The sequence below is a fragment of the Streptomyces endocoffeicus genome, from assembly GCF_016741935.1.
GTDB lineage: Bacteria > Actinomycetota > Actinomycetes > Streptomycetales > Streptomycetaceae > Streptomyces > Streptomyces endocoffeicus.
This window is the reverse complement of the sequence record NZ_JAERRG010000042.1, coordinates 1-57,671: the sequence shown is the minus strand read 5'-3', so window position 1 is coordinate 57,671 and position 57,671 is coordinate 1. Positions and strand designations below refer to the sequence as shown.

At 71.1% G+C, this 57,671-nt stretch carries 38 protein-coding genes and 1 pseudogene (1 of these 39 running past the window's edge); 20 read left to right on the top strand and 19 right to left on the bottom strand.

The window, feature by feature from the left end; genetic code table 11:
- The 3 genes from JK364_RS48525 to JK364_RS48515 all read left to right on the top strand — a co-directional run.
- Positions 1–12,587, top strand: part of the annotated coding region (locus JK364_RS48525) for a type I polyketide synthase (protein ID WP_201857857.1) (this coding region is incomplete at its 5' end). 5,045 nt of the annotated region lie to the left of the window's left edge; 12,587 of its 17,632 annotated nt are in view.
- 41 nt (positions 12,588–12,628) lie between these two features.
- Entirely contained in the window at positions 12,629–14,494 is a 1,866-nt protein-coding gene (locus JK364_RS48520; protein WP_201857856.1) for a non-ribosomal peptide synthetase, read from the top strand.
- The gene (locus JK364_RS48515; protein ID WP_201857855.1) at positions 14,491–15,801 is read left to right on the top strand and encodes a condensation domain-containing protein; all 1,311 of its coding nucleotides are present in this window, start codon (positions 14,491–14,493) and stop codon (positions 15,799–15,801) included. Before JK364_RS48520 ends, JK364_RS48515 begins: the two co-directional genes overlap by 4 nt.
- A 37-nt stretch (positions 15,802–15,838) precedes the next feature.
- On the opposite strand, the gene JK364_RS48510 is transcribed toward JK364_RS48515, so the two are convergent.
- The gene (locus tag JK364_RS48510) at positions 15,839–16,615 is read right to left on the bottom strand and encodes an SDR family NAD(P)-dependent oxidoreductase (RefSeq protein WP_201857854.1); all 777 of its coding nucleotides are present in this window, start codon (positions 16,613–16,615) and stop codon (positions 15,839–15,841) included.
- 193 nt (positions 16,616–16,808) lie between these two features.
- Here JK364_RS48510 and JK364_RS48505 point away from each other — a divergent pair, with 193 nt between their 5' ends.
- Together JK364_RS48505 and JK364_RS48500 are read left to right on the top strand one after the other, a co-directional pair.
- On the top strand, positions 16,809–17,747 hold the full coding sequence (locus JK364_RS48505) for an alpha/beta fold hydrolase (protein ID WP_201857853.1): 939 nt from the start codon (positions 16,809–16,811) through the stop codon (positions 17,745–17,747).
- Positions 17,748–17,778: 31 nt separating this feature from the next.
- Positions 17,779–18,570 carry a class I SAM-dependent methyltransferase gene (locus JK364_RS48500; RefSeq protein WP_230993680.1) on the top strand — a complete coding sequence of 264 codons (792 nt, stop codon included), beginning with the start codon at positions 17,779–17,781 and terminating at the stop codon, positions 18,568–18,570.
- 29 nt (positions 18,571–18,599) lie between these two features.
- On the opposite strand, the gene JK364_RS48495 is transcribed toward JK364_RS48500, so the two are convergent.
- Positions 18,600–19,805: an RsbRD N-terminal domain-containing protein gene (locus JK364_RS48495; RefSeq protein WP_201857852.1), complete on the bottom strand. Its 1,206-nt coding sequence runs from the start codon at positions 19,803–19,805 to the stop codon at positions 18,600–18,602.
- Positions 19,806–19,929: 124 nt separating this feature from the next.
- Between JK364_RS48495 and ureA the strand changes: the two genes are divergently transcribed.
- The 6 genes from ureA to JK364_RS48465 all read left to right on the top strand — a co-directional run bounded on the left by ureA (position 19,930) and on the right by JK364_RS48465 (position 27,311).
- Entirely contained in the window at positions 19,930–20,592 is a 663-nt protein-coding gene (ureA, locus tag JK364_RS48490; RefSeq protein ID WP_201857851.1) for an urease subunit gamma, read from the top strand.
- Positions 20,589–22,274: an urease subunit alpha gene (locus JK364_RS48485; RefSeq protein ID WP_201857850.1), complete on the top strand. Its 1,686-nt coding sequence runs from the start codon at positions 20,589–20,591 to the stop codon at positions 22,272–22,274. Before ureA ends, JK364_RS48485 begins: the two co-directional genes overlap by 4 nt.
- Positions 22,275–22,399: 125 nt before the next feature.
- Positions 22,400–23,758 (top strand): MFS transporter, encoded by a 1,359-nt coding sequence (locus JK364_RS48480; RefSeq protein WP_201857849.1) that lies wholly within the window; start codon positions 22,400–22,402, stop codon positions 23,756–23,758.
- Complete coding sequence (locus tag JK364_RS48475; RefSeq protein WP_201857848.1) at positions 23,755–25,449, top strand: thiamine pyrophosphate-dependent enzyme; 1,695 nt, start codon at positions 23,755–23,757, stop codon at positions 25,447–25,449. Before JK364_RS48480 ends, JK364_RS48475 begins: the two co-directional genes overlap by 4 nt.
- Positions 25,437–26,864 carry an aminobutyraldehyde dehydrogenase gene (locus tag JK364_RS48470; protein WP_201857847.1) on the top strand — a complete coding sequence of 476 codons (1,428 nt, stop codon included), beginning with the start codon at positions 25,437–25,439 and terminating at the stop codon, positions 26,862–26,864. The genes JK364_RS48475 and JK364_RS48470 overlap by 13 nt, the downstream gene beginning before the upstream one ends.
- Positions 26,865–26,915: 51 nt before the next feature.
- Entirely contained in the window at positions 26,916–27,311 is a 396-nt protein-coding gene (locus JK364_RS48465; RefSeq protein ID WP_201857846.1) for a nuclear transport factor 2 family protein, read from the top strand.
- A gap of 82 nt (positions 27,312–27,393) precedes the next feature.
- Here JK364_RS48465 and JK364_RS48460 read toward each other — a convergent pair whose 3' ends face one another.
- Together JK364_RS48460 and JK364_RS48455 are read right to left on the bottom strand one after the other, a co-directional pair.
- On the bottom strand, positions 27,394–27,696 hold the full coding sequence (locus JK364_RS48460; RefSeq protein WP_230993679.1) for a hypothetical protein: 303 nt from the start codon (positions 27,694–27,696) through the stop codon (positions 27,394–27,396).
- 394 nt (positions 27,697–28,090) lie between these two features.
- Positions 28,091–28,963, bottom strand: coding sequence for a DUF5134 domain-containing protein (locus JK364_RS48455; RefSeq protein ID WP_230993678.1), 873 nt, complete (start codon positions 28,961–28,963; stop codon positions 28,091–28,093).
- Positions 28,964–29,116: 153 nt separating this feature from the next.
- Between JK364_RS48455 and JK364_RS48450 the strand changes: the two genes are divergently transcribed.
- The 4 genes from JK364_RS48450 (at position 29,117) to JK364_RS48435 (ending at position 35,161) form a co-directional block, all read left to right on the top strand.
- Entirely contained in the window at positions 29,117–29,626 is a 510-nt protein-coding gene (locus JK364_RS48450) for a hypothetical protein (RefSeq protein ID WP_201857845.1), read from the top strand.
- A gap of 94 nt (positions 29,627–29,720) precedes the next feature.
- Positions 29,721–31,319, top strand: coding sequence for a multicopper oxidase family protein (locus JK364_RS48445; protein WP_201857859.1), 1,599 nt, complete (start codon positions 29,721–29,723; stop codon positions 31,317–31,319).
- 1,416 nt (positions 31,320–32,735) lie between these two features.
- Positions 32,736–33,851 (top strand): PLP-dependent cysteine synthase family protein, encoded by a 1,116-nt coding sequence (locus JK364_RS48440; protein ID WP_201857844.1) that lies wholly within the window; start codon positions 32,736–32,738, stop codon positions 33,849–33,851.
- Positions 33,851–35,161 carry an MFS transporter gene (locus JK364_RS48435; RefSeq protein ID WP_201857843.1) on the top strand — a complete coding sequence of 437 codons (1,311 nt, stop codon included), beginning with the start codon at positions 33,851–33,853 and terminating at the stop codon, positions 35,159–35,161. The genes JK364_RS48440 and JK364_RS48435 overlap by 1 nt, the downstream gene beginning before the upstream one ends.
- 178 nt (positions 35,162–35,339) lie before the next feature.
- Here the strand turns inward: JK364_RS48435 and JK364_RS48430 are convergent, their stop codons facing one another.
- The 11 genes from JK364_RS48430 to JK364_RS48385 form a co-directional block, all read right to left on the bottom strand.
- On the bottom strand, positions 35,340–36,740 hold the full coding sequence (locus tag JK364_RS48430) for a WD40 repeat domain-containing protein (protein WP_201857842.1): 1,401 nt from the start codon (positions 36,738–36,740) through the stop codon (positions 35,340–35,342).
- Between the two features lie 147 nt (positions 36,741–36,887).
- On the bottom strand, positions 36,888–38,063 hold the full coding sequence (locus JK364_RS48425) for a serine hydrolase domain-containing protein (protein ID WP_230993677.1): 1,176 nt from the start codon (positions 38,061–38,063) through the stop codon (positions 36,888–36,890).
- Positions 38,064–38,222: 159 nt separating this feature from the next.
- Positions 38,223–40,235 (bottom strand): glycoside hydrolase, encoded by a 2,013-nt coding sequence (locus JK364_RS48420; RefSeq protein ID WP_201857841.1) that lies wholly within the window; start codon positions 40,233–40,235, stop codon positions 38,223–38,225.
- Between the two features lie 256 nt (positions 40,236–40,491).
- Positions 40,492–40,962 (bottom strand): hypothetical protein, encoded by a 471-nt coding sequence (locus JK364_RS48415; protein ID WP_201857840.1) that lies wholly within the window; start codon positions 40,960–40,962, stop codon positions 40,492–40,494.
- A gap of 42 nt (positions 40,963–41,004) precedes the next feature.
- Positions 41,005–41,265: a hypothetical protein gene (locus tag JK364_RS56390; protein WP_230993676.1), complete on the bottom strand. Its 261-nt coding sequence runs from the start codon at positions 41,263–41,265 to the stop codon at positions 41,005–41,007.
- A 10-nt stretch (positions 41,266–41,275) separates the two neighbouring features.
- The gene (locus JK364_RS56385; protein WP_230993675.1) at positions 41,276–41,503 is read right to left on the bottom strand and encodes a hypothetical protein; all 228 of its coding nucleotides are present in this window, start codon (positions 41,501–41,503) and stop codon (positions 41,276–41,278) included.
- Between the two features lie 46 nt (positions 41,504–41,549).
- A complete protein-coding gene (locus JK364_RS48405) occupies positions 41,550–43,049 on the bottom strand; it encodes a purine-cytosine permease family protein (protein WP_201857839.1) in 1,500 nt (499 codons plus the stop codon).
- 80 nt (positions 43,050–43,129) lie between these two features.
- The gene (locus JK364_RS48400) at positions 43,130–43,888 is read right to left on the bottom strand and encodes an enoyl-CoA hydratase/isomerase family protein (RefSeq protein ID WP_201857838.1); all 759 of its coding nucleotides are present in this window, start codon (positions 43,886–43,888) and stop codon (positions 43,130–43,132) included.
- Positions 43,889–44,077: 189 nt separating this feature from the next.
- A complete protein-coding gene (locus JK364_RS48395; protein ID WP_201857837.1) occupies positions 44,078–45,250 on the bottom strand; it encodes an acyl-CoA dehydrogenase family protein in 1,173 nt (390 codons plus the stop codon).
- 59 nt (positions 45,251–45,309) lie between these two features.
- Entirely contained in the window at positions 45,310–47,385 is a 2,076-nt protein-coding gene (locus tag JK364_RS48390; protein ID WP_201857836.1) for an acetate--CoA ligase family protein, read from the bottom strand.
- Entirely contained in the window at positions 47,382–48,245 is an 864-nt protein-coding gene (locus JK364_RS48385; protein WP_201857835.1) for an SDR family NAD(P)-dependent oxidoreductase, read from the bottom strand. The genes JK364_RS48390 and JK364_RS48385 overlap by 4 nt, the downstream gene beginning before the upstream one ends.
- A gap of 266 nt (positions 48,246–48,511) precedes the next feature.
- On the opposite strand from JK364_RS48385, the gene JK364_RS48380 reads away from it, so the two are divergent.
- A complete protein-coding gene (locus JK364_RS48380) occupies positions 48,512–49,132 on the top strand; it encodes a TetR/AcrR family transcriptional regulator (protein WP_201857834.1) in 621 nt (206 codons plus the stop codon).
- A gap of 58 nt (positions 49,133–49,190) precedes the next feature.
- Here the strand turns inward: JK364_RS48380 and JK364_RS48375 are convergent, their stop codons facing one another.
- Positions 49,191–49,424: a hypothetical protein gene (locus JK364_RS48375; protein ID WP_201857833.1), complete on the bottom strand. Its 234-nt coding sequence runs from the start codon at positions 49,422–49,424 to the stop codon at positions 49,191–49,193.
- A gap of 227 nt (positions 49,425–49,651) precedes the next feature.
- Between JK364_RS48375 and JK364_RS48370 the strand changes: the two genes are divergently transcribed.
- Together JK364_RS48370 and JK364_RS48365 are read left to right on the top strand one after the other, a co-directional pair.
- Positions 49,652–51,499, top strand: coding sequence for a WD40 repeat domain-containing protein (locus JK364_RS48370; protein WP_201857832.1), 1,848 nt, complete (start codon positions 49,652–49,654; stop codon positions 51,497–51,499).
- A gap of 378 nt (positions 51,500–51,877) precedes the next feature.
- Positions 51,878–52,390, top strand: a complete 513-nt coding sequence (locus JK364_RS48365) for an allene oxide cyclase barrel-like domain-containing protein (RefSeq protein WP_201857831.1) — start codon at positions 51,878–51,880, stop codon at positions 52,388–52,390.
- A gap of 93 nt (positions 52,391–52,483) precedes the next feature.
- On the opposite strand, the gene fumC is transcribed toward JK364_RS48365, so the two are convergent.
- The gene (gene fumC / locus JK364_RS48360) at positions 52,484–53,971 is read right to left on the bottom strand and encodes a class II fumarate hydratase (RefSeq protein WP_201857830.1); all 1,488 of its coding nucleotides are present in this window, start codon (positions 53,969–53,971) and stop codon (positions 52,484–52,486) included.
- Positions 53,968–55,641: an NAD-dependent malic enzyme gene (locus tag JK364_RS48355; protein WP_201857829.1), complete on the bottom strand. Its 1,674-nt coding sequence runs from the start codon at positions 55,639–55,641 to the stop codon at positions 53,968–53,970. Before JK364_RS48355 ends, fumC begins: the two co-directional genes overlap by 4 nt.
- A gap of 256 nt (positions 55,642–55,897) precedes the next feature.
- Here JK364_RS48355 and JK364_RS48350 point away from each other — a divergent pair, with 256 nt between their 5' ends.
- Positions 55,898–56,626: an SDR family oxidoreductase gene (locus tag JK364_RS48350; protein WP_201857828.1), complete on the top strand. Its 729-nt coding sequence runs from the start codon at positions 55,898–55,900 to the stop codon at positions 56,624–56,626.
- 65 nt (positions 56,627–56,691) lie between these two features.
- Here JK364_RS48350 and JK364_RS48345 read toward each other — a convergent pair.
- Positions 56,692–57,132, bottom strand: a pseudogene (locus tag JK364_RS48345) (MarR family winged helix-turn-helix transcriptional regulator); the annotation flags it as partial.
- A 101-nt stretch (positions 57,133–57,233) separates the two neighbouring features.
- On the opposite strand from JK364_RS48345, the gene JK364_RS48340 reads away from it, so the two are divergent.
- Entirely contained in the window at positions 57,234–57,644 is a 411-nt protein-coding gene (locus JK364_RS48340; protein WP_201857827.1) for a nuclear transport factor 2 family protein, read from the top strand.
- Positions 57,645–57,671 lie beyond the last annotated feature (27 nt).

The window sequence follows — 57,671 nt, the reverse complement described above, 5'->3', positions numbered from 1 at the left end:
GGCGCGCCGGGGTGTCGTCGTTCGGCGTCAGCGGCACCAACGCCCACCTGATCCTGGAGCAGGCCCCGGACCCGGTCACCGCGCCGGTGCCGGCCCCCGTACCGGCGCGGCCGCTGGTCGCGGATGTGGTGGTGCCGTGGGTGTTGTCGGCGCGGTCGGAGGCCGGGCTGCACGCCCTGGCGTCGGAGGTCGCCGGTTGGGCCGGGCGGAACCCGGACGCCGGGGCGGCCGATGTGGCGGTGTCGCTGGCCGGGTCGAGGGCGGGCCTGGACTATCGGGCGGTGGTCCTGGGGGCTGACCGGGCGGAGCTGGATGAGGCTCTGACGCGGGTGGAGCCGGGTCGGGCGGCGGACAGTGGCGGTGTGGCGTTCGTGTTCCCGGGTCAGGGTTCGCAGTGGCTGGGGATGGGCCGTGAACTGCTGGCCTGCTCGCCGGTGTTCGCGGAGTTCGTGGCCGAGTGCGAGCGGTTCGTGGACTGGCCGTTGCGGGACGCGCTGGTCTCCGGGGCGGGGTTGGACCGCGGTGAGGTGATCCAGCCCGCCTTGTTCGTGATGATGGTCGGTCTGGCCCGGGTGTGGGAAGCCGCCGGGGTGATCCCATCGGCGGTGGTGGGGCATTCACAGGGAGAACTGGCCGCTGCCTGTTTCGCGGGTGCCCTGTCTCTGGAAGACGCTCTCCGTCTGGTGACCGCGCGGGGTACGGCGCTGCAGTCGTTGGTGGGTACGGCCGGGCTGGTGTCGGTCGCCGCGGGCCCGGAGGTGGTCGAGCCCCTGCTGCGAGACGGTTTGGAAATCGCGGCGATCAACTCTGCCCGTTCGGTGGTGGTGGTGGGTGCGCCGGGGCCGTTGGAGGCGTTCACGGAGCGGTGTGAGGCGGCGGGGATCCGGGCCCGGCGCGTCGAGACGAATTACGCGAGTCACCACCCGGTGGTGGAGCCGATCCGCGAAGCCATGCTGGCGGTGGAGCTGACACCCCGGACGGCCCGGATGCCGTTCTATTCGGCGGTGACGGGCGCGGCGATCGATGGGGCGAGCCTGGATTCCGGTTATTGGTGGCGGAATCTGCGGGAGCAGGTGAGGTTCGCCGAGACCGTCGCGGCGGTGTCCGTCGCGGGGTTCATCGAGGTGAGCCCACACCCGGTGCTGGCGCACCTGATCGAGGGGCGCTGGGCGGTCGGTTCGCTGCGCCGGGACGACGGCGGGCAGCGGCGTCTGCTGGCTTCATTGGCCGACGCGTGGATTCATGGCGCGAGTGTGGACTGGACCCGGGTGGTTCCCGAAGGCAGCCGGGTGACGCTGCCGACGTATCCGTTCCAGCACCGCCGCTACTGGGCCTCCGGCGGCGGAACCAGCCGCGGTAACGCGGATCATCCGCTGCTGGACAACGCGGTGCGGCTGGCCGAGGACGCCGGCTGGGTGCTGTCGGGGCGGGTGTCGACCGCGACGAGCGCGTGGCTGGCCGATCACGCGGTGTCGGGGACGGTGCTGGTACCCGGGGCGGCGCTGACGGAACTGGTGTTGTACGCCGGGGACCGGGCCGGGCTGCCCGCTATTGGGGAGATCACGTTCGAGCAGCCGCTGGTGCTGGGCGGCCGCCCGATCGATGTGCAGGTGCGGGTCGATGGGCAGCAGGCGGGCGTGTACTCCCGTGCCGGGGAGCAGTGGATCCGGCACGCGACAGCGGCCCTGGCCGATCCGGCCGGGACGGTCACGGGCCTGGCCGGGCAGTGGCCGCCGGCCGGCGCGCAGCCGTTGCCCGTCGGCGATGTCTACGACGTCATGGCGGCTCGTGGGTACGAGTACGGGCCGGCGTTCCGTGGTCTGCAAGCCGCCTGGCGGCTCGGCGAGGACCTGTACGCCGAAGTGGAATTGCCGGTCGGGGACGTCCAGGAGAAGTTCGGGATCCATCCGGCGCTGCTGGACGCCACGCTGCACGTCCTGATCGCCGGGGCCGACGACAGCGGCGACAACGGCGGCGGTGTGGTGCGGATGCCGTTCGCGTGGCGGGATGTGCGGCTCCACGCCACCGGGGCGTCGGCGCTCCGGGTGCGGCTGAGCCCGGCCGGGCCGGACGCGTTCTCCCTGCTGGCCGCCGACGGCGAGGGTCAGCCGGTGGTGTCGGCCGGTGCGATGATCTCCCGGCCGGCGGACCCGGGCCGGCTGGCCGCCCCGGGCGCGGGCGAAGGCCTGCTGGCGCTGGAATGGGCGCCGGTCAGCCCGCCGGAGCCGGGCCCGGAGGAGGCCTGGGTGCCGGTCGGCCCGGAGCTGGAATGGCCCGAGGCCGGGGACGAGCCGTTGTATGCCTGGGCCGAGCCCGCTGATGTGACCGGCGCGCTGGCCCTGGTGCAGGCGTGGCTGGGGGCCGGGTATCCGGCGGGGTCGCGGCTGGCGGTGCGTACCCGCGACGCGGTGGCGGCGGCGACGGGCGACACCGTGGCCGGTCGGGCACAGGCCGGTGTCTGGGGTCTGGTGCGGTCGGCGATGGCCGAGCATCCCGACGCGGGCCTGGTGCTGCTCGACGACGATGGCCGCCCGGAATCCGACGCGTTCGTTGCCGCGGCTTTGGCGACGGGCGAAAAGGAACTGGCGCTTCGCGACGGGGTCGTGCTGGTGCCGCGGCTGCGCCGGGTCGACTCCGGTGACGACGCGGCGACGGTGCTCGACCCCGAGGGCACGGTGTTGATCACTGGCGGGACGTCGACGGTGGGCGGGCTGGTCGCCCGGCATCTGGCCACCCGGCATGGCGTCCGGAGCCTGGTGCTGGTCAGCCGGTCGGGTCCGGACGCGTCCGGCGCCGACGAGTTGACCACCGCGCTGGAGACGCTCGGGGCGCGGGTGCGGATCGTGGCGGCGGATCTGTCCGACCGTGCCGCGGTGGACGCGCTGGTGGCGGACATCCCGGAGCTGTCCGGGGTGGTGCACGCCGCCGGGGTGCTCGAGGACGCCCCGATCACCTCGCTGGACGAGGCGTCGCTGGGCCGGGTGCTGGCGGCCAAGGCGGACGCGGCCCGGCATGTGCACGAGGCGACGCGGGACCGGGATCTGCGGATGTTCGTGTTGTTCTCCTCGTTGTCGGGGCTGCTCGGAAACGCCGGGCAGGGCAACCATGCGGCGGCCGCCACGTATCTGGACGCCCTCGCCGCGCACCGGATGGCCGAAGGTCTGCCCGCCGTCTCCATCGCCTGGAGCCGTTGGGAGGAACAGGGCGATACGACTGGTGCGGGCGGCACGCCACTGCCGTCCGAGCATGCGCTGAGCCTGCTCGACCGGGCGCTGGACGCGGACGGGCCGGTGCTGGCGGCCGGTCTTGACCTGAGTTCGGTCCGTAGCGCGATCGCCGCCGGGTCCCCGCTGCCCGCGGTGCTGGGCGGTCTGGTCCGGGTGCCGCGCCGGGCCGCCGCCGGCGGTCCGGGCGCGAGTCAATTCGCCCGTCAGATGGCGGCCCTGGGCGAGGCCGAGCGGGCACGCGTCCTGCTGGACCTGGTCCGTGAGAACGCCGCCGCGGTGCTCGGCCACGACCAGGCCGCGGACGTACGCGCCGACCGGGCGTTCCGGGACATCGGTTTCGACTCCATCACCGCGGTGGAGCTGCGCAACCGGCTGGCCACGGCGACCGGGCTGACCCTCCCGGCCACGCTGGTCTTCGACCACCCGACCGCGCAGGCCCTGGCCGAATACGTGATGAGGCGGGTGTCGGGCGTCGAAGAGAGCGCCGCCGAGGTGGTGCTGACGCGGTCGGCGGGGGAGCCGGTGGCGATCGTGGGGATGGCGTGCCGCTATCCGGGCGGGGTGGCGTCGCCGGAGGATCTGTGGCGGGTGGTCGCGGACGGCGTGGACGCGATGGGTGCCTTCCCGGCGGACCGCGGCTGGGAGACGGATTCCGCGGGGTACGTGCAGGTCGGCGGCTTCCTGAGCGGTGCGGGCGACTTCGACGCGGAGTTCTTCGGGATCTCGCCGCGTGAGGCCCTCGCCATGGACCCGCAGCAGCGGCTGCTGCTCGAAGTGTCCTGGGAGGCGCTGGAACGGGCCGGTCTGGACCCGTCCGCGATGAAGGGCACGGACACCGGGGTCTTCGCCGGGATGGCCATGCAGGACTACAGCCTGCGGCTGTCCGACGGCGGCGCCGGCTTCGGGATGACGGGCAACGCGTCCAGCGTCGCGTCCGGCCGGCTGGCGTACACATTCGGTCTGGAAGGCCCGGCGGTCACGGTCGATACGGCGTGTTCGTCCTCGCTGGTGGCGACGCACCTGGCCGTGCAGGCGCTCCGCAACGGGGAGTGCTCACTGGCCCTCGCCGGGGGCGCGACGGTGCTGGCCACGCCGGCGGCGTTCGCGGAGTTCGAACAGCAGGGCGCGCTCGCGTCGGACGGCCGGAGCAAGGCCTTCTCGGCCGCGGCCGACGGCATGGGGATGTCCGAGGGCGTCGGGATGCTGGTGCTGGAGCGGCTGTCGGAGGCCCGACGGCTGGGGCACCCGGTGCTCGCGGTGTTGCGGGGCAGCGCGGTGAACCAGGACGGGGCGAGCAACGGCCTGACCGCGCCGAACGGCCCGTCGCAGGAACGGGTGATCCGCCGGGCCCTGGCCGACGCCCGGTTGACCCCGGTCGACGTGGACGCGGTCGAGGCGCACGGGACCGGGACGGCGCTGGGCGATCCGATCGAGGCGCAGGCGCTGCTGGCCGCCTACGGCCAGGACCGGCCGGAGGACCGGCCGTTGTGGCTGGGTTCGCTGAAATCGAACATCGGCCACACCGTGGCGGGTGCCGGTGTGGGCGGTGTGATCAAGATGGTCGAGGCGCTCCGGCACGGGACGCTTCCGGCGACGCTGCACGCCGATGAGCCGTCGCCGCACGTGGACTGGACGGCCGGCGATGTGCGGCTGCTGACCGAGGCACGCCCGTGGGAAGCCACGGGCCGGCCTCGGCGGGCGGGTGTGTCCTCGTTCGGGATCAGCGGTACGAACGCGCACGTGATCGTGGAGGAGGCGCCCGCGGCGCCGGTGCCGTCCCGCCCGGGTGACCCGGTGGTGACGGGTGGTCTGGTGCCGTGGGTGTTGTCGGCGCGGTCGGAGGGGGCTCTGCGGGCGCTGGCCGCGCGGCTGCCATCCGATGTCCCGGTCGAGACGCCGGTCGCGGATGTGGCGGTGTCGCTGGCCGGTTCGAGGGCGGGCCTGGAGTACCGGGCGGTGGTCCTGGGCGCTGACCGGGCGGAACTGGACGAGGCTCTGACGCGGGTGGAACCGGGCCGGCCGGCCGACGGCCGCGAGGTGGCATTCGTCTTCCCGGGTCAGGGCTCGCAGTGGACCGGGATGGGCCGGGAACTGCTGGCCTGCTCGCCGGTGTTCGCGGAGTTCGTCGCCGAGTGCGAGCGGCTGGTGGACTGGCCGTTGCGGGACGCCCTGGTCTCCGGGGTGGGAATGGACCGGGTCGAAGTGGTCCAGCCCGCACTGTTCGTGATGATGGTCGGTCTGGCCCGGGTGTGGGAAGCCGCGGGCGTGGTCCCGACGGCAGTGGTGGGGCATTCACAGGGAGAGCTGGCCGCGGCCTGTTTCGCGGGCGCACTGTCCCTGGAGGACGCCCTCGGCCTGGTCACCGCTCGCGGCCGGGCGTTGCGGGCGTTGGCGGGTACGGGCGGGATGGTGTCGGTCTCCGCGGCCCCGGACGTGGTCGAAGGCCTGCTGCGGGACGGCTTGCGGATCGCGGCGGTCAACGCCGCGTCGCAGGTGGTGGTTTCCGGTGCCCCGGCGCCGCTGGAGTCGCTCGTCGCGCGGTGTGAGGCGGCGGGCATCCGGGCCCGGCGGGTCGATGTCGACTATGCCAGTCACCACCCGCTGGTGGAGTCGGTCCGCGAAGACCTGCTGGCGGTGGAGGTGACACCGCGGCCGGCCCGGGTGCCGTTCTATTCGGCGGTGACGGGCACGGCGATCGATGCGGCGACCCTGGACACCGGCTATTGGTGGCGGAACCTGCGGGAGCAGGTGAAGTTCGCCCAGACGGTCGCGGGGATGCCCGTCGCGGGGTTTGTCGAGGTGAGCCCGCATCCGGTCCTGATGCAGGGGATCGAGGGACGGTGGGCGGCCGGTTCGCTGCGTCGTGACGACGGCGGGCAGCGACGCCTGCTCGCCTCTCTGGCCGACGCGTGGACCCACGGCGCGACGGTGGACTGGGCGCGTCTGATACCCGGGGGCCGGCCGGTCACGTTGCCGACGTATCCGTTCCAGCACCGCCGCTACTGGGCCTCCGGGGGCGGAATCGCCCGCGGAGGCGCCGGGCACCAGTTGCTCAACAGCGCGGTACGGCTGGCCCAGGACGCCGGTTGGGTGCTGTCGGGGCGGTTGTCGACCGCGACGAGCCCGTGGCTGGCCGACCACGCGGTGTCGGGGACGGTGCTGGTACCCGGGGCGGCGCTGGCGGAGCTGGTCCTGCACGCCGGGGACCGGGCCGGGCTGCCGGCGATCGCCGAGATAACGTTCGAGCAGCCGCTGGTCCTGGGCGGCGGTCCGGTCGATGTGCAGGTGTCGGTGGAGGGCGGTCAGGCGGGCGTGTTCTCCCGTACGGGGGAGCAGTGGATCCGGCACGCGACCGCGACCCTGGCCGACCCCGCCGGGACGGTGGAAGGTCTGGACGGGCAGTGGCCGCCGGCCGGCGCCCAGCCGTTGCCCGTCAGCGACGCCTACGCGGACATAGCGGCTCGCGGGTATGAATACGGCCCCGCGTTCCGTGGGCTGCAGGCGGCCTGGCGGCTCGGCGAGGACGTGTATGCCGAGGTGGAGCTCCCGGCCGCCGCGGCGGAAGGGCTGGACGGGTTCGGGATACATCCGGCGCTGCTGGACGCCGCGCTGCATGCCCTTCTCGTCGCCGCGATCCGCGACGCGGGCGGGGACAGCGACCAGGTTCTGCTGCCGTTCGGGTGGCGGGACGTGCGGTTGCACGCGACCGGTGCGTCGGCGTTGCGGTTGCGGCTGAGCCCGGCCGGGCCGGACGCGTTCTCGCTGCTGGCCGCCGACGGCGAGGGCCAGCCGGTGATATCGGCCGGCGCGATCATCTCCCGCCCCGCCGACACCAGCCGTCTGGGCGCCGCCCCCGCCGCGGGCGCCGGGCTGCTGTCACTGGAATGGGCGCCGATCAGTCTCGGGTCGGCACCGGAGCAGCCCTGGGTCCGGGTGGGACCGGAGCTGCCCGACGCGGTGGGCGAGCCGGTGCTCGCGTGGGCCGACCCGGCCGACGTGCCCGCGGCGCTGGCCTTGGTACAGGCGTGGCTGAGGGCCGGGTATCCGGCGGGGTCGCGGTTGGCGGTCCGTACCCGCGACGCGGTGGCGGCAGCGGCGGGCGACACCGTGGCCGGTATGGCCGAGGCCGGCATCTGGGGCCTGGTCAGGTCGGCGCAGTCCGAGCACCCCGACGCGGGTCTGGTGCTGCTCGACGCCGATGGCCGCCCCGGGTCCGACGCGGTCGTCGCCGCGGCCCTGGCCACCGGCGAACGAGAAATGGCCCTGCGCGATGGGGCAGTGCTGGTACCCCGGCTGCGTCCGGTCCCGAACGGGCCTGAGCTGCCGATGGGCGAGGGCGCGTGGCGGCTCCAGTGGGGTCCGGACGGCGACCTCGACGAGGTGCGGGCGGTGCCGGCCCCGGACGCCGAACGGCCGCTGGAACCGCAGGAGATCCGCATCGCGGTCCACGTGGCCGGAGTGAACTTCCGCGACGTGGTCTCATCGCTGGGCATGCTTCCCGGCGACCCCCGTCCTCCGGGTGGCGAGGGCACCGGTGTGGTGGTCGAGACGGGGTCCCACGTGCGGGGCCTGCCGGTCGGCACGCGGGTGATGGGGATGTTCGCGGCGTTCGGCCCGCTGGCGGTGATCGACGCGCGGCTGGTCGCGCCGGTCCCGGACGGGTGGAGCGATGTCGAGGCGGCGGGGGTGGCGACCGCGTATCTGACTGCCTATCACGCGCTATTCGACCTGGGCCGGGTGCGGCCGGGGGATCGGGTGCTGATCCATGCGGCCTCCGGCGGCGTGGGCACGGCGGCGGTCCGGCTGGCGTTGGCGGCCGGGGCGGAGGTGTTCGCGACGGCGAGCCCGCCCAAGCAGGCGGCGGTGGCCGAGTTGGGCGTGACACGCATCGCTTCTTCGCGTACGGCGGACTTCGCGGCCGAGTTCGGCCAGGTCGACGTGGTGTTGAACTCGCTGACCGGGGAGTTGCTCGACGCGTCGCTGGGGATGCTGGCCGAGGGCGGCCGGTTCGTGGAACTGGGCAAAATCGATATCCGTGATCCGCGGCAGGTGCCGTTCGACCTGGCGGATCTGGACCCGGACCGGCTCGCGGCGATCTGGCGGCGGGTCCTGGAACAGGCCGTTCCACTGCCGGTCACGGTGTTCCCGGCCGCTCAGGCCGGTGCCGCGCTGCGGTACATGAGCCAGGCCCGGCATGTGGGCAAGATCGTGCTGCGGATGCCCGGGGTGGGCGACGGCACGGTGCTGATCACGGGCGGGACCGGGACACTGGGTGGCATGGTCGCCCGTCATCTGGTGGTCCGGCACGGGGTTCGGGACCTGGTGCTGGCGAGCCGCTCCGGACCGGACGCGCCCGGCGCCGCCGAGTTGACGACCGGGTTGGAGGCGCTCGGGGCGCGGGTGCGGATCGTCGCGGCGGACCTGTCCGACCGCCTCGCGGTGGACGCGCTGGTGGCGGGTGTCCCGGAGCTGGCCGGGGTGGTGCACGCGACCGGCGTGCTGGAGGACACCCCGGTGACCTCATTGACCGGTGAGTCGCTGGGCCGGGTGCTCGCCGCCAAGGCGGACGCCGCTCGGTACCTGCACGAGGCGACACGGGACCGGGATCTGCGGATGTTCGTGTTGTTCTCGTCGCTGTCGGGGCTGCTGGGCAACCCCGGGCAGGGCAACTACGCGGCGGCCAACACCTACCTGGACGCCCTCGCCGCGCACCGGATGGCCGAAGGGCTGCCCGCCGTCTCGATCGCCTGGGGCATGTGGGAGCGGACGAGCGGCATGACCGCCGCGCTGACCGAGGCGGATCGGGCCCGCCAGGCCCGCAGCGGTGGCGTGGTGCTGAGTACGGAACAGGCGCTGGCCCTGCTGGACCGGGCGCTGGGCCTGGGCCGGCCGGTGCTGGCGTCGGGTCTCGACGTCGGTGCGATCCGTCAGGCGATCGCGGCGGGGACGCCGGTGCCGACCGCGCTGCAGGGCCTGGGCCGTGCGCCGCGGCGGGCGGCTGTGGCCGGTGCCGGCGGCGGGGCGCTGGCCCGCCGGCTGGCTCAGTTGCCGTCCGGCGAGCATCCGCGGGTGGTGCTGGACCTGGTGCGCGAGCACGCCGCGGTGGTCCTCGGCCACAGCGACGACAGCGGCATCGAAGCCGATCAGGCGTTCCGCAACCTCGGCTTCGACTCGCTGACGGCGGTGGAGTTGCGTAACCGGCTGGCCGTGGTGTCCGGGCTGACGCTGCCGGCCACGCTGGTCTTCGACTACCCGACGCCGCAGGACCTGGCCGAGTATCTGGTGGCCCAGGTGACCGGCGCGGCCGCGGCGGCCGAGAAGACCGCCCCGGCTCCGGCGGCGGTGGGCGAGCCGATCGCGATCGTGTCGATGGCCTGCCGCTACCCCGGCGGGGTGGCCTCGCCCGAGGACCTGTGGCGGCTCGTCAAGGACGGCGAGGACGCGGTCGGAGCCTTCCCCGAAGACCGCGGCTGGGACCTGTCGGCCATCTACGATCCGACGCCGGGCACGCCCGGCCGCGTATACACGCGGGAGGGCGGCTTCCTGGACGGGGTGGCGGACTTCGACCCGGTGCTGTTCGGGGTGTCCCCGCGCGAGGCGCTGGCCATGGATCCGCAGCAGCGGCTGCTGCTCGAGGTCGTCTGGGAGGCGCTGGAACGGGCCGGCCTGGACCCGACCGCGATGAAGGGCACGGACACCGCCGTCTACGCCGGACTGGCCGGCCAGGACTACGCGGCCGCGCTCGCCGCGCAGCAGGGGGCCGAGGGCTATCTGATGACGGGGAACGCGTCGAGCGTCGCGTCCGGCCGGGTGGCGTACACGTTCGGCTTCGAAGGCCCCGCGGTGACGATCGATACCGCCTGTTCGTCGTCGTTGGTGGCGATGCACCTGGCGGCCCAGGCGCTGCGCAGCGGGGAGTGCTCGCTGGCCGTGGCCGGGGGAGTGACGGTGATGTCCACGCCGGGGCCGCTCGCGGAACTCGCGATGCAACGCGCGATCTCGGCGGTAGGACGGTCCAAGTCGTTCTCCGAGGCCGCTGACGGCATGGGAATGTCCGAGGGCGTGGGCGTCGTGCTGCTGGAGCGGCTGTCGGAGGCGCGGCGGCTCGGGCATCCGGTGCTGGCGGTGCTGCGCGGCAGCGCGGTCAACCAGGACGGGGCGAGCAATGGGCTGTCGGCGCCGAACGGCCCCGCGCAGGAGCGGGTGATCCGCCGGGCCCTGGCCGACGCCCGCCTGTCGGGCTCCGATGTCGACGCGGCGGAGGGGCACGGGACGGGGACCCATCTGGGCGACACGATCGAGGCCCAGGCGATGCTCGCCACCTACGGCCAGGACCGCCCCGAGGACCGGCCGCTGTGGCTGGGGTCGGTGAAGTCGAACATCGGCCACACCCAGGCGGCGTCGGGCGTGGCCGGGGTGATCAAGATGGTCGAGGCGATGCGGCACGGGGTGCTGCCGGCGACGCTGCACGTGGACGAGCCGTCACGGCAGGTCGACTGGTCGGCCGGCGACGTACGGCTGCTGACCGAGGCGCGGCCGTGGGAGTCCGACGGGCGGCCGCGGCGCGCGGGCGTATCGACGTTCGGGATCAGCGGCACCAACGCGCATGTGATCCTGGAACAGGCCCCCGCCGCGCCGGTGCCGCCCCGCGGCGACACCCCGGCCCACTCGGGCCTGGGCGACCTGGTGCCCTGGGCGGTGTCCGCGCGTACCGACGGTGCGCTGCGGGCCCTGGCGGCGGACGTCGCCGACTGGGCCGGGCGGAACCAGGACGTGCCGGCGGAGGACGTGGCCACATCGCTGGCCGCGAACCGGGTCGGCTTCCGCTGCCGCGCGGTGGTGTGGGCGGCCGACCGGGAAGACCTCGTCGCCGGGCTGCGCGGCGTCGCCGAGGGGCAGCCGGTCGCGTACGCCCGTACGGCGGTGACCCGGCCCGGGCGCGTCGCGTTCCTCTTCCCCGGCGCCGAGTCCTCCTGGCCCGGTATGGCTCTCCGGCTCGCCGAGCAGTCGGCGGTCTTCGCGGACGCGCTGAAGGAGGCACAGGCCTCCCTGGAGCCGCTGATCGGTTCCGGTTCCGGTGCCGGTTCCGAGGCGGACGCGCGGCGACGGGAGGAGCACGCCGGGGTCTTCGCGGTCGAAGTGGCACTGGCGGCGCTGCTGCGGTCCTACGGACTGCGTCCCGACTTCCTGCTGGGCGACTCGGTGGGCGAGGTGGCGGCGGCGTACCTGGCCGGTGTGTTCTCCCTGGCCGACGCCGGCCGGCTGGTGGTCGCGCGGGCCGGCGGGACCGGGCTGCGGGAGACGGTGGAGCAGATCACCTTCTCCGCACCGGCCATCCCGATGGTCTCCGCGGTGACCGGCAAGCTTCTCGATCCCTCGGAGATCGCGAGCCCCGGCTACTGGAGCCGCCCGGCCGAGGCACCGGACGGACTGGAGGACGGCGTACGGCTGCTGCGCGACCGGGGCGCCACCGGCTTCCTCGAGATCGGCCCGGACGGCGTGCTCAGCCCGGCGGCCGGCGGCGTCCTGGCCGATGTCGACGACCGGGGCTGGGTGACCAGCGTGCTGCTGCGCGACCAGGGCGACGCCTCGCGTGTGCTGAGCTTCCTGGCCGAGGCCTACGTCAACGGCGCACCGGTGGACTGGAGCGCGGTGCCGGCCGGCTCCGGCCGGCACCGGGCCGGACTGCCCACCTACCCGTTCCAGCGCCGTCGCTTCTGGCCGTCCGCGCCGACCACGGCCGGCGCGCACCCGTTGCTCGGGACGGCGGTCGAACTGGCCGACCCGGCCCAGCGATGGTTCGGCCGGCCGGACGTCACACCGGTGCTGTCCGCCGGTGCGCGCGCCGACTGGGCGGTGGCCGCCGCTCGCGCTGTCGGCGCGCCCGCCGCACTGCGCGACCTGGTCTTCCCGGAACCGGCCACCGAGTCGGTCGGGCCGACCGCGGTGCAGACCGCGGTGCGTACCGGTGCGGTGCCGATGCGGATCGACGGGTACGTCCGTACGTCCGGCGCGTCCGTCGCGTCCGTCGCGTCCGGCGTCGGCTGGACGGCGTACCTGGGTGCGGAGATCGCCGAGCCCGAACCGGCCGGCGACCTCCCGGACCGCGCCGACGGCGGTCTGATCCAGGTCACGGGCGACTCCGCCGCCGAGGTGCTCGACGGCTGCCTCCGGCTGGCCGCCGACGGGGGGAGCGTGGCCGCGGCCGAGCGGCTCGAGCTCTTCGACGACGTGCCCGCGGAGGTCTGGTGCCGGGTGCGCGGTCGCGGGGACCTGAGCGACCTGGACCTGGTGTCGGCCGACGGCGCCCCGGTCGCGCGGATCACCGGCCTGCGGTTCCACCGGACGGCGACGGCATGACACAGGCCACCCACGATCCAAGTCCACGGAAAGGTTGTTCCATGTCGAACCCCGATGCCGGCAGCCCGGTACTCGCGGTCATTGAGCGTCATGCGCGGACCCGGGGTGACGCGCCCGCGATCCTCGTGCCGGGCGACCCGGCCGGGCTGAGCTACCGGCGCCTGGCCGGCCGCGTGCACGCCGTCCGCGCGGCGCTGACCGGGCTGGGGGTGCGCCCCGGGCACCGGGTCGCGGTGGTCCCCGGAGAGGACGCCGACAGCGCCGCGCTGCTGCTCGGCGTGCTCGCCGCCGCGGCGTGCTGCCCGGTCAACCCACTCTGGTCGGCCGCCGAGACCCAGGACTACCTGGACACCCTCGATGTCGCGCTGATCGTGCTGGCCGACGGAGCCGGAACCGCCGCCGCGCAGCAGGTGGCGGCGGCCAAGGCACCGGCGGTGACACTCCGGTTCACCGGCGAGGACGTGGTGGTGGAGGAGCGGGGCGGCGGCCGCCCGGCCGAGACGGCGGCGACCGGGCCGTATCCGGACGAGGCGCTGCTGCTGCGGACCTCGGGTACGACCTCCATCGGCAAGGTCGTGTCCCTCAGCGCCGCCGGCGTGGTCGCGGCCGCCCAGGCCACGGTGGACGCCTACCATCTGACCGACTCCGACCGCCGGTTCAACATCATGCCGTTCTTCCACGTTCAGGGCCTGGTCGGTTCGCTGATCGCCTCGCTGCTCCCGGGCGGCAGCATCGTCTGCGCGCCGGCCCCGGACCCGGCCACCGCACTGCGGCACGCGCTGGACAGCGAGGCGACCTGGCTCTCGGCCACCCCGACCATGCACCGGCTGATGGTGCGGCACGTCCCCCGGGACCGCGAGTGGCCCGGCCCGCTGCGCTTCGTCCGCTGCGGCTCCGGGGCCCTGACCGCGGGCCTGCGGGCCGAGCTCGAGACCGGCTACGGCCTGCCGGTGGTCGAGTCGTACGGGATGTCCGAGGCGCACCAGATCGCCTCGACTCCGCTGCCGGGCGATCCGGGCGCCGCCGGGCTCGTCCCCACCGGCTCCGAGGTCGCGGTCCTCGAGCGGCACGGTCAGGTCAGCACCGCGGCGGACGCGTCCGGCGAGATCGTCATCCGCGGTGCGAACGTCATGCACGGGTACGTGTGGCCGCCCGGCCTGGAGTCCCCGTTCGTTCGCGGCGGCTCCGCCAGCGACACCGGCGACACCGGCGACGCGCAAGGGGCCGGCTGGCTGCGCACCGGTGACCTGGGCCGGTTGCTGCCGGACGGCTCGTTCCTGATCACCGGGCGGGTCAAGGAGATGGTCAACGTGGGCGGCGAGAAGGTGTCGCCGTTCGAGGTGGAGGCCGCGATGCTGAGCCATCCCGCGGTGGCCGAGGCGGTCGCGTTCGGCATCCCCGACCCGGTCCGCGACGAACAGCTCGGTGCCGTGCTCGTGCTCGGGCCGGGCGCGACGCTGGGCGACGAGGAGTTCCGGGCGTACCTCGGGCAGCGGCTCGCTCCGGTCAAGGTGCCCCGGCTCTTCCTGCGCCGCGCGGACATCCCGGTCGCCGAATCCGGCAAGATCCAGCGCGGCTCGCTGGCCAAGGTGCTGGCCGAGGAGCTGACCGCGGCCGAGCCGACGGCGGAACCGGACGGGCGGACCGCCCCCCGGACGCCGGTCGAGGCCATGGTCAAGGGGCTGTGGTCGCTCGTGCTCAAGCGGGAGGATATCGGCGTGGACAACGATTTCATGGCCCTGGGCGGGGACTCGATGGCCGGGATGGTGCTGCTGAGCCTGGTCGAGGACAGCCTCGGCGTGGCCATCACCCCGGCTGAGCTCTTCACCGACATCACGACGATCGAGGCGATGGCCGCGGCGATCGGCGAGCGGACATCCGACACCACGAGGGGAGCCGGCCGATGACCGAGTCGGACAAGCACCGGTTGCTGGTGCCGGACGACAAAGTCCTCGCCGGCGGCCTGATGAGCGTGCCCATTATCTACCGGTTCCGTGGACCACTGGACCGGGCCGCGCTCAGCCGTGCGCTCGACCGGGTGGTGGACCGGCACGAGGCGCTGCGGATCACATACGAGCGGGCCGGGCTGCGCAGGCTGCGCGAGCACGTCCTGCCTCCTGGCGTTCACCTGCCGCTGAGCGAGAGCGTCGTGTCCGAGCCGGATGAGGCCGAGCGGCTGATGGCCGCGCGCATGGCCGAGATGTTCGACCCGGACGGCCTGCCGCTCACGGCCGACCTGTACCGGCTGGCCGACACCGAGCAGCTTCTGCTGATCAACGTGAACCACCGGGTCACCGACGCGTGGTCGAACGCCCTGATCCGCCGCGACCTGGCCCGGTTCTACAACGCCGAAACCGGTGTGGCGACCGAGCCGCTCCCTGCCGTCGAGTGGCTGCCCGGCGACTACTACACCTGGCGGGATGCCCGGCTGGCCGGTGAGCCGGGCCGCCGCCACGCCGAGTACTGGGACCGGCAGGCGCCGCTGCTGAAGTGGGCCGGGCTGCGTCAGCGGGCGGAGAAGTTCGGCGAGCGGCGGCCGCCGTCCAGAACGGTCGATATCGCGTTCGCACCCGGCGATGTGGCCGCGCTACGGGAACTCGCCACCGCCGAGCGCACCACGTTGTACGCGGCGCTGCTGGCCCTGTTGTACGGCGTGCTGCACGCGGCGACCGAGGAACTCGGGCTGGTGGTCTGCTCGATCCACGCCAACCGGATCCGCCCCGAGGCCTGGAACACCGTCGGGCAGTTCGCCAATCTGACCTATCTGCGGGTGGACCTGCCCTCCGAGCCCACGTTCCGGGACGTGTTGCGGCTGACCCGGACCACGTCCCTGGACGCGATGGCCCACCAGGAGTACCCGATCTTCAATGTGGTGACCCACCCCGGCACGACGCCGCGGACCGTGTCCCGGGCCGGCGAGGTGGCGTTCAACATGCTGGCCACGCCGCCGAACGCGGACGGCGCCGCCGGGACGGACTTCAACGGCCTGGAGGCGGTGGCGCTGCCCTTCCCCGCCGGCGTGAGCAGCCACTTCGACCTGGAACTGTTCATCACCCCCCGGCCGGACGGGCTGAACGGAGTGCTGCGCTGGGCCGAGGGGGTCTATCCACCGGAGCTCGTGTCCGCGATGGCGGACACCTACGCGTCAATGGTTTCGGCAGTGGCACAGGACCCGGACGTGGCGCTGTCCGGGTTTCTCAAACGCTTCCGATGAGCCCTTCGCGGGTCCCTTCACGGGTCCTCGCGGGCACTCAGCCGATCATGAACTGGCCGCCGTCGACGTGAATGGCGGCGCCAGTGATGGCCGCGGACCGCTCGGCCGCGAGGAACGCGCACGCCCAGGCGATCTCCGCGGGCTTGGGCTGCCGCTTGATCGCGATGGTCTCCCGGGCGAACCGCTCCGACCGCCCGGGAGTCATCCCCGGATGGGTCTCCAAGTCGCGGACGGTGTCGGCGAATCCCGGGTTGATGTCGTTCACCGTGATCCCGAACGGCCCGAGGCTGCGGGACAGGGAGCGGGTAAGGGTCCGCAATCCGCCCTTGGCGGTGGAGTGGGGGATCCGGGTCGGGCCGCCGATCCAGCCGTCCGGCCCGTTCATGTGCACGATCCGGCCCCAGCCGCGCTCGCGCATCCCCGGCGCGAACGCTTTGGCGAGGTGCCACGACGCGGTCAGTTGCTGGTTGAGGTGGTGGTGCCAGTCCTCGTCCGTCGTCTCCCAGAAGTCCTTGTGCAGCCGCCGGGCGGCGTTGCTCACGTAGATGTCGACGTGCCCGAACGCCTGTTCCGCCTGGGCCTTTAATTCCAGCACCGTCGACTTCTCGGCCGCGTCGCCGAGCACGACGATGGCCTTCGCGCCGAGGGCTTCCGCCTCCTCCTTGACCTGGTTGGCCTCGTCCGCGTTCGACCTCGAGTTGATGACGACGTTCGCGCCGCGGGCAGCGAACTCGAGGACGATCGCCTTGCCGAGATTACGGCCGGAGCCGGTGACGAGCAGCGTCTTCCCTGCGATCCCGAACTCATCGGTCATGGTGTTCCGCCTCTCTCCTGGCGTCCCTGGCCTTGGTGTTGGTGCCTGCTGACTCAGTGGCTCGATGGTGCCCGCCGGCTCAGTGGCTCGATGGTGGAGGATGGGGCAGGGATCTTGGAAAGAATAGGCGACGATATGAGTTGAGGCGAGGATCCTGCTCGAGTGGTCGCCAACCTCTGGTTGACTCTCCCGTATGACCACATCGGCTGATCTGGATTCCGCCGCGCCACCCGCGTGGTACACCGCCGCGCTGGCCACGCCGGTCACCGAACGCGAGATCACGGTGGAGGGCACCCCGATCGCCTACCGGGCCTGGGGTGAGCCGACCGGGCGGGGCATCGTACTCGTGCACGGGGCCGCCGCACATTCTCGCTGGTGGGATCATGTCGGCCCGCTGCTGGTCAGCGGCCGGCGGGTGGTCGCGCTGGACCTGTCCGGGCACGGCGACAGCGGTAGGCGCGACGCGTACGGCCTCGAGATCTGGATGCGTGAAGTGCTCGCCGTCATCGCGGACGCGGGGCTCGACGTGCCGCCGGTGGTGATCGGGCACAGCCTGGGAGGCGCGGTGACGCTCCGGCTGGCCGCGCTGTCCGGGTACCCCATCGAGGGGGCCGTCCTGATCGATTCTCCCATGATCGGCCCAGTGGCGGATAAACGCGCGACCCGGGAACGGCGCGCCTTCGGGGCGGCGACACGCCTCTATCCCTCGCGTGAGGCGATCATCAGCCAGTTCAGTCCCATGCCCAGCCAACCGGTGCTCGGCTACGTCGCCGATCATGTCGCCGCCACGTCCATCCGCGAGGTGCCCGGTGGTTGGACATGGAAATGGGACCCCGCGATATTCGCGCGGGAGCGGGTCGAAAACCCGTTGGTCCGACTGGACTGCCGGGTGGCGCTGGTGCACGCCGAGCATGGCATGGTCTCGGCGGAACGCCGCGACGCCATGTATGACCAGCTCGGCCGGGTCGCCTCAGTCGTCGAGGTCCCCGGCGCGAGACATCACATCATGCTCGACCAGCCCCTCGCGCTTATCGCCACCATCCGCACCCTGCTCTCCGATTGGGCGCATTCCCTACCGTCCTCCGGCGTCGGCCGACCGTACCGACGGGCAGAGCGAGATCGTCGCCGTTGACCGGTGCGCATGCGGCCCTTAGCGTGTGCGCATGTCCACTTCGAGCGGCATGTTCCACCAGCGCCGAGAGATGGCCGAGTCCTACGGCGCCGACGCCGAGCGCTATGACCGCGCCCGCACGAGCTTTCCCCCGGCCCTGATCGAGGCCATCACCAGCTCCGCTCCGGCCACCGCGGTCGACGTCGGCTGCGGTACCGGCGTCGTCGCCCGCCTTTTGCAGGAGACGGGCTGTCAGGTCCTCGGCGTCGAACCCGACGAGCGCTCGGCCGCATACGCCCGCTCGCGCGGGCTCGACGTCGAGGTGTCCACCTTCGAGGCCTGGGACCCCGCCGGCCGCTTGTTCGACGCCGTCGTGGCGGGCCGGACCTGGCACTGGATTGACCCGCTGGCCGGCGCGGCCAAGGCAGCGACCGCTCTGCGCCCCGGTGGCCGACTCACCATCTTCTGGAACGCCAGCGAAACCCCAAGGGAACTCGCCCAGGCGTTCCTCGAGATCAACCGGCGCATGTTCCCCGAAAACGCGACGCTCCTCAAGAATTCCACCTCGACCTTCGAGTCCTGTACCAGGAGCGTGACCAAAGCCGGCGACACCATCCGGGAAGCGGGTGGCTTCGCCGAACCGGACTTCCTGCGCTTCGACTGGGAGCGCACCTACACCCGCGACGAATGGCTCGACGTCCTTCCCACGCTGAGCGCCTACACCCGGCTCTCCTCCGACAGACGCGACGAACTCCTGGCCGCCATGGGGGACGCGATCGACACCCACGGCGGCAGTTTCTCCATGCGGTACGCGACCCTGGCCGTCACCGCCACCCGCACCTGAGGATGATTCATATCGGTGTTGCGAGGAGCTCAAGCTGATACGGCTCCCCTGACCGGCCCGCGTGCCCTGGCTCGCAGGGCCAGGGCGATGAGGGCCGCGTCCTCGGGACGGCGTACGTCGTGGCCGGTGAGTTCGCAGAAGCGGTTGAAGCGGTGTTGCACGGTGTTGCGGTGGCAGTACACAGCCGCGGCCGTATCGGCTATCGCACCGTTCCCGGTGAGATGGACATGCACCGTGCGCAGCAGCCGGTCCTTCTCCGCGCCGGTGACGTCAGGCCGGTCGAGTCCGCCGAGCACATCGTCGACGAGGTCGTCCGCGAGATCCGAGGTGTGGTGCACGAGGACGTCCAGCCAGCTGTCCCGCAGCCACCGCGGCCCGCGGGCGTCCACGGGCAGGCTGCGTGCCGTGGTGATGGCCAGCCGGACGGCACGCGGTACGTCGGCCAGGCGGTCGGCGGCCGATGACACCCCGCAGGGCGTCTCCCCGAGATGTTCCAGGACGGTGCGGGCGGTGGTGCGCGGCCCGAGCCGGGCGGTGAGGACCACCGCCGAGTCGAGGGCCTGCTGCTGGACCGGGACCCCCGCGGTGCGCAGCTCCGTGGCGGCCCGGCGGAGGGCGGCGCCGTGCTGGGCCGCGGCAGCCGCGCACAGGTATTCCCCGTTGACCTGGAAGCCGAGGGCCAGCGCGGCGTCACCCACCACGGTCGGGTTGCGGCCGTCGCAGTCCATCAGGCGGGCGAACCACATCTGGCGCTCGTCGTCGGCCCGCCGCCCCATCTCCAGCACAGTGCGCTGGTACGCGGTCATGATGCCGGTGACATGACGCTCGACCGCCTCCCAGACGTAGTACGCGGAGGCCACCAGATGTGTCATGTTGCGCTCCTCGGCGCGCCGGACCAGCGCGGTCCACACCACCCGGAAGTCCAGCCGCGCCGCGTCCAGCAGGGCGTCCAGCGGCACACCCTGCCGCGCGCGTCGTGTGCCCACCCGTTCCGACACCTCGGCGATGTGCCCGGTCACGGGCAGCTCGGCCACGGTGCGCAGCAGCATCTCCAGGGCGTCGCGCGCGGAGTCCCGGAAGTCCGCGTCCGGTACGCGGTCGGCGTATGCCCTGCGCACCGGGCTCACCACGTCGATCCACAGCTCGATCAGTCCGTCGAGGTCCTCCAGACATGCCCGGGCGAGCTCGGCGATGCGTGGATCGGGCGGAGGGAAGGCTTCGGCCGCGTTGTGCATGTGCACGATATTGGTCGGTGGATCGGATGCATTTCAACCTTGGCCGGAATCTCTTTCCCCGTGATTCTGGTGTCACCCCGCGAAGAACACGTTCCGGACATCACCATCCAGGAGGTTTGTGGCAGTGCATCTGACCCCTCGCGAGCTGGAGCGAGTGCAGCTCTTCACCGTCGCCGAACTGGCCCGCCGCCGCCGTGCGCGCGGGCGGCGGCTGAACGCTCCCGAAGCCATCGCGCTCATCTGTGACGAGGTGCTGGAGGCGGCCTGGGACGGTGCCACCCTGGACGAGGCGATCGCGGCCGGCCGCTCGGTCCTGACCGCGGACGACGTGGCGGACGGGGTCCCCGCCCTGATCAGCACGGTCCAGGTGGAGGCGATGTTCCCGAGCGGGACGTCACTGGTCGCGATCGAGACCCCGATCGAGACCCCGATCAGCGGCGGTGGTGGCGAAGATCCGGGCCCGGGCGCGGTACGTCCGGCCCACGAGCCGGTGGCGATCAACGCCGGACGGCGCCGGGCCCGGCTCACGATCCGCAACACCGGCGACCGGACCGTCTTCCTCTCCTCGCACTATCCGCTGAGCGAGGCCAACCCCGCCCTGGAGCTGGACCGCGAGGCCGCCGCCGGGATGCGGCTGGACATCGCCGCGGGGACCGCGCTCGCCTTCGAGCCGGGTACGGCACGCGAAGTCGCCGTAGTGGTCGCCCGCCATCACCGGGCGGACGGCGACGGCGACGGCGACGGCGACCGAGAAGAAGACCGGGCAGAGCGGCAGGAGACGGCATGACGCGGATCGACCGCCGTACGTACAACACCCTCTACGGCCCCACTACCGGTGACCGCGTCCGCCTCGGCGACACCTGTCTGTGGATCGAGGTGGAGACCGACGACGGCACCCCCGGCGATGAACTGCTCGGTGGCTGCGGCAAGACCGTCCGTGACGGGCTGCTGGCCTCCCCGCGCTCCGACCGGGCCTCGGCCCTGGACCTGGTGGTCTCCAGTGTGCTGCTGATGGATCCCGTGCTGGGCATCCGCAAGACCGACATCGGCGTCAAGGACGGCCGGATCGTCGCGGTCGGGGGAGTGGGCAACCCGGATCTGATGCCGGTGGACTTCGCCATCGACTCGCACACCGCGGTGGTCACGGGAGAGGGGCTGATCGCCACCCCGGGCATCGTCGACAGCCATGTGCATCTGTCCTCGCCCCAGGTGGCCCCCGCCGCGCTCGCCTCCGGTGTCACCACGGTCGTGGGCATGGGGCTCGGCGGGGTGTGGGACATCGGCTGCAACCCGGCCCACAATCTGCACACCCTGATGAGCGCATGGCGCGGCACCCCGCTCAATGTGGCCTTCCTCGGCCGTGGTTCCTCCAGCTCCCGCGCCCTGCTGGACGAGTCGGTGCTCGCCGGGGCCGGTGGCTTCAAGATCCATGAGGACTTCGGGGCCACTCCGCGCATCATCGACACCTGTCTGGCCACGGCGGAACACGCCGATCTGCCCGTGGCGCTGCACACCGACTCGATGAACGAATCGGGCTATCTGCGCGACACCATCGGCGCCACCCGCGGCCGCACCGTGCACGCGTACCACGTGGAGGGCGGCGGCGGACACCCCGATCTGCTGGAGATCCTCTCCGAGCCGCACATCCTGCCGTCCTCGACCACCCCCACCATCCCGTACACGGCGAACACCGTCGGTGAGCTGTTCCCGATGACGATGACCGTGCACCGGCAGAACCACCATGTGCACAGCGACGTCGAGATCTCCCGGGGCCGCATCCGCGGCCATGCCATCGCGGCCGAGAACGCGCTGCACGACCTCGGCGCCATCAGCATCGTCAACTCCGACTCGATGGGCATGGGCCGGATCGCCGAAACCGTACGCCGCACCTGGCAACTCGCCCATGTCCAGGCGCTGCGGGCGGGCGAGGGCGGAGCGGAGGTACCCGCGAACGAGCGGGTGCTGCGCTATCTCGCCAAGATCACCCTCAACCCCGCGATCGCCCACGGCCTCGCCCACGAGGTGGGCACCCTGCAACCCGGACGCCTCGCCGATCTGGTGCTGTGGCATCCGGCGTGGTTCGGCACCAAGCCCGAACTCGTCCTCAAGGGCGGCTTCGTGGCCTGGGGCAACAGCGGCTCCGGCTCCGGTTCCACCCGGCTCACCCAGCCCCGTACCTACGGTCCGTACTTCGGCGGCCTCGGCGACGCGCCGTCCCGGCTCTCCCGGGTCTTCGTGGCCCAGGCCGCGCTCGACGACACCCGGGCCCGCGCCGCCCTCCCCGGCGGACTGCGCTACGCGGCGGTGCGCGGCGCCCGCGGGCTCAGCCGCGCCGACATGCTGCACAACACCGCCACCCCGCGTGTCGAGGTGCCCCGCGAACCCGCCCCCGTCCTCGTCGACGGCCTGCCGACCACCACCGAACCCGCCACCGCTCTGCCGCTCGCCCAGCTCCACCATCTGGCCTGACCCGAGGCCATCCGTACCGCACCGCTCGCACCGAGGTCACCGGCAACCCCGTCGACCCGAGCGCACGGCCGTTTCCCTCCCTCCTCGCTGCCGCCACCGGCCGGCACCGTCCCCCTGGAGACCCTGTGAGCACCGCCACGACCGTGCCCCCGCGCCCCGGCGCGGGAGACATCAAACGCCTGCTGACCGCCGCGTTCATCGGCACCGCCCTGGAGTGGTACGACTACTTCCTCTACGGCACCGCCGCCGCGCTCGTCTTCAACAAGCTCTTCTTCCCCTCCCTCGACCCGGCCACCGCGACCATCGCCTCCTTCGTCACCTTCGCCGTGGGCTTCGTGGCCCGGCCCATCGGCGCCGCGATCTTCGGACACATCGGCGACCGCTACGGACGCAAGGCGGCGCTCATCATCACCGTCGTCCTGATGGGCGCCTCCACCGGCTGCATCGGACTGCTCCCGGACTACGGCGCGATCGGCATCTGGGCACCCGCGCTGCTCGCCGCGCTCCGCTTTCTGCAGGGCATCTCGGTCGGCGGCGAATGGAGCGGCGCCATGCTGCTCACCCTGGAGCACACCCCGAAGGAGAAGCACGGCAGCTACTCCTCCATTCCCCAACTCGGCTCGCCCGTCGGGACGTTGCTCTCCAGTGGCGCCTTCGCCCTCGTCGGGACGCTGCCCGACGACGCCTTCTACGCCTGGGGGTGGCGGATCCCCTTCCTCGCCGCCTTCGCGCTGCTCGCCTTCGCCCTCTATCTGCGGCTGCGCATCGAGGAGTCCCCGGTCTTCCGCGCCATGCGGGCCGACGCCGAGCGCGAAGGGCCCACGTCCGCCCCGCTGGTCGAGGCGTTCCGCCGGGCCTGGGGGCGGATGCTCATCGGGGTGGCCGCGGCCTTCCTGGGCATCGGCGGCTTCTTCCTGCTGACCACGTATGTGATCTCCTACGGCACCGAGCGGCTCTCCATCGGCAAGTCCACGATGATCAACGCCACTCTGCTGGCGGCCGTCGCCGAGATCGCCGTCATCGTGGTCGCCGGGCGGCTCGCCGACCGGATGGGCGCCTGGAAGGTGTGCACCATCGGCGGTATCGCCTCCGTGCTGGTGGCCTTCCCCACCTTCTGGCTCATCGACACCCGGCACACCGGGCTGGTGATACTCGGTGTCTCCCTGGGCGTCGCCGTCATCTCGATCCCGTACGCGGCGATCGGCGCCGTGGTCACCGGGATGTTTCCCGACACCGTGCGCTACAGCGCGGTGGCCATGGCCTACAACCTCGCCGGTGTGCTCGGCGGTCTGGTGCCCCTGGTCGCCGCCTGGCTGACCGGTCTCGCCGACGGCGCCTCCTGGGGCGTGGCACTGCTCCTGATCCTCATCGCGGCCTGCACGGCGACCGGTTCCTATCTCGCGGGACCGCCGCTGCGCCGCCGTCTCGGCCCGGACCACCCCGAACACCATGAACACCCCGCGACCGCGAAGGCCACCGCATGACACCGCCGCACCCCGCCCGCACCGGCGGGCAGATCCTGATCGACCAGCTCGTCCGGCACGGTGTCGACACCGTGTACGGCGTCCCCGGCGAAAGCTATCTCGACGCGCTCGACGCCCTCCACGACGCCCCCGTGCGGATGGTCGTGTGCCGCCACGAGGGCGGCGCGGGCTATATGGCCGAGGCGTACGGGAAGCTCACCGGCCGCCCCGGCGTGTGCTTCACCACCCGCGGCCCCGGCGCCACCAACGCCCTGGTCGCCCTGCACACCGCCGACCAGGACGCCACCCCGCTCGTACTCTTCATCGGGCTGGTGCCACGTGGCCACACCGACCGCCGCTCCTTCCAGGAGCTCGATCTGCGCGCCACCTTCGGCGCCTGCGCCAAGCTCGTCGAGACCATCGACGACGCCGCCCGGATCCCCGAACACCTCGCCCGCGCCTTCGCCACCGCCACCGGCGGCCGCCCCGGCCCGGTCGTCCTCGGACTGCCCGAGGACATGCTGACCGATACGGTACGGGTGGCCGACGCGGCCCCGGCACCGGCGCCCGAAGGCGCCGTGTCCCCGCCCCAACTCGACGCCCTCACCGACCTGTTGGCGGCAGCCGAACGTCCCCTCGCGCTGCTCGGCGGCAGCCGCTGGACCCCCGGGGCACGGGCGGACGTCCGGACCTGGGCCGAGGAGTGGGCCCTGCCGGTCGCGGTCGACTTCCGCTGCCAGGACCTCTTCGACAACGACAGCGAGGGCTACGCCGGGGCCCTCGGCTACGGCCGGTCCGACGCGCTCGCCGCCCGGCTGCGCGACGCCGATCTGCTGATCTGCGTGGGCGCCGCGCCCGGCGACGTCACCACGGACGGCTTCACCCTGCTGCCCGCCGACGGACCGGGCCCGCGCATCGTCCTGGCCCTTCCCGAACCAGGGGCCCCGGGCCTGCTCCGCGCCCCCGACCTCACCCTGCTCGCCACCCCGGCGGCCTTCGGCCGGGCCGTACGGGACCGGGGGCCCGCCGGACCCGTGCCATGGGCCGCGCGGACCAAGGAGGACCGCGCCGCCCACCTCGCACACCGCGCCCCCGTCCACGACGACGACCGGCTGGACCTCGGCGCCGTCTTCGCCGAACTGGACTCCCGGCTGCCACCGGACACCATCGTCACCTTCGGCGCCGGAAACCACGCCCTGTGGGCTCAGCGCTTCCTCACCTACCGCGACGGCGCCCGCCAACTCGCCCCGCGCAACGGCTCCATGGGATACGGCATCCCCGCCGCGGTGGCCGCGGCCACCGCCCACCCCGGCCGTCAGGTGGTCTCCGTCGCCGGTGACGGCTGCTTCCTGATGAACGGCCAGGAGCTCGCCACCGCGGTGGCCTACGGCGCCACCCCGCTCGTCCTGGTCGTGGCCAACGGAACGTACGGCACCATCCGGCAGCACCAGGAGCGGCACTACCCCGGCCGGGTCAGCGGCACCGGCCTGGTCAACCCCGACTTCGCCGCCTACGCGCGCGCCTTCGGCGCCCACGGCGAAACCGTCACCACCACCGAGGAGTTCGCCCCCGCCCTGGACCGCGCGCTCCAGTGCGGTACCGCCGCCCTCATCGAGCTCAGGACCGAGGGCCGACTGGCCCCCGGAGAGACCGTCGCCACCACCGGAATCGTCGCCCACCCCGCCCAAGGAGCCCCCGGATGTCCGAACTGACCCTGCACAACGTCATCGACGGCGAACCCGTGGCGGTGGACGGGCGCATGGACCTGACCGACCCCGCCACCGGCGAGATCTACGGCACCGCACCCCGGTCCACCACCGCCGACGTCGCCACCGCGGTGGCCGCCGCCCGCCGGGCCTTCACCGCCTGGCGCCGGACCACACCGGCCCAGCGCCAGGCCGCCCTGCTGCGCCTGGCCGACCTGGTCGCCGAGAACGCCGACCGGCTGCTGGACGCGGAGGTGCGCTCCACGGGTAAGCCGCGGCAGACCACCCGGACCGTGGAGCTCGACCGGTGCGTGGACCAGTTGCGGTTCTTCGCCGGGGCCGCCCGGGTCCTGGAAGGACTGGGCGCGGGGGAATACGCCGAGGGCCACACCTCCTACGTCCGGCGGGAGCCGGTCGGTGTCATCGGCCAGGTGACCCCGTGGAACTACCCGCTGATGATGGCCGTGTGGAAGCTCGGCCCGGCCCTGGCCGCCGGCAACACGGTCGTCCTGAAGCCGTCCGACACCACGCCCTGGTCCACCGCGCTCCTCGGCGAACTCGCGGCCCCCGCCTTCCCGCCCGGTGTCGTCAACGTCGTCTGCGGCGACCGTGACACCGGGCGGGCCCTGGTCTGCCACCCGGACGTCGACATGGTCGCCATCACCGGCAGCACCCGGGCGGGATCCGAGGTCATGAGCGCCGCCGCGGTCGACCTGAAGAACATCCACCTGGAACTCGGCGGAAAGGCTCCCGCGATCGTCTTCGCCGACGTCGATCCGGTGCGCACCGCCCGCGCCCTGGCCGATGCCGCGTTCTTCAACGCGGGGCAGGACTGCACGGCCGTCACCCGGGTGCTCGTCCAGCGCGAGGCCCATGACGCTCTCCTCACGGCCCTTGTCGCGGCGGCGCGTGACACCCGCACCGGCGGGCCGGAGGAGGACGCGTTCTACGGCCCGCTCAACAACGCCGGCCAGGCCGAACGGGTGGCATCGGTCATCGCCGGACTGCCCGCCCACGCCACGGTGGAGACCGGTGGCACCCGGCTGGACCGCCCCGGCTACTTCTTCGCCCCGACCGTGGTCTCGGGTGTACGGCAGGACGACGCCGTGGTCCTGCGGGAGACCTTCGGACCGGTCGTCACCGTCCAGCCCTTCGACACGGAGGAGGAGGCCTTGGAGCTCGCGAACGGTGTCGACTACGGCCTGGCGTCCAGCGTCTGGACGACCGACCTGGGCCGCGCCACCCGTATCGGGGCAGAGCTGGACTTCGGCTGCGTCTGGTCGAACTGCCATCAGGTGATCCCGGCCGAGCTGCCCCACGGCGGCTACAAGCAGTCCGGCACCGGGCGGGACCTCAGCCGCTACGGCTTCGACGACTACACCCGGGTCAAGCACGTGATGATCTCCCACACCGCCCCCTGAACCACCCTCGTTGTCCCGTACCGCATTCCGATCGTGAAAGGAACCGCCACCGTGACGGACACCGGCCGCCCCCTGGCCGAAGCCGCTGTCGACCGTTACTTCGGCGCCATCGCCGCCCGCGACGCGGCCGCCTGGGCCGCCAATTTCGCCCCGGACGGTCAGAGCGAGGACCCGGTCGGCGGGGAACCGGTCATCGGCAGGAAAGCTCTCCAAGACTTCCAGCAGTCCATCTTCGACGCCTTCCCAGTCATGATCCTCACACCACGCTCGCGCTACTTCGGCGCCAACCAGGCAGCCGTCATGTGGACCTGCCATGTCGAGGTGGATGCTCGCATCGCCGACTTCGACGGCGTCAACACCTACGAGGTGGACGAGGAAGGCCGCATCACACGGCAGAAGGCGTTCTGGGACATGGCAAGTGTCCAGCGCCGCCTCGCGCGGGGTTGAGGGACGGACAAGGGTTTCGGCGGCCCCGGGGAGCGGGGTGAACTGGCCCCTGGGAGACGGTTGTTGTCGCGACCGGGCCGAGTCACGCGTCCCGTTGCGCGACGCGAATGAGTGTGTCGAGTCGCTGCCATGCCGGGGACGAGGCGTTGACCGTGCCCTGGATGAGGGCGGGGATCTCGGAGTCCGCATGCAGCTCGGGCGGTTCGTCGGGTCCGTAGCGTTCCCGGGTCGCCTCGGCGATCCGGCGGGCGAGGTCGTCGATGCGGGGATCGTCGGCGTCGAGGTCGTGCGCGTGGTCATAGTTCGCTGATCTCAGGTCCCGGATACGGGCCAGGGGGACGCCGGCTTCGGCAAGCGTCCGGATCTTGCTGGCCGATGAGGGCAACGAAACCGCTTTGGACCGGCTGGCCGACCTCGCCGACGCGGCCGGCGACCTTGGGGAGCTGAGCGAGCTGTTGGACGAGGGATCCATGCACGCTGGGTTCCTGCTCACTCGACGGGCGGCCGCGGCCGGCGACCTGCGCGAGCTGCAGCGAATCTCCGACGCCGGGTACAACGAGGCCGGAAACACTAGGTTATGCCTGGACTCTCCTGGGGGGCGGGGCATGCCGGCGTCGGCGACATCACGTCAGCCGGATGGTCCGGTCGCAGCTCATGGTGGCCTGTCCCGCTCGTACCAGGAGGATGGGGCTCGCGGCGTGGCCGATGGGCACCCGGGTGGACGAGCCGCGGCTTTGAGGAAGACTGCCGGCGGTGCTGTACGGGCTCGGCGAGGCCCGTCACGCCACCATCATGAGCAGCATCGCGGACATGGTTCCGCCCATACCCAGGTGAGCGGCCAGTGCCGCGTCCGGCGCCGCGCCGAGCCTGCGTCGGCGCCCGTGACTTCCGCGTTCCACCGTCCGGGCCTTGTCCCACACCGAGACGGTCAGTGATACCAGGAGGACCACCACCGTGTCCGGCATGGCGAGCAGCCAACGTCCCCATGCGCGGCCTCGGCCGCCGTCGCGGCCGGTGGGGAGGTGTTTCCCGTTGGTCCCCCGGAGCCGGGCCCAGACAGACGCGCCGATGGACAACAGGAAGTACACCGCGAGCGCCGTGGCCACGTAACGCCAGAAGGAGCCCGAAGCCGAAGCGGCGGTGGCATCGGCCGCGGGGGTCATGCCTGGCGTGTTCATCCCGTGCATGCCTTCCATGCCCTGCATCCCATCCATACCTTCCATGCCCTGTGCCGAGTCCATCCCGGGCATGTTCTCCATGCCCGGCATCCCGGCCATGGCTGAGCCGCCCAGCGCGAGCACCGGCCCGGAGGACGTGCTCGTCATGGCGAGCGTCATGATCACCATGCCTGCGCTGCCGACGATGAGGTGCACCCAGCGGCGGCCGTGGCTCCAGCCGCTCGCGCGGGTGTGCTTGGCGGCCATCGCCACGCCGCCGAGTGCCAGGAGGGTGAATGCCGTGGCCCACCACATGCCGTGACCGGCGTACCAGGCCGCTGTCGCGGGGAGGGCCATGACGGCCATGCACGCGCCCATCAGCGCATCGCCTCCCGCGGCGAAGCGGGTGTCCCCCTGGGTGGTCACCATGCGGATCAGGCTGACGGCGGCCACCAGTGCGGCGACCGCTGCTACGGACCAGCTCAGAGTCTCCATCGTTGCCTTCCCTCGTCGTCTGAGTGCGGCTTCGGTGCGTCGTGCGGCATCGACTACTGAGCCCCTAAGTACGTAGGAGGTTAGGAGTGCGTTCAGTGTTACCCCCGCCGGGTATATTGGCGGAGTCGCTCACCGAGAGCAGGGATGGAAGCCATGACGACAGCCGGGGCCGGACGGGACCGTGCCCGTGGTGGCGCCGGACGCTGGGCGTGGTTCGCCGTCGTCGCGTTGTGCGCCGCGTTCGCCGTGCTCCTCCACCATGAGACGAATGCGGCCGTCTCGCCCTCGATGCGTGCCACCGCCATGAGCGGGATGGCGCGCATGGTGCATGTGCCCTCGGCGACGATGCCGGCGCACGGGGGGATGCCGGCGCACGGGGGGATGTCGGCGCACGAGGGGTTGTCGGCTCACGAGGGTGGGCGCGACGACACCGCACGGGCTTCCGCCCCGGCCGCCGCGCACGGTGACGATGGACCCTGTTCCGGCATGGGCGTCCAGCACTGCTCGGCCGCCGGCATCGACGTCGTAAAACACATGCCGCCGAGCGAACCCTGGGCCGGCCGTGCGGGCGACGTGCACGCCATCCCGGCAGGTCGCCCTGTTCCCGGCAGCGTGAGCCGGGCGCCGCCCGACCTTTCCGTGCTCTCTCGATTGCTTCTGTAGGCCGCCCCACGGCGTCTTCGCGTCCGCGTATGCGATCCGCCGTGCCCGCGTGCGACCGAACACAAGGCATATCGAGAAGAAGGACACCGTCATCGTGAACAGCATCAACCGCCGCTCCGTCCTGCTGGCCGGGCTCGGCGCCGCGGGCGCGGGCGCGCTCGCCGCCTGCAGCGGCTCCAGCGGCGATGCCGACCGCGGCACCGCCCTGGTCAAGCCGTCCGACCCGGCCGTGGCCGCCACAGAGAAGAAGCGCACCAGTACCGGCAAGGTGCACAAGCCGACCCTGACCGCCGCGCCGGCCATGCTGGACCTCGGCGGCGGTGTCATGGCCAAGAGCTGGGCCTTCGGCGGGCAGGCTCCTGGCAAGGAGCTGCGGGTGTCGGCCGGTGACACCGTGGCCGCCGAACTCTCCAATCAGCTCCCGGACAAGACGGCCACGTCCATCCATTGGCACGGTCTCGCCCTGCGCAATGACATGGACGGCGTTCCCCCGGCCACGCAGACCGCCGTGCGGGCCGGATCCACCTTCACCTACCGCTTCATCGCCGACACCCCCGGCACCTACTTCTTCCACCCGCACGTCGGGGTGCAGCTCGACCGCGGGCTGTACGCGCCGCTGATCGTCGAGGATCCGAAGGAGCCACTGTCCTACGACGACGAGTGGGTGGTCGTCCTGGACGACTGGGTCGACGGTGTCACCGGCACACCCGACGAGGTCTTCGCCGAACTGCGGCAGGGCATGGGCGGGATGGACATGGGCGGCCACGACATGAGTGGTATGGGCGGCATGGACATGAGTGGAGACAAGGGCGGGGCGAGCGCCTCGCCGTCTCCCTCCGGCGACGGCATGTCGATGAAGTTCATGCTGATGGGCGCCGACAGCGAACTGCTCGGCGGTGACGCGGGCGACGTGAAGTATCCGTATCACCTGATCAACGGCCGTGTCCCGGCCGACCCGGATGTCTACACCGGCAAGCCCGGCAGGCGGGTCCGACTGCGGATCATCAACGCCGGCGGCGACACCGCCTACCGCGTCGCGCTCGGTGGCCACAGGATGACCATCACCCACACCGACGGCTTCCCCGTCGAGCACCAGCAGACCGATGCCCTGCTGATCGGCATGGGTGAGCGCTACGACGTGCTGGTCACCCTCGAGGACGGCGTCTTCCCGCTCGTCGCACTCGCCGAGGGGAAGGACACCACCGGCCTGGCCCTGGTCCGTACCGGCTCCGGCCGGGCGCCGAAAGCCACCGTCCGGCCGAAGGAGCTGAACGGAACTGTCGTGACCGCCTCGAAGCTCCGCGCCGCGGACGACGTCAGGCTGTCGCCGAAGAAGGTGGACCGAGTGCACCGTGTCGACCTGACCGGCGGCATGACGAAGTACAACTGGGCCATCAACGGCAAGGCGTTCGACATGAGTGATCCGACGGCCGCCCCCCTCATGGTCGAGGAAGGACAGCGGATCCGGCTGGACTTCGTCAACCGCACGGACATGTGGCACCCGATGCATCTGCACGGCCACACCTACCAACTCCGCAGCTCAGGGCCGCGCAAGGACACCGCGATCGTGCTGCCGAAGAAGACGCTGTCCGTGGTCTTCGACGCCGACAACCCCGGCCGGTGGATGCTGCACTGCCACAACGCCTACCACGGCGAGGCCGGGATGATGGCGCTGGTGGCCTATCGAGCCTGATCGCCCCAGGGCTCCCGTCACCTGATGGACCCCACCGGGTGACGGGAGCCTCATTTCCGCGTGCTGCGCGGGAACTTGGCGCGAAGTCTCAGGTCCTTCCCGGGTGCTTCCGCGACGGTGCTAGGGTCACGGCATGGTTACGGCCTGGTCTCCCTCCGTTATGACGTGGTGCCGCCCGTCGCGGCGGCCGCTGCGTGTGCTGTGGGTGGCGGCGCTGCTGCTCGGGCTCGTGTACGCGCATGGCGTGAGCGCGGAAGGCGTAGCCGGGCATCTCGCATTCGGCGCGGTGGATCAGGGCGCGCCCGTGAGCCAGGCCGACGCCGGGACGGCGTCCGTCGCCGCTGAGGAAATGTCGGACGGCGGGGTCGAGTCACGGGACGATCACCACAACGGCAACCATGACTCCTCTCACCCGGTGCATGAGTGTCTTGTGGGTCAGCCGCAGTACGGTTCCGGATGGGTGGCCCCTTGTCCGGCCGTGCTCAGCCGGGCCTCGGCTCCCCTGGCCGCGCCATCGGGGGTGACCGGCCTGGTCCAGTTGGTTTCGGACGGATGTCCGTTGACAGACTCCGCTGCCTGCGTGGTTCTGCGGATTTAGGCGCACCCCCGTACCCGGACCCGGACCGCCGACCGGTCGGCGTATGCCCGCCATACGCCCGGCCCGGTTCGGTGCCGCGTGCGCGCGGTGCGCCCCATCTCCCGAATCCGCTGGTTCAGCACGCTGGTTCGGGGACATGGGGGCGCTGAACCCTGCCCTGCCGGTCTCTGCCCACCGCTCATCCCCGCTCCGCACCGGGGGAGCGGTGGCCCCTGCGGAGGAACTGTTGCCGATCCATCTCCATGTCCGTCCTGCCCTCTTACCGGGTTCTCCTTGGTATCGCTGCCTCATCGCCGTGGTGTTGTGCGGGTTGCTGCTGGCCGTTCTGGACTGTGCCGGTCCACACAAGGAGTCAGACCATCGCGGCTCTTCGGTGCCGATCGCGTCCGGGGGATCCGTACAGGCGGCATCCGTACAGGCGGCGTCCGCGCAGGCGGCATCGCCCGTGGACTCGGATACCGAGGCGGTACCCAGCACGGAGTCCTGTGTTCCACGCGGCCTCGCCGGTCTGTCCGTGCCGAGGCCACCGGCGCCCTCGCGCGAGCTCGTACCGACTGCCGGCGTGACTCCGGCCTTCGCCATGGCGGCCATCCGCGCCATGGCACGCCCTGAGGAAGGGAGAAACAGCAGGGCAGTGGCCGGGAGTTCCAGGCTGTCCGTCGTCTGCCGGTGGCGCATTTAGGCCGTGCCCGCCACCGCCGTCATGCCGGCGTACCTGAACGAGCGGCCCCCGGATCCGGGAAGCGCGCTACGAGGTCTCGCCGGGACGCGATCAGACGACCCGACAGCTTTTCACGCTCTGAGAAGAAAGCGGAGAGATGCACTCCTCGACCACCACCGGCACCGGTCCGCTGACCGACAGGTCCGCCCTTTCCGGGCTGGTCGGCAACACCCCGCTCCTGCGAGTGTCCGAGCCCCTCGTCCCGGCGGGACGTGGCTTCTGGGCCAAGCTGGAGGGCTTCAACCCCGGCGGCATCAAGGACCGCCCCGCGCTGCACATGGTCCAACGGGCCCGGGCCCGCGGTGACCTGCGGCCCGGCGGCCGGATCATCGAGTCCACCAGCGGGACCCTGGGACTGGGACTCGCCCTGGCGGGCATGGTCTACCACCACCCGGTCACCCTGGTCACCGATCCGGGGCTGGAGTTGTCCATGACCCGGTTGCTGACCGCGTTCGGCGCCCAGGTCAATGTCGTCTCCGAGCCCCACCCGACCGGTGGCTGGCAGCAGGCCCGCCGTGACCGCGTCCAGCATCTGCGGGACCAGCACCAGGGTTCATGGTGCCCGGACCAGTACAACAACCCCGACAACGTCGCCGCGTACACCCCGCTCGCACTCGAGCTGGCCCGCGAACTCGGCCATATCGACGTGCTGGTGTGCAGTGTCGGCACCGGCGGACACTCCGCCGGGGTCTCCCGGGTCCTGCGACAGCTCTACCCCGACCTGACGGTCGTCGGAGTCGACACCGTCGGATCGACGATCTTCGGTCAACCGTCCAGGCCCCGCCTGATGCGGGGGCTGGGATCCAGCATCTACCCCCGCAACGTGGCCTACGACCAGTTCTCGGAAGTGCACTGGGTGGCCCCCGCGGAAGCCGTGTGGACCTGCCGCCAACTGGCCGCTTCCCACTACGCCACCGGCGGATGGAGCGTCGGAGCGGTCGCCCTGGTGGCGGGCTGGCTCGTCCGGACCATGCCCGCGGAGGCCCGGATCGTGGCGATCTTCCCCGATGGACCGCAACGCTACCTGGGGACTGTCTACGACGACGACTACTGCGCCGCCCATGGTCTGCTGGGCTCACCCCCCGCACCCGAACCGGACCTGATCGGCCGCCTGGACGAAAAGGAGGTACACCGCTGGACCCGGTGCACCACCGTGGCCGACCCGCTCTCCCCCCAGGGCGCCACCGAGGACCCGGACGAGGAGGTGGCGTAGTGAAGTCGCTGTTCACACAGGTGCGTTCCTACGAGCGCAGTGTCCAGCTGTTGATGGTGAACCAGTTCACCATCAACCTGGGTTTCTACATGCTCATGCCTTACCTGGCCGCCCATCTGTCCGGCACTCTGGGACTGGCCGGCTGGCTCGTCGGACTCATCCTGGGAGTGCGCAACTTCAGCCAGCAGGGCATGTTCCTGGTCGGTGGCACGTTGGCGGACCGGCTCGGCTACAAGCCGCTGATCATCGCCGGATGCGTTCTGCGTACCGTCGGATTCGCCGCTCTGGGGCTCGTGGAATCCCTGCCCGCGCTGCTCGCCGCCTCGGCGGCCACGGGGCTGGCCGGTGCCCTGTTCAACCCCGCGGTACGGGCGTACCTCGCGGCAGACGCGGGAGAGCGCCGGGTGGAGGCGTTCGCACTGTTCAACATCTTCTACCAGGGGGGAATCCTGCTCGGCCCGCTGGTGGGCATGGTGCTGACCGGCATCGACTTCCGCGTCACCTGTCTGGTCGCGGCAGCGATCTTCGCCGTGCTCAGCGTCGTGCAGATCCGCGCGCTGCCGCCCCGGAGGGGCGACAACGGCGACAACACCAAGGATGGTCAGGACACAGGGCGTGAGAGCGTGCTGTCGCAGTGGCGAGAGGTGGTGGCCAACCGGCCCTTCCTGCTCTTCTCGGTCGCCATGATCGGCTCGTACGTCCTGTCGTTCCAGGTCTATCTGGCCCTGCCGCTGGAAGTGCGCCGACTCGGCGGCGAGGGTGAGTCCGGGACAGCGGCGGTGGCATTGCTGTTCGCCGTCTCGGGCCTGAGCACCATCCTCGGACAGACGAAGGTCACCGCCTGGTGCAAGGCCCGGATGGAGCCGGGGCGGGCGCTGACCTGGGGGCTGTTCTCGATGGGCGTGGCGTTCGCACCGCTGCTGCTCGCGACCGCCGTTCCGGTACCGGACGGTGGTGTGGGCCGCTGGCTGCTCGCGGCAGTCCCGCCCGCGCTCTCGGCATTGCTGCTCGCGCTGGGGACGATGATCGCCTATCCGTTCGAGATGGACACCATCATCCGGCTCTCGGGGAACCGGCTCGTGGCCACCCACTACGGGCTGTACAACACCATCTGCGGCGTCGGCATCACCCTGGGCAACCTGCTCACCGGCGCTGCGCTGGACGCCGCCCGGGCGGCGGGGATGTCCGCGCTGCCGTGGCTCGCGCTGCTGGCGCTAGGCCTGGCCTGCGCCGTGGCTCTGTACGGGTTGCACCGCACCGGCCGCCTCGCGGCACTGCCCGCGGCCGAGGCACGGCCCGCGGCCGCCTGACGGGCCGTAGGCGGGGACGGAGCGGCGGACGGGTATGCAGCCCCGTTCCGCCGGTCCGCCACCGCGCGGGCGGTGCCGCGGCCTGTTCGGAAGGGGAGGGCTCGGCCGCGGATCGCGCGGCTGGGCCCTCCGGGCGAGGCGGCACGGTGGCGCCGCGCCTCGCCCCGGGCATACGTACTCACATGTCGACCGGGCCCATCGGGAAGACCGCCACCTCGGCCATGCCGCGGTGGAAGCCCTTGTCGGAGAGGGGTTCCAGGGCGGCGGCGAGCCAGCGGTTGTCCGGGGACCAGCTGAGGGCGTCCACGTAGGTGCGCATCTGGCGGCCCAGGATGATCTTCTTGTCCGCCATCCGCCACACGCACAGTTCGTGCGGGCGACTCTCACGGAACTCCAGATAGCTCAGCTTGCGGCTGAAGCTGCCGACGGCCAGATAGCTGCCGTCCCCGTTCGAAGCGAGGGTGAACAGCCGTTCCGAGGCATCGTCGACCTTGTCGATCACCCCGCCCGTCGCCGGGTCGACGACGTAGAGGTTCTGCTGCGCGCCGAGGAAGAGCCGCGACGAGTCGCCGGAGAAGGCCGTGCACTGGATCGGGTCCCACTCACCGGCGTGGGAGACGCGGCGGAAGGGCTCACGCTCGTCGCCGTGCAGGTCGAAGCCGCCCTCGCCCGCACCGTTCGGGCTGATGCGGTACGCGCCGTCGCATGAGCGCAGATGCCCGAGCTGGAAGGGAGCCTCGGCCTCCGCCCGCCGGTCGACGTCGAAGGCCCACTGCTTCCGCTCCTCCGGTCCGTCGCCGGTGCTGTAGCCCTTGACCACGAGGACGTGACCGCCCGGCACCCACATCATCAGCGGCACGATCCAGTCACCGGCGTGGGTGTGCACCACCTCGCTCCAGTCGGCGGTGTCGTAGACCCATACCCGCCCCTGATCGCTGCACACGGCCAGGTACTTGCCGTCGTCGGAGAAGTCCATCCCGTTGACGTGGTCGTACTTGACGCTGCCGGTGGTGGTCTCGAACGGCCGCAGGGTGACGGCCGGCCGGGCCAGATCGGGTATGTGCGGGGAGTCCTCGGCCGTCCAGCTGTCGCCGTTGAGCGGAAAGGCCGCCGAGCCCCAGCCGTCGCCCACGCTCAGCGGCTCCAGCCACTTGCGGTCGGTGACCCGGATCTCGTACTCGGCCTGGATCAGCAGGTCCTCGTCCTTCCAGGCCCCGCCGCGCTCGTAGTAGAAGTCGTGCATGTCCTCCCACTGGTCGTCCGTGAGCGGGTAGTTGCGGAGCTCCACACGCTCGACCCGGGAGATGAACCGGCGGGCGTTGGTGTCGGCCCATTCGTAGTCGAGGAGCCGGCTGGTGCTCACGGCGTGCCCGAGCGGGCCCGTACGGTCGTCATCGGCGCCCAGATAGCCGGACGCGGCCTCCCAGAGAAAGTGCAGGAAGGTGTTGGGCTCCTCGTTCGGCAGCGGGATATGTGTGCGCGAGCCGACGTCGTAGTAGACGACGAACACCTTCAATCGGGCGCGGAGCTCATCCGGATCCACGGCAAGAACCCGTACGCCGTACATGTCGGTCGACATTCGTCGTCCCCCTCTGGATGTGGTGGTGCGGACCCACCGACACCGGCCTGTCGGCCCATCGACCGGTGTCGGAACGCCCCTGATGTTTCCAGAGGGGTCTGACAGCGGCGCCCACGCGTGCCGCGGCCACGGCTGGACGGCTGACCCCTATTCCGAGGAACACAGAGCGTGGTCGACGAGGTCGGCGACATCCCGGAGCTGCCGCCCTTCGGTGTCCTCGTCGCCGGGCCGGCTGTGCAAGGAAACGGTGATGGCGTTACGCCCGTCGGAGGCGGGCCACGCCGTATAGCCGAATCCATTGCCACTGTGTCCCCAGTACCCACCGCCGCAGGACAGCGGGGTCCACTCGAGGCCCAGGCCATAGCGCGTGCCCGGCGGGGAACCGTGGTCGGGGGGCACTTCGACCGTGCGCTGCATCTCGGCCAGCTGCGCGGGGGCCAGAAGCTCACCTCCCACCAGCGCTTTGAAGAACCTGTTGGTGTCCTCCTCCGTGCTGATCAGCGACCCGTCGGCGTCACCGTCGAAGGGCAAGTAGGCGATGGTGGTGTCGGTCATCGCGCCGCCCGGCTCGAACTGCTGGTAGTCGCGGGCGTGGGGGCCGGGCAGGAGGGGCCAGTCGCCGGGGGCGAGTGTGTGCGTGAGCCGTAAAGGACGCACGATTCTGTCCTGAACCTCCTGTTCCCAGGCATGGCCGGTCGCCGCTTTGATCACCATGCCCACGAGGATGTAATTGGTGTTGGAGTACTTCCAGCCGGTACCGGGTTCGAAGGACGGTGGGTGCCGCATGGCGAAGGCGACGCGTTCCTCGGAGGTATAGGTGGTCCAGCGGTCCCTGCGATATCCGGCGGCGCTGACCTCCGGCACGACATCACTGATGTAGTCGGGCAGCCCGCTGGTGTGCTGAAGCAGCTGGCGCAGAGTGATCCCGCGTCCGTCGTTGCCCTGGCCGTGCACGACGCCCGGCAGCCATCTGTCCACCGTGTCGTCCAGCGACAGCCGTCCTTCACCGACGAGTTGGAGCAGCACGGTCGCCACAAACGACTTCGTGGTGCTGCCGATCCTCACATAGCCGTTCCGAGGCACCGGCCGTCCGGTGCCGAGGTCACCGACCCCGCTGCGGGCTGTTCGCACTCCCTCGGGCGTTTCCAGGGTGACCGACACCCCCGTGACGCCATCGTCACGCAGTGCGTCGGTGTCCTGCTGGAGTTGGGAAGGGTGGGCGGTGGCCGCGGTTCCGGACCCTGCCGTGCCGAGTGCGACGAGGGACGCGGCAGCGACGATGGTCACGGTCCGGCAGGTGGTCCTGCGACGGGGCATCGACATGCGCCCCAGCCTAGAAATGGGTGTGTCGGGCCGGCCATCCGGCCAGCCCGAGGTCTCGGTGTCGGGTTTTCCACAGTGCCCTTCCCCGATCGGCGCCACGGGCCGTTCCCGCCCATCGGGAGGAACGGCCCGGTCGACTCCCGCTCTTCACCGGTGGCGTCAGCAGGTGGAGTTGGTCTGGGTGAGCAGGCCGAGGCGCCACGGCAGGGTGTTGTAGTCGCCGCTCGCGGCCGGATCCTTGCCCTGGTAGAGGTACTGGAGTTTGCAGGAGGGGACGGTCAGCGTCTGGTCATAACCGGCGCGGAGCATCTCCCCGTGGCTGATGTCCTTCGTCCAGGCGCCGGACGGGAAGGTGGTGTTGTTGGCCCGGGCGAAGGGGTTGCCTTCGGAGGCGGCCAGCGGTGTCCACGAGCCCGCGATGCTGCCGGAGGTCCAGGACCGGAAGTAGCGCCGCCCGTCCGAGCCGATCGCCTCGACCATCAGCAGGTACTGATTGCCGCCCTGCACCTTGTAGACGTTGCTCGCCTCGAACAGGGCGTACTTGTTGGAGTCCTGGGCCGCGATGACGGTGTTGGTGAACCCGTTCGGGAACTGGGCCAGCGTCGTCTGCGAACGGTACAGATGCCCGTTGTCGTCGGAGGAGAACAGGTAGCAGTTGGCGCTGTCACAGATCACCCACATGTCCACCCAGTAGCCGCTGCCGATGTTCTGGCGGATGATGTCCGGCATCGACGAGTAGAAGTTGCGCGGGGCGCTCCAGCCGTTGGGGTTGCTGATGTCGGTGTTCGTGGAGTACGAGGCGTTGCCGGTCTGGTAGACGAGGTACCACGTCTTCTGCGGCGCGAAGTAGAACACCTGTGGCGCCGCCCGGTACCCGGTCCCGATGGCGCCGCGGTCCAGGTAGTGGTGCGTGGCCGAGTTGGCCTGGGACCAGTCGGTGAAGCTCAGGTACACCAGGCCGTATCCGGAGGAGCTGGCGACACTGGCGAACACGTGGTACTTGCCGTTGTAGTAGACAACCGACGGGTCCTTGAGCCCGGCGATGTTGTGGGTCGAGTCCGGCTTGGGGGACATCAGTACGCCGCTGGAGCTCCAGGAGAAGGCGGATGGCAGCGCGGCGGCGGACGTGGCCGCGGTGCCGCCCAGCGCGGTCAGCACGGATTGATAGGCCGCCTTCTTGTTGCCGCCGCGGTCGAACAGCAGCGGGTTCTCCCCGGCGCGCCAGGAGTCGCTGTCCCGGATGCCCCAGACGGTGATGCCGGTGCAGCGGGAGACGTTCATACACGCCCTGACCGTGTTCGCGTACGCGGTCGTCGGCGCCTGCGCGATGTCCAGTTCCGTGATCTGCACGTCCACACCGAGGGCGGCGAAGTTGGACAGGGTGGTCTGGAAACTCGCCGGCGGGCCGCTGGTGCCGAAGTGGGCCTGGAAGCCGACGCAGTCGATGGGCACGCCGCGCGCCTTGAAGTCGCGCACCATCTGATAGACGCCCTGGGTCTTGGCATCGCTCCAGTTCTCGATGTTGTAGTCGTTGTAGCACAGCTTGGCCGACGGGTCGGCCGCCCGAGCGGTGCGGAACGCCTCCTCGATGAAGCCGTTGCCCAGCAGGTTCTGGAACACCGAGGGACGGTGCTGACCACTGCCGCCGTCGGCGAACGCCTCGTTCACCACGTCCCAGGCGAAGACCTTGCTCTTGTAGTGGTTCATCGTGGTGGTGATGTGGTTGTTCATCACGCTGCGCAGGGTGTTCGCGTCGGTGATGGAGCTGACCCAGCTGGGCAGCTGGGAGTGCCAGACCAGGGTGTGGCCGCGAACGCGCTGTCCGTGCGAGGTGGCCTGGCCCACGATCTGATCGGCGGGGCCGAAGTTGAACGAGCCGCGGGACCGCTCGATGGTGTCCCACTTCATCTCGTTCTCCGGGGTGACCGCGTTGAACTCGCGGTTCAGGATCGTCGAGTATGTCGTGTCGCCGAGCTTGCCGGCGGCCACGGCGGTGCCGAAGTACCGCCCGGACTGGGCGGCTTGGGCGCCCAGGGTGGTGGCCCGGGTGGCATCGGGTGCGGCGTTCGCGGTTCCGGGCACCGCCATCGTGGCGGCGGCCAACAGCCCGAGCAACCACGCGCGGGGTCGGCCAGGTGGGCCACATCGGCCACGTCGGTTCGGAAGGTTCATCTCTCTCCTCGGGGATCGGGGCTCCTATGGGAGCGCTCCCAAACACGGCCGCACGAGTGCGGTCATACCCGGTGCGGATGGTGCGAGTGCTGTCTGTCGTGCTCGATGCGCGCGGCAACGCACAAGCCGCCTCGGTCAAGCCTTCGTTCGCATGGTCGAACGTCAACCGGCCTGTCGGATGCCATGGAATGATAGACGCCTCACGCGAAGCGTCAACGCCTCTGGTGCCATGACGTTTACGTCGAGGCGCGCGGTATCAGTGGATCAACGCGCGCTTCCTGGCGCGGAGTTCGGTCACGTAGCCCGCGCCGATGGCGAGCAGGGCGGCGGACAGCGCGAGGAGCAGGGCCGCCCAGCTCATCCATGCGTAACGGGGATCGCTGGAGTAGGCCGTGCCGTCGTCGAGGACGCAGTCGAAACGAAGCGGCAGGTAGGAGGACCGGTGATGGGAGAGGTGCTGAACCGTGTCCGGGTCGAAGCCCTCGCGGCAGGCCGGAGCCGGCACTGAGTCGGCACCGTTGTTGAACTCATGCTCGGACGTGAGAACGGCGAAGAGTCCCAGGACATAGATGGACGCCGCGGCAGCGGCGGCCAGCCATGCGCCACGCCGCATCAGATGCACCGGCCACGGCTGGGGCCGACCCGGAAGCGCCATCGCGATGACGCCGACCAGGGCGATCAGCGCGCCGAAGGCACATAACGCGGAGATGCCGAGACCTACGATCATGAACTTTGCCCTCCACCTGCCAACCCTGAACAGCCTCGGGGACTACTCGCCCGGGGACTGGGCGTATCCGCCGCCGGCCTCATTGAACCGCACGATTTCCTCGATTGTCCGCTCCAGCTTCAGCTCATCCTGGTCGGATACGATGGCCTGCCCCACGCGGCCGTACGGGCCGAGCGGCGTGTCGGGTGACGAGGAATACTGGATCTCGTCGAAGCGGAAGTTGCGCTCGAAATCCTGTTGACTGAGGCTTCCGCTCTTCGGGCGGCGTAGCAGGAGAGTGCGCCCGGGAGACGGATGGCGCACTCGCCGAACGTCAGCCCCGCGTCTTCCGTGAATGCTTCCAGATGGAATACGCAATCCGGCGCGTCGAGGCTTGCGAGCACCTGCCCGGCGAGATTTCCTGGGCGTTCTCCATGTCGGTGACGTACTTGAAGCCCCGGCCTTCCGGAGTGTTCACCGGCACCTGGACGATATAGAAGGGCTCCAGGTCTCGGCGCCGCAGTGCTTCGTCCAGGCCATCCCTATACCCGATGACAATCATCGTCGGCATTCTTTGTGGAATCCGCCCGGCAGGACACGACTCCGGCTCATGCGTGATGTCCGGCCCCTGCCTGGTGTCCGGCGTGGTCCGGGTCGAGACCGGCGTCGGCGGACGTGATGACGGTGCGCTCGGCGTCGATGTCGAGTGAGCGGCACAGCACCAGGTAGAGCAGGGACGATATGGCGAGTCCGACCAGCATGGTGATATCGGCGCCCTTGACCCAGTGCGCGAGCGGCCCCTCCACGTCGCCGATCACGGCGAACGGCAGCATGGAGGCAAAGCCGACACCATAGGCCGTCAGCCCGCGCCAGTTCCAACGGCCGTAGATGCCATGGGGGTTGAAGATCTCGCGGATCGAGTAGCGGCCACGCCGCACCACATAGAAGTCGATCAGGTTGATCGCCGTCCACGGGGTGAAGAGGTAGCCGAGAACGATCAGGAAGTCCCCGAAGGTGGTCAGGAAGTCATCGTTCGCGCTGAAGGCGAGGCCGGTGGAGACCACGCCCAGGACCACCAGTGTGGCGACACGGGTCCCCAGGGTCAGCGGGATCCGCTTCACCGAGTCGATGCTGGAGAGCAGCGTGAGGCTGCCACCGTAGAAGTTGAGGGTGCCGATGGTGAACAGCGGAATCACCGACAACAGCAGCAGCACCACACCGAAACCGTCGAACAGCTGGTCACCGGCCCTGACCACGGCGTCCACCAGACCCAGCTTCGGGAACAGGCCCGCGGCCACCGCCCCCACCAGCATCATCCACGCGCCGCCGAAGCCCGCGCCCAGATACGTCCACCAGAACGAGGAGCGCACCCCCACCGTCGGCGGAAGGTAGCGGGAGTAGTCGGACACGTAGATGGACCAGGAGAGCTGGTAGACGGCGGCATGGAACAGCTGGATCAGGAAGGGGGCGAGGGTGAAGGCGCTCAGATCGAGCTGGTCCGCGCTGAAGGGGGCGACCACCACGATGCCCACCGAGAAGACGGCCAGGCCCGCGCCCGTCAGATACGTCAGCCACCGGGACGCCTTGTGGATGAAGTCGTATCCCACGATGGCGAGCACGATGCCGATCACCGCGTAGGCGATATAGCTGACCGACGGGGGAGTGTCCGCCAGATGGTCCATCGTCGAGCCGACCAGAACCTGGTTGAAGGCCGTGTAGCCGATGTACGTCACCAGCGCCACCACCCACACCAGCAGTGCGCCGACGAAGCCGAACTGCGGCCGGGACTGGACCATTTGAGGCAGCCCCAGCTGCGGGCCCTGCGTGGAGTGGAAGGCCATGAAGAAGGTGCCCAGGGCGTTGCCGAGCACGATGGCGATGGCCGTCCAGATCAGATTGCCGCCGAGCGCCACCCCGATCGCGCCGGTGGCGATGGTGGCGAGATGCGCGTCCCCGGCGAACCAGACGGGGAACAGGTGCCAGACCTTGCCGTGGCGTTCGGCGAGGGGCACATAGTCGATCGACCGGCTCTCGATGACCGGCCGGTGGTGCCGAGTGGCGCCCGGCGTGTCCGGTGAACCGGTCGCCTTGGTGGTGCTGACTGCCATGCGGTATCTCCTGGGCGCGAGCGTGGACGGGCGGGTGGTGCGCGGATCCCCCCTGACGGTCGTGGTCGCGGTGGACCGGTTCAGCCGGTCCGGTTGAGCGCGGCGTACGCGAGCTGCTCCAGCAGCAGCGCCGCCTCGCGCGGAGCGTCGGTGGCGGCCGTGATCACCTGCTTGGCGACCGAGACGGCGAGCTGCGGCTGTCCGGCCAGCTCCGTGGCGATCTCCACCGCCTTCTCCCGGACGGTGCCGCCGCCGGCGACCTCCCCGATCAGCCCCCAGGCGTACGCCTCCCCCGCGCCGAAGCGGCGGCCGCGCAGCACCAGATCGCGGGTGCGGGCCGGTCCGACCTCGCGCACCAGCCGGGTCACCCCGCCGGAGCTGGGCAGAATGCCGATGCCCACCTCGGGCAGCCCGAAGACCGTGTCCGGATCGGCCACCCGGATGTCCGCGGCCAGCGCCAGTTCCAGGCCGCCGCCGAGGCAGTAGCCGGACAGGGCCGCCACGGTGGGCTGAGGGAGCGCGGCGAACGCCTCGTACACCGCGCCGGACGAGCGGTAATAGTCGGCGATCGCCTCGGGGGTCATCTCGCGCAGCTCGCCGGTGTCCGCCCCGGCCGAGAAGGCGCGCGGCACTCCGGTGACGACCACGGCGCGGCTGGTGCGCACCTGCGGGCCGCGCAGGGCGTCGAGCAGGGCGGATTCCATATGGGTGGAGAGCGCGTTGAGCTTCCGCTCCCGCCGCAGCGTGAGGACGGCGATGTCCTGGTGCTCGCCGGTGCGCTCGATCTCCACGGTGCCGGCCTCAGGGGAGGCGGCGGGCGTTGTGTCGGTGTCGGTCATGGCGCGTGCTTCTCCTGCCTCGGTGCTTGGGGGACGTTGCGGGTCGTTGCCGGGCCGGGTGTTCGGGTGGCGCGGCAGTGAGGTACCCGGCGGCAGGGGCCGTTCGGTGCGGCCGTACGGCGGTGGCCGTGGGCTGTGGCCGTACGGCAGTGGGTGTGGCCGTACGGTCCCTGCCGCCGGAGGCGCCGGTCAGCTTCCGGCGGTGAAGGACAGCAGGTCGTCCAGGCCGCGCTTGCCGACCTCGTTGGCGATGACCAGCCGCTGGATCTCGGAGGTGCCCTCCCAGATCCGGTCGACCCGCAGCTCGCGCCACAGCCGCTCGACCGGGACGTCCCGCATGTAGCCCCGGCCGCCGAAGATCTGCACACAGCGGTCGACGATCCGGTTGGACGCCTCGGAGGCGGCGAGCTTGGCGGTGGCGGCCTTGGCGTGCAGGGTCTTGCGGTCGCCACCCTGGTCGAACTCCCAGGCCACCTGGTGGGTGAAGGCGCGGTTGGTGGCGATCTCGGTCACCGAGTCGGCGATCATGCCCTGGATCAGCTGGCGGTTCATCAGCACATCCCCGCCCTGCTCACGCTCCTTCGCCCAGTCGACGGCCAGCCGCAGCGCGCGCTCGGCGGCGCCGATGGTGCGCGCGGCGATCATCAGCCGCTCCTCGGTGAACCAGTCGCGGGTCAGGTCGTACCCCTCGCCGATCCGGCCGAGGACCGCGTCCTGGCCGATCCGGACGTCCTGGAAGAGGAACTCGGGGTGTTCGTAGACGAAGGTGTGGGTGTAGCGCGGGGTGCGCTTGACGGAGACGCCGGGGGTGTCCTTGTCGACGAGGAACATCGTCGGCTCGTTGTCGGGCTGGACGTAGGCGAGGACGATGAGGAAGTCCGCCGCGTCGCCGACGGTCACGAACCACTTCTCGCCGTTCAGGACATAGCCGTCGCCGTCCCGGGTGGCCGTGGTGCGGATCCGGGAGGGGTCGGAGCCGGCGTGCTCCTCGGTGATGGCCACGGCATCGCGGCGGCGCCCCTCGATGTCCGGGACGAGGTAGCGCTCGCGCTGCTCGGGAGTGCACGCGCTGAGGCAGTTGGCCGGACGCCACACCGCGTCCCACAGGGCGTTGGTGAGCTTGCCCAACTCGTCCTGGACGACGACCTGTTCGAGGATGGTCAGGCCAGCGCCACCCCACTCGGCGGGCATGTTGATGGCCTGCAGGCCATGGGCCAGCACCTCCTCGCGGATGGCGGCGTGGGCTTCGGGCGGCAGACCGTTGTTGGCCTCGCACTCGTCCTCGAACTGCATGATCTTGCCGGTCAGGTCGGCGGCACGCTGCTTGAGTTCGAGCAGACGGGGGCTGAGGGCGAATTCCACGGTGTTCCTCCTGTTGATGTGGCGCGTATCAGCGCTGTCAGTGCTCTTGTGCGATGGGGTCAGCCCAGGACGATGCGGGCATCCAGGCCCTGGCATCCGCGCGGAGTGGCGAGCAGCGGATTGACCTCCAGCTCGGCGATCTCCGGGTGGGCCGCCGCCACGTCGGTGATGGCGGCGACGGTGTGGGCGAGTGCGTCGAGGCCGACGGCGGGTCGGCCGCGTACGCCGTGCAGCAGGGCGGCGGAGCGCAGCCGGTCCAGCAGTTCACGGGCCTGCCCGGGGGTGAGCGGGGCGAGGGCGAAGGCCACGTCGCGCAGTACCTCGGTGGTGACCCCGCCGAGGCCGAGCATGGTGACCGGCCCGAAGCGGGGGTCGCGCCGGACGCCGACGATCAGCTCGACACCGTCACGCGGATCCGCCATGGCCTCGACGCAGTACCCCGGCGGGGACAGCCGCTCGGCCATGTCGGCGACGGCGGTACGGACCGCCGCATCGCCCGCCAAACCGAGCGCGACACCCCCGGAGTCGGACTTGTGCAGCAGGCCGAGCGCCTTGACCACGGCCCTGCCACCGATCTCACGGGCCGCCGCCACGGCCTCGTCCACGGTCGTGGCCAGACGCGCCGCCGGAAAGTCCACCCCCGCGCCGCGGATCAGCTCGCGTGCGCTCCAGTAGCCGTCATCCGTGACCGGTGGCACCGGGTCGGGCAGGGGCCGCAGCGCGGGGTCGGCGGCGGTGCGCCGGGCCAGCATCCCGAGGCTGCGGGCCGCCTCCTCGATGGCGCGGAAGACGGGGACGCCGCGCCGCTGCAGCTCCTCGGCGGCATCGCTGTAGGGGTACATGGTGTGCACGGCCACCGGCTTGCAGCGGTCGCGCACCAACTCGCCGATCTCGGCCGCGGTCTCGACCTCGGCGGTGGCGAGGGCGGCGCTGTACTCGCCGTAGCCGCCGAAGTATCCGGTGATCAGAACCGAGTCGGTGTCCGGCGCGTCGAGCAGATCGCCCAGCACACGGGCGAAGGAGGTGACGTCCTTCTCGCCCATGCCCGCCAGGTCCACCGGGTTGCCCACCCCCGCCGACGGCGTCAGATGGTCCCGCAGCCGCTGTGACAGCTCGGGGTCGAACTCCGGCACGGACAGCCCGTACCGCTCGGCCAGGTCACAGGCGACCGAGGCATGGCCGCCACCGTCCGCGAGCACCGCCACCCTGCGGGCGGGGGCCGCGCCGAACAGATGCAGCGCCTCCAGCAGGGCGGCCATCTGACGGGGGCTGGCCACCCGGTCGATCCCGGCGGCCCGGCAGGCCGCGTCGATCACCGAGCTGTCGCTGACCAGCGCCCCGGTGTGCGACTTGGCGCCGCGTACGGACGCCTCGCTGGCGCCGACCGTGAGCAGCACCACGGGCTTGCCCATGGTGGTGGCCTCGGCGGCCGCGGCCACGAAGTCCCGGCCGTCGCCGAAGTCCTCGCTGTACACCGCGATCAGCTTGGTCTCCGGGTGCACGGTGTAGGCACGGATGAGGTCGGCCACGGTGAGATCGGCCTGGTTGCCGAGCGAGGCGAAGCGGGAGAAGCCGAGCCCCCGCTCGGAGAGGATCCGGCTGAGTTCCAGGGCCATGTTGCCGCTCTGCGAGATCAGGCCCACCGAGCCGGGCGGCAGCGGATTGGAGGACAGATACAGCTCGCTGCCGCTGTCCAGGACGCCCAAACAGTTCGGGCCCAGCAGCACGGCCCCCGCCTCGCGCACCCGCCGGGCCAGCGCCGACTGCCGCGCCTCGCCCTCCGTGCCGAGCTCCGCGAAGCCCGCGGTGATGCCGACGATGGCGCGCGCCCCGGCGGCGAGCGCGTCCTCGACGGCCGATTCGAACCCGGCCGCCGGGACGGCGATCACCGCGAGGTCGGCGCACTGGGGGAGTTCGGCCATGGAGCGGTAGGCCCGTTCGCCGAGCACCGGTTCACCACGGCGGTTGACCAGGTACACCGGACGGCGCCCCCGCATGCGCAGCGCCTGCACACTGATCCAGTTGCCCCACTTGGCCTGGTCGTTGCTGGCTCCGACGATGGCGACCGCGTTCGGTGCGAAGAGCGGTCCCAGGTCGCGTTCGGGAACGCGCCGCTCAGTGGCGGAGAGGCTCATGGGTTGTCCTTAGGGGACGAGTCCGGCGTGGTGAGGTGGTGGGGTACGTCGGGTACGGGGTGACCGGCGCCCCAGGCGTCGGCTCCGCCGTCGACGACGACGGTCGTGCCGGTGATGTACGAGCCCTGGGGGGAGGCGAGGAAGGAGATGAGGCCGGAGACGTCCTCGGGCCGGCCGAGCCTGCCGAGCGGCACCGACCGCTCCCAGCGCTCCCGGTCCTCCGGGGTGTAGTGGTCGTCCAGGCCACCGGTGGCGATGGTGCCGGGGGCCACGCACACGGTACGGATGCCGTACCGGCTCCACTCCAGGCTGAGCCCGGCCGCCAGGTTCTCCACCGCGGCCCGCGCGGCGGCGGCATGGGCGAAGCCGGGGATGCCGCGGCGCGGGGAGAAGGCGATGAAGAACACCGCGCCCGAAGCTTGCGGAATCATCGCCCGGCGGGCGACCTCGCGGGTCATCGCCCAGGTGGCGTCGACGGCGAGCCGGTGCACGGCCCGCCAGCCGCCCGGGCTGATCTCCTCGGCGGGCGCGGAAAACTGTCCGCCCGCGTTGTTGACCAGGACGTCGACGCGTCCGAACGCCTCGAGTGCGCGGTCGACGACCGTGGTGACGTGGGACTCCTCGCGGATGTCCGCGGACACCGTGACGCAGGAGCCGCCGAGGGCCTCGATCTCCTCGGCGGCCTCCGCCAGGGGCTCCGGGCGGCGCCCGCAGATCACGACGCGCGCGCCGCCGGCGGCCAGGTCCAGGGCGGTGGCGCGGCCGATGCCGGTGCCTCCGCCGGTCACCAGTGCGACCTTGCCGGTGTGGACATCCGGCCGTAGTCCGCTGACCGGCGGCACGGGTTGGTCAGTGCGCACAGAGCCTCCTCGAGCTGTGTGCCGAAGGGATGGGTGCCAAAGGGATGGGGTGCCAAAGGGATGGGTGCCAAAGGTTTGACTGATGCGTCAGTTAGCCCTCTCATCAAGACTGACGTCAAGGGGTGGCGACCAGAAAATTCCCGTGCCAGAAGGGGCTTATCGCGGACCCGGGACTTGCCGAGAAACTGACGCATCAGTCAGAATGGCCGGACGCTGAGCGTCGGCACAGACGGGGGAACCAGGACCGAGGACGACGGGGAGACGATGTGACCACAGGGACGAAGGCGGAGCCCAGGAGCGACGAGGACCGCAGGGCGAGGATCCTCGACGCCACGTGGCAGCTGATCGCCGAGCGCGGCTTCCACGCCGTGCGCATCGCCGACATCGCCAAGGTCTGTGGCACCAGCACCGGCACGGTGCACTACTACTTCCCGGGCAAGAACGACGTCCTGGCGGAGGCCCTCAAGTACTGCGTCGACCGGGCGTTCGCCCGCCAGTCCACCCAACTGCGAGCCGTCCACAACGCACACGAGCGGCTGCTGAAGCTGATCGACATGCAGCTGCCACGGGTCGGCCAGGTCAGGGACGAGTGGGCCATCTGGCTCCAGTACTGGGCCGAGGCCACCATCCGCCCCGAGTTCCGCCCGGCCCACAACGAGTACTACGCACGCTGGCAGGAAACCGTCCGCCGGATCGTCCAGCGCGGCCAGCGGCAGGGCGTCTTCCGCGCGGACGCCGATCCGCAGGTCGTCGCGCTGCGGCTGACCGCCCTCACCGACGGCGCGGCCATCCAGGTGCTGACCGGAGTCCCCGGCATGACCATCGGGACGATGCGCGAACTCCTGGTGGATTTCGTCCACCAGGAGCTGGTGGCAGGCGCGCGCTGAGCCGGATCCGGCATGACGCCGCACGGCATCGGCGGGGGCGGGACCGGCCGGGGCGGGATCACTGGATCAGTGTTCGCAGGACGGGAGCGCTGGCGCCCGCGCTGGTCAGTCCGGCAATCACGGCGGCGGGCACAGGCGCGCCGGTAAGGGCGGTGAGGCCACCGATGACGAGGCCGATGACGAGCGCGGTGAGCAGGACGACGGTGGTGTGAACGGACAGGAACGGCTCCGCTGGGGTGGCGGAATCGTTCGGCGATGAATGGACCGGCTGTGGCGGCTGAGTGGTGGTCATGCCTCAACTCTGAAGGCGCTCGCCGCCTTCACCCGCAGGGATCGAACAACCCCGCAGAACCCTGATCAGCGGGCCGATACCACTGAACGGCAGTCGCGTTCGGCCGAACGGTCGTCCGTGTCGCGGACCGTTCTGCGGTGTTCCGGCAAGTTCGGTACTGTTCCATGGCTATGGCTCTACCCTGGCTCCCCACGGCACGGTGTGGGGGAACGTGGGGAACGGTGGACATGACGCAGCAGCACCAGGCGGCGATCAGCACTGGCACGTATGAAGACCTGCTGCGCCAACAGGCGGCGGAACTCACGCAGTTGCGGCTGCGGCGGGGCAATCCGTCACTGCGCTCGATCGAGGCACGCGCGGGGCGCCTGTTCGGGCTGGAGGCGTCCTTACCGATCTCCACGCAAAGCGCGGCGTTCAGCGGCCGGTACGTCAGCCGGGACAAGCTGATGTGGTTGGTGCGCACCCTGATGTCGTGGGACGAGTGGGGAGCGGAGTGCGAGCCGCCCGGAAACCGGTCCCATGAGCTGGACGCGTGGCGTACCCGCTGGACCGCCATCGCCGCCGCGAAGCCGACACGCCGTAGAACGCCGGCCGCGGTCGCACCGGCGGAGACTGAACCGCCTGCGGCTGTACCACCCGCACCTGCCGCACCCGCACCTGCCGCACCCGCACCCGCACCTACCGCAGCCGCACCTGCCCCGCCCGCAGCCGCACCGGTCGAGGCGACTCCACCCCAGCCACCGCTGAAGGTCGCATCGTTCCTCCCGGCATCTGTTGCCCTCACCGGTCACAGCAGCACCATCCGGTCCGTGGCGTTCTCTCCGGACGGGGCGCTTCTCGCCACCGGAGGTGGCGATCGGACGGTGCGGTTGTGGGACCCGCGTACCCGCGCCGCGGTGGGCGAGCCCCTCACGGGCCACACCGGCGCGGTCTACGCGGTGGCGTTCTCCCCGGACGGCGCGCTTCTTGCCACGGGAGCCGATGACCGGACGGTCCGGCTCTGGGATCGGCACACCCGCACGCCGATCGGCGACCCCCTCCCCAGCCACACCAGCACCGTCAGATCGGTGACGTTCTCTCCCGACGGATCCCTCCTCGCCACCGCGAGCGGTGACCGCACGGTGCGGTTGTGGAACCCGCGCACCCGTGCCGCGGTGGGCGAGCCCCTCACGGGCCACACCGGCGCGGTCCACGCGGTGGCGTTCTCCCCCGACGGGGCGCTTCTCGCCACCGGAGGTGGCGATCGGACGGTGCGGTTGTGGGACCCGCGTACCCGCACGCCGGTCGGCGAGCCCCTCACCGGCCACACTGGCTGGGTCCGGTCGGTGGCGTTCTCTCCCGATGGGACCCTCCTCGCCACCGCGAGCGGCGATCGCACAGTGCGGTTGTGGAACCCGCATGCCCGCACCCCGATCGGCGAACCCCTCACCGAACACGTCAGCTGGCTCTACGCGGTGGCGTTCTCCCCGGACGGCGCGCTTCTTGCCACCGGAGGCGATGACCACACGGTGCGGTTGTGGAACCCGCGTACGCGCACTCCGATCGGCGGCCCCCTCACCGGCCACGCCGACTGGGTCCGGTCGGTGGCGTTCTCTCCCGACGGCACTCTCCTCGCCACCGCGAGCGGCGACGGTACGGCACGGTTGTACGAGCGCGAGGCGCTGAAAGACATGAAGACCCGCCGACTCGAGTTCCACCACCGTGTCGGCGCGGCCATGCTGAAGGTGTGCCGGGGAACGACAGGCGGAGGCGGAGCGCCCAGCGAGGAGCCGCTGGTGGAGGTCTACCGCGATGTGCTGGAAGCGGCCGAAACGACCTTCGCACGGGCGACCGCGACGGGGGATGTGGAGCAGATGATCGCGGGCTGGGACGAGTACACCCAGATCGCCACCCATCTGGGGCAGAGCTCCGCGCTGCTCGGGGCCGTGCTGCTCGGATCGCTGGTCGATCACACGGGGCTGTCCCCGCAGGAGATCATCGGCCAGGCCATCGCCAAGGCGCAGGCCCACCCGCCGGGACACGAACGGCGCTTGAGCCCGTCGAGCCCACCGATCCCAGCTCCCGGTGAAGGGTGACCCGACGATGCCCCTTGAGTGACCGGGAGAGGCTGGTGTCCACGGAGTGGTACATCCGCCGCGACCTCGGCCCCGCGGCGGCAGTCCGGACCCACCTCAGGTAAGTGGCCCTCACCGACGGGGGATGCGGTGAGGGCCACCCACAGTGTGGCACGGCATAGGGGCGGAAGCGTACGTTCCGAGCGAGACAGGCGCATATATCTACAACCGGAACTCGGCGGCCCGCACGACGGTGGCGGTCCCGGCCACCGTCACATGATCACCTGGATGCTCAACCGAGGTAGCTGTGGCGCGCCGTTCACCGGATGCTGACGTGGGAATCGGCACCTCATGTGACACCGGGTCACGGGCTGTCCGACACTCTCGGAGGAGAGGACCATGCACCACGTCAAACGTTCCGTCCTGAGCGCGGCCACCGGCCTGGCAGCCGCTCTGTGCTGCGCCCCTCTGGCGGTGGCCGCCACACCGGCCGCCGGCCCCGCCTTCCCTCTGCCCCCTCATCAGAGGAGCGAGGTCTTCCAGCTGACGGCGCGGCCGACGCAGACCAACTCCGTCGATGTGGACCCTCCGGGGAACAGCCAGGGGGACGAGCTCATCGTCACCGGGGACCTCTTCCGTTCCAATGCCACGGTGGGCCGATTCGACGAGGTCTGCACCGTGACCCGTACCGCCCCCATGGACACGAGCGATCTGCAGTGTCAGATCACTCTGTCGCTGCCCGAGGGCCAGATCACCGTGCAGGGGGTGTTCACCATCACCAGTGCCGGCCCCGGTGACATCACCCTGGCCATCACCGGGGGCACGGGGCGCTACCGCACGGCCCATGGCTACATCCACGCCGTCAACACGAGTAACACCGAGACACAGCTCACCGTCCATCTCATCCGCTGAGGATCCGGGGGCCTGGGGTTCCGGGGATTCGGGGTTCCGGGGATTCGGGGTTCCGGGGATTCGGGGTTTCGGGGTTTCGGGGATCGCGTCCCTTCACCCGCGCCGCTCGGCCGGGCCGACCATGGCGGCCGGGTCGGCGATGCGGTCGAAGTCCTTCGCGGTGACGTCGCCGGAGGCCAGCGCTGCCTCTCGCAGAGTGGTGCCCTCGTCGTCGGCTTTGTGCGCGATGGCCGAGGCCCTGTCGTAGCCGATGACCGGCGAGAGCGCGGTGACCAGCATCAGGGACCGGTTGACATCATCGTCGATCTGGTCGCGGTTGAGCCGGGCGCCCTCGATGCAGTACTGGCGCAGCTTGGCGCAGGCGTCGGCGAGGATGGTGGCCGCGTGCAGGAAGTTGTTGATGATGACGGGGCGCATGGCGTTGAGTTCGAAGTTGCCCTGTGAGCCGGCGAAGGCGATGGCCGAGTCCTCGGACAGCACCTGGATGCAGACCATGACCATCGCCTCGCACTGGGTCGGGTTGACCTTGCCCGGCATGATCGAGGATCCCGGCTCGTTGGCCGGGAGGTGCAGTTCACCGAGGCCGCAGCGGGGCCCCGAGGCCAGCCACCGGATGTCGTTGGCGATTTTCATCAGCGGCACGGCGAGGGCCCGCAGCCCGGCCGAGGCGTCGACCATGGCGTCCAGGCCGCCCTGCGCGGCGAACTTGTTGGCGGCGGTGGTGAACGGGTAGCCGGTGGCCGAGGCGATCTCGGCGGCGATCCGCTCGCCGAAGTCCGGTGGCGCGTTCAGCCCCGTGCCGACCGCCGTGCCGCCCGCGGCGAGTTCATGCAGTCCTTCCGCGGACCGGGTGACCCGGTCCGCGGCCTGGTCCAGTTGACGGGCGTAGCCGGACCACTGCTGTCCGACCGTGAGCGGCACCGCGTCCTCCAGATGGGTGCGGCCGATCTTCACCACGTCGCGCCACTGGTCCGCCTTGGCCGCGATCGCCCGCTGGAGCTCCCGCACGCTGGGCAGCAGGCGTTCGTGGACCGCCTTGACCGCGGCCACGTGCATGGCGGTGGGGAAGGTGTCGTTCGAGGACTGCCCCATGTTGACGTGGTCGTTGGGGTGGATGGGCGACTTGCTGCCCAACTCGCCGCCGACCAGCTGGATCGCGCGGTTGCTGATCACCTCGTTGGTGTTCATGTTGGACTGCGTCCCGGACCCGGTCTGCCACACGTACAACGGGAAGTGGTCATCGAGCCTGCCCGCGATGACCTCGTCGGCCACCCGCTGGATCAGGTCGGCCTTCCAGTCCGGCAGCCGCCCGGCCCGCCCGTTGACGATCGCGGCGGCCTTCTTGACGTGGCCGTAGGCGTGGTAGACGGCCTTGGGCATCCGGTCGTCCCCGATGGAGAAGTGGATCAGGGACCGCTGTGTCTGCGCGCCCCAGTACCGGTCCGCCGGGACGTCGATGGCGCCCATCGAGTCGGTCTCCCGGCGGCTGCCGGCCGCGTGCAGACCGATGGGCAGGTCGAGGATCTCCGGGGCGTCGCCGCCCCCGGCCGGGGCGGATCGCTTCGGCTGCCGCGCGGTCATGACGCCGCTCCGTCGCCGTAGGCGGGTTCCCACATGGCCTGGCGGACGGCCTGGGCGGGATCGGCCGGTTTGCTGGTGGCGACGCCCTCGCGGACCGCCGCCTCGAGCACCGCCGCCGCGGTGGCCGCCGAGGACTCCCGCAGGTTCTCCACCGGTGGCAGCAGGGAAGCGCCGGGTTGTGTGAGGTCGACCTGGTCGGCCACCGCTTCAGCGGCCGCGAGCAGCATGTCCGCGGTCACCGTGGACGCTCCGGAGACGATCGTGCCGAGGCCCAGTCCGGGGTACAGCAGCGCGTTGTTGGCCTGCGCGATCCGGTAGGTCACCCCCTCGTGTTCCACGGGTGGGACGGGGATGCCGGTCGCTATCAGGGCCTTGCCCTTCGACCAGGCGATGATGTCGTCGGGCATGGCCTCGATGCGCGAGGTCGGGTTGGAGAGCGGGAAGACGATCGGGCGTTCGGTAGCCGCCGCCATGGCCTCGACGACCTCGCGGGTGAACGCCCCGTGCACGGTGGAGGTGCCCAGCAGGATTGTCGGCCCGACCCGGCGCACGGTCTCCGGCAGTGAGATCGCGCCGCCCTCGGCCGCCCAGTCGGCGACCTCCGACCGGTCGCGCGCGTAAGGCCGCTGGAAGTCCCGCAGATCGGTCATGTCGCGGGTGAGCAGGCCCTGCTTGTCGATCAGCCAGACCTGTGCGGTGGCCTGCTCGGGGCTCGCGCCGTCGCGGATCATGGCATCACGGAGCTGGTCGGCGATGCCCACCCCGGCGGTGCCGGCACCGAAGACCACGAGCTTCTGGTCGCGCATCCGTACCCCGCCGACCTTGACCGCCGACAGGGCCGCGGCCAGGGTGATCGCACCGGTGCCCTGCATGTCGTCGTTGAAGATCCGGTAGCTGCGGCCGTACGTCTCCAGGATCCGCCGGGCGTTGCTCGGGCCGAAGTCCTCGAAGTGCAGCAGCGCGCCCGGGAACATCGACGAGGCCGTCCGCAGATATTTCTCGATGAACGCGTCGTAGTCGGCGCCGCGAGCCCTGGCGTGCCGGTTGCCCAGGTACAGCGGGTCCTTCAGCAGCGACTCACGGTCCGTGCCCACGTCCAGTGACACGCCGATGACACGGCGCGGATCGATACCGGCCGCCGCGGTGTAGACGGCCAGCTTCCCGACCGAGATCTGGATTCCGCCCACGCCCCAGTCGCCGATGCCCAGGATCTCCTCGGCGTCGGTGCACACGATCAGGTCCACGTCCTCGGGCCCGAGCTGGAGCGTGGCCAATGCCTTCTCCATGCCATCGGGGTCGTCGATGGAGAGGAAGACGCCTCGGGGGCGGCGGTACTCATGGGAGTACTTCTCGATCGCCTCGCCGACCGTGGGGTCGTACACGATCGGCAAAAGGTCCACGAGGTTGTCGGTGAGCACCTTGAAGTACAGGGTCTCGTTGCGGTCGTGCAACTGCTCCAGGTACACGTTCTTGGCCAGGTCGCTGCCCTGAGCCTGCAACTGCTGGTACGAGCGCTGCGCCTGCTGTTCCAGCGTCAGCACCCCGGACGGCAGCCGCCCGGTCAGGCCCAGCTCGTCCCGCTCCGGCCGCGTGAACGCCACGCCGTGGTTCAGGGTCGGATCCGCCAGGGCGCCTGGAGTGGCAGGAGTCCGCGCGGTGCTCTTGGCCATGATGTCTCTCCCCAATGTGCGTCTGCATGCCCAATGTGCGTCTGCATGCGTGTGCATGCGTGCGTGTGTGCGTGCGCCGCCCGGCGGACCCGGACCGGGAGAGTCCCGCGACGCCACTTCTACCGTGCGCATAGCGATCCCACCCCCGCTCGTCGATCTTGAGCGAGGTGGAATGGTGCCCCGGGAGTCCGGTGCATGGAATGCCGTATGGGGGTTATCCGTCCCTTTGCGGACATACCCCGACGAAAGGCCTGTTATGAAGTTCGCGGTCATCGGCGGTACCGGGCTCATCGGGTCGCAGGTCGTCAAGAATCTGAAGGCCGCCGGGCACGAGGCGGTGCCGCATTCGCCATCCACGGGAGTCGACATCATTAGCGGCAAGGGGCTGGAGGAGGCCGTGGCGGGGGCCGACGTCGTCGTCAACCTGGCGAACTCCCCGACGTTCGACGAAGCCTCCCTGGCCTTCTTTCAGACGTCCATGGACAACCTGCTGGCCGCGGCCCAGAAGGCCGGCGTCGGCCACTTCGTGATTCTCTCGATCGTCGGCGTGGACCAGGTGCCGGAGCTGGACTACTACCGGGCCAAGGCGCTCCAGGAGGAGCTCCTCGCGGCCGGGCCGATCCCGTACTCGATCGTCCGGGCGACGCAGTTCATGGAGTTCATGGACGCCACCCTGTCCTGGACCGCCGACAGCGAGACCGTCCGGCTGCCCGCCACGCCGATCCAGCCGATCGCCGCCAAGGACGTGGCCGCCGCGGTGACCGATGTGGCCCAGGGCCCTCCGCTGCGGGGCATCCGCAACATCGCGGGTCCCGAGGTCTTCACCCTGGATGAGCTGGGCCGGATCACCCTGTCCGCCAAGGGTGACAACCGCACCGTCGTCACCGACCCGACCGCCGGCATGTTCGGGGCGGTCAAGGGCGACGTCCTCACCGACACGGGCGCCGACCTCGCCCCCACCCGCTACGCCGACTGGCTCTCCTGACCCGCGCACGGCGGACCTGATGCGGGTGGCGGTGGTCCGGGCGGACCTTGGCGACCGGCCTGTGCGGTGAAGGGCCCGTGGTTGACGAAGCGGTGCAGCTGGCGGGCGAAGGTCCGCGCCTCGCCGGGCGGCCACGAGGCGAGGGAGTCCTCGATGTGCGCGGCGAGGCGCTGCCGGGTCGTCTCGATCGCCGCCCGCCCGGCCTCGGTCAGGGCGAGCAGAGTGGCGCGCCGGTCGGCGGGGTCGGGCTCGCGGCGCAGCAGACCGGCTTCCTCCAGGCGGGTCGCGCGGCGGGTGACGCCGGAGCGGTCCAGCCCGATCTCGTCGCCGAGACCGGCGGCGCTGCGCGGGCCGGTGCGGGCGAGTCCGCTGAGCACGGGGTAGGTGACCTCGTCCACGGCCTCGCCCAGGCTCTCGGTCAGGCGTCGGTAGATCTGCTCACGGGTGCCGCGCTTGAGCAGCGTTCCCAGTGCGTCGGCGATCTCGTGTCCCACGTCGTTCGGCATGACCCCCAGTCTAGCGTGCGCGGCGCACGCAATATGCGGTACGGTGTAAGTGCGTGCTCGGCGCACGCAGTTTTCGACCTACGAAACCGAAGGACACCGTCATGGCCACTGCCACCCCCACCTCCCGTACCGACGTCGCCACCGCCCTCACCGACCTGCTCTTCACGCCCGGTCTCGAACTGTCCGAGGCCGTCGACCGGCACTTCGCCCCCGACTACCGTCAGCGCACCGACGGCCGCTGGGACGACCGCGGTGAGTTCATGGCCCATATCGGCCACCTGCGCACGGTCGTGGCCGACGGATCGGTCCAGGTCCTCGACGAGCTCGCGCAGGGCGACCGCTACGCGGACCGCCATGTCATCGACGTCGTCAAGACCGACGGCTCCTGTGTGCGCACGGAGGTCTACCTCTTCGCCGAGTTCGCCCCCGACGGGCGGTTCCGCCGCATCGAGGAGACCACCCTCATGCTCGAGGGTGCCGACGCCGACCGAAACCTGGGCAGCGCTCGCTGAGGCCGTGGGGCCCCGTACCGCCGCGGT

Coding starts and splice junctions, on each gene's coding strand:
- JK364_RS48405 (WP_201857839.1), bottom strand. CDS start 43,049: ATGGCAGTCAGCACCACCAAGGCGACCGGTTCACCGGACACGCCGGGC.
- JK364_RS48390 (WP_201857836.1), bottom strand. CDS start 47,385: ATGAGCCTCTCCGCCACTGAGCGGCGCGTTCCCGAACGCGACCTGGGA.
- JK364_RS48505 (WP_201857853.1), top strand. CDS start 16,809: ATGACCACATCGGCTGATCTGGATTCCGCCGCGCCACCCGCGTGGTAC.
- JK364_RS48355 (WP_201857829.1), bottom strand. CDS start 55,641: ATGGCCAAGAGCACCGCGCGGACTCCTGCCACTCCAGGCGCCCTGGCG.
- JK364_RS48425 (WP_230993677.1), bottom strand. CDS start 38,063: ATGTCGATGCCCCGTCGCAGGACCACCTGCCGGACCGTGACCATCGTC.
- JK364_RS48340 (WP_201857827.1), top strand. CDS start 57,234: ATGGCCACTGCCACCCCCACCTCCCGTACCGACGTCGCCACCGCCCTC.
- JK364_RS48520 (WP_201857856.1), top strand. CDS start 12,629: ATGTCGAACCCCGATGCCGGCAGCCCGGTACTCGCGGTCATTGAGCGT.
- JK364_RS56385 (WP_230993675.1), bottom strand. CDS start 41,503: ATGATTGTCATCGGGTATAGGGATGGCCTGGACGAAGCACTGCGGCGC.
- JK364_RS48430 (WP_201857842.1), bottom strand. CDS start 36,740: ATGTCGACCGACATGTACGGCGTACGGGTTCTTGCCGTGGATCCGGAT.
- JK364_RS48350 (WP_201857828.1), top strand. CDS start 55,898: ATGAAGTTCGCGGTCATCGGCGGTACCGGGCTCATCGGGTCGCAGGTC.
- fumC (WP_201857830.1), bottom strand. CDS start 53,971: ATGACCGCGCGGCAGCCGAAGCGATCCGCCCCGGCCGGGGGCGGCGAC.
- JK364_RS48515 (WP_201857855.1), top strand. CDS start 14,491: ATGACCGAGTCGGACAAGCACCGGTTGCTGGTGCCGGACGACAAAGTC.
- JK364_RS48415 (WP_201857840.1), bottom strand. CDS start 40,962: ATGATCGTAGGTCTCGGCATCTCCGCGTTATGTGCCTTCGGCGCGCTG.
- JK364_RS48495 (WP_201857852.1), bottom strand. CDS start 19,805: ATGCACAACGCGGCCGAAGCCTTCCCTCCGCCCGATCCACGCATCGCC.
- JK364_RS48365 (WP_201857831.1), top strand. CDS start 51,878: ATGCACCACGTCAAACGTTCCGTCCTGAGCGCGGCCACCGGCCTGGCA.
- JK364_RS48370 (WP_201857832.1), top strand. CDS start 49,652: ATGACGCAGCAGCACCAGGCGGCGATCAGCACTGGCACGTATGAAGAC.
- JK364_RS48375 (WP_201857833.1), bottom strand. CDS start 49,424: ATGACCACCACTCAGCCGCCACAGCCGGTCCATTCATCGCCGAACGAT.
- JK364_RS48455 (WP_230993678.1), bottom strand. CDS start 28,963: ATGGAGACTCTGAGCTGGTCCGTAGCAGCGGTCGCCGCACTGGTGGCC.
- JK364_RS48440 (WP_201857844.1), top strand. CDS start 32,736: ATGCACTCCTCGACCACCACCGGCACCGGTCCGCTGACCGACAGGTCC.
- JK364_RS48475 (WP_201857848.1), top strand. CDS start 23,755: ATGACACCGCCGCACCCCGCCCGCACCGGCGGGCAGATCCTGATCGAC.
- JK364_RS48510 (WP_201857854.1), bottom strand. CDS start 16,615: ATGACCGATGAGTTCGGGATCGCAGGGAAGACGCTGCTCGTCACCGGC.
- JK364_RS48420 (WP_201857841.1), bottom strand. CDS start 40,235: ATGAACCTTCCGAACCGACGTGGCCGATGTGGCCCACCTGGCCGACCC.
- JK364_RS48470 (WP_201857847.1), top strand. CDS start 25,437: ATGTCCGAACTGACCCTGCACAACGTCATCGACGGCGAACCCGTGGCG.
- JK364_RS48485 (WP_201857850.1), top strand. CDS start 20,589: ATGACGCGGATCGACCGCCGTACGTACAACACCCTCTACGGCCCCACT.
- JK364_RS48400 (WP_201857838.1), bottom strand. CDS start 43,888: ATGACCGACACCGACACAACGCCCGCCGCCTCCCCTGAGGCCGGCACC.
- JK364_RS48500 (WP_230993680.1), top strand. CDS start 17,779: ATGTCCACTTCGAGCGGCATGTTCCACCAGCGCCGAGAGATGGCCGAG.
- JK364_RS48450 (WP_201857845.1), top strand. CDS start 29,117: ATGACGACAGCCGGGGCCGGACGGGACCGTGCCCGTGGTGGCGCCGGA.